This is a genomic window from Marinitoga lauensis, from assembly GCF_004135675.1.
Taxonomy (GTDB): Bacteria; Thermotogota; Thermotogae; order Petrotogales; family Petrotogaceae; genus Marinitoga; species Marinitoga lauensis.
The window spans coordinates 57,672-115,342 of the sequence record NZ_QHLX01000001.1; the positions used below are offsets into that span (position 1 = coordinate 57,672).

A 57,671-nucleotide genomic window follows, 5' to 3' on the forward strand; every position below is an offset into this window, starting at 1 on the left:
TCTGCATTGTTTAAAAAATCTATAGATTGTTCTAGCTTTTTTATAATATCATTCTCTAAATTCTCTAAATCATAATAATTAGATGCTATGTCAAATTTTTCACTAAATTTCTTTTCATTATTTCCAATTCAAAAAATATTCTAAATCCAACTCGTTGATAATCAAAAACAAAATCACTTCCTTTTGAAGAAATAATTCTTTTTTCAACTCTTTGATCAAGATAATTTGCCCTCCATACTTTAACATATTTATTTTTGAGACTAATGGAGAATATTTATTTAATAGTTTTAACTTCTCTTTTTTGGAAATTTTTTCCACAGATTTGTCAACAAATGTAAGATAATTTCCATTATGAACTTCTAATTTTTTACAATAGGATGTTCGTTTATATTCTTATCGGGATTTGATAACGCATATAATCTGTTAATTTCATTTTGAATGGAATCTACATCTGTAATAGATGAATAATACCATTTCTTACCATCAAAAAGCCTTATAAAAGCACCTTTATATTTTCTTTCCTTTAATTCTTCCAATGTTCCAAGAGTATTTTGGATTTTTGTTTCAAAAACATTTTCAATTCTTATATCAACATATACTCCTTCTGGAAACTCAAACATCTAATCCCCCTTTAACTTTTAAAATAAATTATTTTATTTACATTCCAAATTTCGTTTTCAAACTCTGAAACAACTGGTCCTGGAATAAAAATATCTCTTCCATCCTCATTCCTTTTTACCTTTAAAAAATTTTTATGTAATAAAAGATTGTCTTTTCGTATAACATTCATTGGATCAAATCCAGATAAAGAAAAATTACCTTCTAATATTTCCTTTTTATTTTTGATTTTAAAAAAATTTTCAAATTCATTATTTAAATAATTATAATAATTTTCACTTATCTTTTTTGCTAGCAGTTCAGTATCTTCTTTTATTTTATATTTTTAGGAGTAATATTTACAGTTTTCAAGAAATAATCATATAAATATAAATCAGATACTGAATATTCCTTTTTCCATTCAGGGTTAAAATAATCAAGTAATATAGCAATATACATCCAGAAGAATAACAACTATGTCTAAAATTTTTGTATTCAAAAATGTCATTTAAATTTTTTCCGAATTGAGCTAATAGAAATTGTTCTGGTAAATCAGAAATATCGGCTAGTGCTTTAAATTCCACATATGTTGCAGTTCCTTCAATACTTTCAAGTCCTAGTTCATAATTTAAAAAATCTTTTATTAATTCTCTCCTTTTTTCTCTATAGGAAATAAATTTCTTTATGTTTTCTTTTTTATTATTTTCAAAAACAGCTTTTAAAAGATATTTTCTTTCCTCCAAGCGTAATGCAATATTTTTTGTTTTAAATGGATATTGAAAAAATAAAAATTCATTAGCAAATCTTTTATCATTATTTGTTAATTGAAACCCGTGAAAAATTTCATGAACTATAAGAGAATAAAGTTTTTCAAATGTAGTATATTCATTTAATGTTGTTAAGTCAAAAATTGCAATATAAATATTATCATATTTTATTGCACTATTACCTAAAAATTTACTATTCCACTTTCCAATAAAAATATCATTCTCTTTTTTAAAACCTTCTAGATTATTTGGAAATCCAATGATGTATACTTCTTTTTTATCGTATAATGCTACAGGTAAAGGTTTAAAATCATTCCAATAATCTTTTAAAACGTTTGAATTAATATTTTTATAAATCTTTCTTGCCAGTTGTTTTATTTGCTCTTTGTTATTAAAAATCATAACATCCCCTCTCTTTATAAAAGAATATCATTTAATTTGAAAAATGTCAATATATTTATAAAAATATATTGTATAAAAAAAATCATGAAAAAATTTATTATTTCTTGTATAATCATATTGTGGCGCCACAAAAAGGAGGGGATAATGAAAAATTATTTATTAGAATGCATTCAAAAATCTTTAGACTATATTGAAGAAAACATTGAGAATGATTTTTCATTAGAAGATATTGCAAAATACACTAATTTTTCTTTGTCTTATTTATACAAATTATTTAACATCATAATAGGGATATCAATTAAAGAATATGTAAGAAAAAGAAGGTTGTCACAATCTGTATATGATTTATTAAATTCTAATTTAAACATTTTGGAAATAGCGATTAAATATCAATATAATACGTATGAATCATATTCAAGAGCATTTAAAAAAGAGTTTGGAGTATGTCCGAGCGAAGTTAGAAAAAATAATATTAAATTGACACTATTTGAATCTATAAAAGTAAGGGGAGGCGATTTAATGGAAAAGAAAAATTATTTATTATTAATTGACATAGATAGATTTGCACATATAAATAAAACTTATGGTAGAAAATTTGGTGATTTTGTATTATTAAAAATACCCGAAAGAATAAAAGAAGTTTTAAATAATGAAAATATTGATTATGAAAACAAGAAAAAAAGTAATTTAGAAAAAATGGGAGGAGATGAATTTATATTAGTTTTAAAAGATATTGATGAAAAAAAGCAAAAGAAATTTCTGAAAAGATATTAAAAAACATTAATAAACCAATAATATATGGAAGTACAGAAGCTCGAATTACTGTAAGCATAGGAATTACAGAATATTCATTATCAAATAAAGAATCTTATAACATGGCACTTAACGCTATGCTGAGCGCAAAAAAAGATGGAAGAAATAATTATAAAATAAACTAAACACAGTATATTTTATTTTAACTGTGAGACCTGCAAATGCAGCAAAATTCCATTGTTTAACTTAGAAAATAAATAAAGCATACCCTAAAAGGTATGCTTTATTTTGACAACAATCTGCTAAATATTTTTATTCCTATATCAATAACATCATCATCTGGAAGAAAATCTGGAGAATGCAATCCTACTTTTTTATCTGTTCTAGTTCCTAACCAGAACATTAAAGCAGGATATTTCTTTGCAATAAATCCAAAATCTTCCCCTGTCATTTTATATCCACAATCAATTACTGTAAAATCATTTTTTATTTTATTTATAAACTCTTCATAAATATTTTTATTATTAACTACTTCAACATATTGAGAACCAAGGGTAATTTTATAATCTACTCCAAAACTACTTTTTATTGATTCCAATATTTTTTCTAAATAATTAATATAATCTTGGGTATAATCCAAACTTAGAGATCTAATACTTCCCTCTATTTTTGCATATGCAGGTATAACATTTCTAACCTCACCAGAATAAACCTTACCTATTCCAAATACTAACGGTTTTACTGGATTACTTGGTATTTTTTCTATAGAATCTAAAAACATCCTCATTGCATTTAAAGCATTTTTTCCATCTTGAGGAAAAGCAACATGAGCATTTTTTCCAAAAAATTCTATATCAATTTCAACTGCAGATGCAAAAAGAACTCCCTTAGATGTAGCTATAACTCCTTTTTCATACTCATCTGTTACATGTAAGGCGTAAGCCTTTTTTATTTTAAATTGATTGAATACGCCACTTTCTAAAACTTTTTTAGCTCCACCTCCACCTTCTTCTGCAGGTTGAAAAAGAAATAAAATATTTTTTTGAATTTTATTTCTAAATACATATTCCATAAATCCATATAAAATTGACATATGAAGATCATGTCCACAGGCATGCATATTTTCATTTTGAGATTTAAAAGATACTTTATTTTGTTCTTTTATCGGCAAAGCATCAATATCCGATCTAAATAACAAATATTCATCATTTTTAAGTGGTGTATAATTAACAATTAACCCTGTTTTTAATGGTTTAATTATCTCTATTTCAATATTATATGTTTTTGATAAAGAAAGAATTGCATTTTCTAAAATCATAGTTGTTTTAATTTCTTCAAATCCTAATTCTGGATTTTGATGTAAAACATGCCTCAATTCAACAGGAGATATCATAATAATTCCTCCAATTTTTTAATAATTTCGTCAATTTCTTCATAAGAAATAGTTAAAGATGGCAATAATCTAATCACAGTATTTGAAGAAATCATATTCAATAATAAACCTTTTTCAAAAGCTCTTTCACGCAATTCCGGGAATGGTTCATCTAATTCAATTCCAATCATCAATCCTTTTCCACGTATATCAACAATTTTAAAAGTATTAATTTTTTCTAACTTTTCTTTTATATATTTACCTTTTTTCTTTATGTTTTCTAATTCCCCTGGTAAATGATCTACCAAATATCTTGCTCCGCCAATGCGACAGGATTCGGAGCAAATGTTGAACCGTGATCTCCAGGTTCTAATATATCCATAGTATTATTTAAAAATAATGTAGCTCCTAATGGTAAACCTCCCCTAAAGCTTTTCCAACAGTAATTATATCAGGATTTAAATTATAATGTTCATAAGAAAAGATTTTGCCTGTTCGACCTAATCCCGCTTGTATTTCATCACAAGCCAAAATAAATTTTTTCTCATTATGATACTTATTTAATATTTCTGAAAATTCCTTTGTTAATGGCATTACACCACCAGAACCTTGAATTGGCTCAACGAAAACTGCTAAAATTTCATCACCATGAAATTGCATATAATCATCAAAACCTTTTACATCATTAAATTCAAACTCCTGACAATTAGGAATCAATGGCCTAAAAGGTGCTTTTAAATTTTCAAACCCATTTATCGATAATGCGCCTAAAGTTCTGCCGTGAAAACCATTTTTAAAATATATTATTTTTCTTTTATCTTTAGTAGATAACTTTTTTACAGCTTTCAAAGCTGCTTCTGTAGCTTCTGTTCCAGAATTTGTAAAAAAAACTCTCCCTTCTTGCCCGTAAATTCTATCAATTTATTAGCAACATAAACTGCATCCTCATCTAAATAAAAATTGGATATATGCATATATCTTTCCATTTTACTCTTCATTGCTTCTAATATTTCATTATTAGAATGACCAAATGCCATTACGCCTATACCAGCAAAAGTATCGAGATACTTTTTCCCATCTTTTGAATATATGCATACTCCTTTTGCATAATCAATATCTAAATTAAAATAATCATATATTTTCAAAATCATAATTCAAACTCCTTTATTAAAGCTTTGATGGCGTTATCTAAATACTTTTTATCTATTAAACATGAAATTTTTATTTCTGATGTAGTAACCATTCTTAATGGAATGTCCTCTAATGCTTTAAAAAATCTGGATGCTACCCCTTTTTCGGTTTTCATTCCAATTCCAACTACAGAAACTTTAGCGTAACCATGTTCATAAGTTACTTGAGATTCATTAAAAGCCGTTAAAGCATCTTTCAAATACTTATCAAAGTGTTCCATTTCTTCCTCAATAATAGTAAAAGAAACATTCAACTTTCCATTAATATTAATTATAGATATCATATCGACATTAAAACCTTTTTGTGCTATTTTTTCAAATATATTGTAAATAATTGCATGATTAAATGGTAAATTTGTTATTGTTACTTGCGTTTGATTTTCCATAACACTCATTCCTGTAACAACGGGATTTTCAATATTATCTGTTACCACATATGTTCCCTCCTCATCAGAAAAAGTAGAAGCACAATAAACAGTGATATTGTATTTTTTTGCTACTTCCACTGCTCTACTATGTAAAACCTTTGCTCCAAGACTTGACATTTCTAACATTTCATCATAAGTAATATACTTTATTTTTTTTGCGTTTGAATACCTTCTTGGATCAAAAGTAAAAATACCAGGAAAATCACTGTATATTTCGCATTTTGCATCTAAAGCAGCAGCAATTGCAACTGCAGAAGTATCAGAGCCACCTCTTCCAAGAGTTGTATAATCACCTTCTTCTGTTATTCCTTGAAATCCTGTAATAACCAAAATATCATATTCTTCCAATAACCTTTTTACTTTAGATGTTTTAAACTTTTGAATTCTTGCATTATTAAAATCTGATGTAGTGAAAATACCTGCTTGAAAAGCATTTAAAGATTTTGTTTTTACTTTTAGATCATTTAATGCCATCGACAATAAAGAAACTGAAATTTGTTCTCCAGTTGTTAATAACATATCTAATTCTCTAGGATGTGGTTTTTTTGAGATTTCTCTTGCTAAATTAATTAAATTATCTGTAGTCTTTCCCATAGCAGAAACAATTACCACAACCTTATATCCCTCATCTACTTTATTTTTAATCTTTTTTGCAACATATTTTATTTTTTCTGTATCTGCAACAGATGAACCACCATATTTTTGAACTACTATATTCATTATATCACCTACAAATTTCTTAATTCATCTAATAATTTTGTCTTATCCTTTGTTTTTTCATCAACTTTTTTATTACTTTCGCTGGAACACCTGCTACAACAGTATAAGGTTCAACATTTTTTGTAACAACAGAACCAGCAGCAACAACTGAACCTTTTCCCACTCTTACACCCTCTAAAATAACTGAGTTTGCTCCAACTAAAACATCATTTTCTATTATTACTGGATCTGCACTTGGAGGTTCTATAACCCCTGCTATAACAGAGCCAGCACCTATATGGCAATTTGCACCAATTTCAGCTCTTCCCCAACAACAACATTCATATCAATCATCGTTTTTTCTCCGATTTTTGCTCCAATATTTATAACAGCTCCCATCATAATTACAGCATTATTTCCAATTTCTACTAAATCCCTTATTATTGCTCCAGGTTCTATTCTTGCATTTATTTTTTTTAAATCTAATAACGGTATAGCTGAATTTCTTCTATCCATTTCAATCCTATATTTTATAGCTTTATCTCTATTATTTTCTAAAAATTTCTCAAATTCATTTAACTCACAAAATAAAACACCACTGTTTTCATCACCATAATATTCTTCAAATGGTAAATCTCTTAAATCACCTTTTATAAATACTTTTACAGGTGTAACCTTTTTTGATTTTGCAATATATTCTATAATTTCATATGAATTCATATTATTCCTCCCTATAATTAATTCAAAAATATCTTGAAATGTGTAATATCCAGCTACTAATTTTAAGGATAGATTTGCTGCCTTTAATACACCTTCAGCAAAAGTTCTTCTCGATAATGCTCTGTGAGATATTGTTATAACTTCACCTAAATTACTAAAATGTACGGAATGATCTCCAGGCACATTACCCAATCTCAATGAAGAAATATTTACTTCTTTTCCTATAACATCTTTAATCATTTTTGCAGTACCTGATGGTTTATCTTTCTTAAATCTATGATGTGTTTCTTCAATTTCTATATCCACGTCATCCATTAATTTATTTGCCAAATCAACTAATTTTAATAATACTTGAACACCAAAAGAAAAATTATAACTCTGTATTACAGGTATAGTCTGAGATAATTCTTTTAATTTATTGATATTATCTTCTGATAATCCTGTTGTTCCAATTATTAAAGGACAATGAAATTTTTAGTATATTCTATAACTTTATCAAAAGCTTCTGGCAATGAAAAATCAATTAATACCTGCGGATTATCAATATAATTTTCTTCTTCTTTATCATAAGAAAAAACTAATTCATGCCCTTTTTCCGAAAATAAATTGTATATTTCATTTCCCATTCTTCCATTTCTTCCAATAATTCCATATTTCATAATATACTCAGCTCCTCAAATAGATTATCAATTATCTTTTTAGCATTATCACTAATTGTAATTAATGGTAATCTTACAATATTCTTGCAGTACCCAAGTTTTGAAACTGCATACTTTACTGGAATAGGATTAACCTCAATAAACAATTTCCTCATTAAAATATTATACTTTTTATTTATTTTCTGAGCTGTAGCATAATCATTGTTTAATACTGCATCTGTTAAGTCCCTCATTTCCTTTGGAAGTACATTAGAAAAAACAGATATAACGCCATCTCCACCTAAAGCCATTAAAGGTAATGCCTGATCATCATTTCCGGAATAAACAAACATTCCATCCGGTTTTTTAGAAATCAATTCTGCAATTTGAGAAATATTTCCACTTGCTTCTTTAATTCCCACAACATTTGCGTTTTTTTCGAAAATTTCTATTGCAGTGTCTGGTAAGATATTCCCACCGGTTCTTGAAGGTACATTATACAAAATAATAGGTAATTCAGTTCTTTGAGCAACATATGTAAAATATTCAACTAATCCTTTTTGTGTTGACTTATTATAATAAGGACTAACTATAAGTAATCCATCTGCACCTGATTTTTCTGCTAATTTATTATTATGCAACACATGTTCTGGATTATTTGAACCAGTTCCAACTATTACAGGAACCTTTTTATTTGTTACTTCAACCACTTTAGAAACTATTTTTTCTCTTTCACTTTCATTTATTGTTGGAGCTTCCCCAGTAGTTCCTAAAACAATCAAAGCATTAACATGTTTTAATTGAAATTTCACAAATTCTTCTAAAGCATTGTAATCAACTTCAAAATTTTCATCAAATGGAGTAATAATTGCTGTACCTACACCTTTAAACATAAATATCCCCTCCTTCAATTGTGGAAAAATAATCCTTTAATGTTTCCTGCCTTCTAATCATTTTAAATCCTATTCCGTCATATATAAATTCTGCGGACCTCAATTTTCCGTTATAATTAAAGCCCATAGAATGTCCGTGCGCTCCAACGTCATGAATAATTAATATATCTCCCTTTTCTATTTTTGGCAATTCTCTATCAACTGCAAATTTATCATTATTCTCACATAAAGAACCAACGATATCATATTTTTTATATTTACCTTCTTTTCCCAAAACCGTTATATGATGATATGCATTTTTTGGCCCATATAAACCAGGACGCATTAAATTTGCCATATTTGCATCTACACCTACATAAGTTTTATAACTTTCTTTAATATGCAAAACCTTTGTTATTAAATATCCATGTGGGCCAGTAATGTATCTACCATTTTCAGTAAATATTTTGGGTTTAAAATCCACAAAATAATACTCATATAATTCTTTAATGTTTTTGCCCAATAAATATATGTCTAACTCCTTTTCTTCAGGTCGATATGGTATTCCAAAACCGCCACCAATATCTATAAATTCAAATTCTATACTTAGCTTCTTTGATATTTTTCTCACCGCCTTGAAGATAGTCTCTGTATTTTTTGTTATTATATCTATATCTAACGTATTAGAAATTATCATGGCATGTATACCATATCTTTTTATTCCTGCATCTTTAAACATTTGGTACCCTTCAATTAATTTTTCAAAAGGCATTCCGAATTTTGATTCTAATGGGTTTCCTATAATTCCTGAACCATATGCTTTCTCAGGAGTATATCTTATTGATGCGATTTTTGGAATTCCAATTTTTTCTATAAACTCTGGTATATGTCCTATATCATCAAAATTTATAATCGCACCCAACTCATATGCTTTTTGATATTCTTCTAATGGTGTATTATTTGAAGTAAATAAAATATCTTCATTTTCCAAACCCACCATATCTGATAGATACAATTCTGCTAATGAACTACAATCTGTTCCGCATCCATTATCTTTTAATAATTTTAAAATATACGGATTCGGTAATGCCTTTACGGCAAAAAATTCCTTAAAATCTACCCAGGAAAATGCTTTTTGTAACTTTTTTACAGATCCCATAATTCCATTTTGATCATATACATAAAATGGTGTTGGAATTTTCTTCAATAATTCTTCTATACTAAATGATATTTTTTTCATCTTTTCCCTCTTTTCACAATTTTCTATGGTTTAATTCAAAATGTTTTAATAATATTCTTACAGCATTTGTAGCTGCTCCAACCCTTACATTATCTGCAACAACCCAAACTAAGAAGGTATTTTCATCCATCTGTCTTAATCTGGACACATAGGTGATATCACTACCTGCAACATTTAATGGTGTAATTAAATTTTCACTGTATTTTACATTCTCTGTTTTAATAATCAAATTCTTGATACTTTCTATAGTTGCATTACTTTTAAGCCTAAAAGTAATACTTTCGGAATGCCCATATAAAACAGGAACTCTTACAGCAGTTGGATAAACTTTAATACTTTCATCATTAAAAATTTTCCTGGTTTCATTTACCATTTTCATTTCTTCTTGTGTAAATCCATTATCTTCAAAAGGACCAATTACAGGAATTACATTATGATGAATTAATTCTGGAAAATGATTAAAATTATTATTACCATTTTCCTGATCTAATAATTCCTTAATTCCTTTATTTCCTGCTCCAGAAACAGCTTGATATGTACTTACAAAAATTTCAGAGATGCCAAATTCTTTTTCTAGTGATGACAGTGCAAGAACCATTTGAATAGTAGAACAGTTGGGATTTGCTATAATACCCTTATAATCTTTCAACAGCATTCCATTTATTTCAGGAACAATCAAAGGAATATTTTTTTTCATTCTAAATGCAGAAGAATTATCAATAACTGTATTTCCATAATCAGCGGCAATTGGAGCAAATTTTTTTGAAACAGTACTGCCAGCAGAAAAAAGTAAATAATCATATTTTTCTTTCATTTTTTCTTCCGTCAATTGTTCTACAATATAATCATTATTTTTAAATTTTATTTTTTTCTCTTTCGATTTTTTACTGGCAAAAAGTTTTAATTCGGTGACATTTACATTTAAATCTTCCAATACCTTAACCATAGTTCTACCGACTTCACCTGTTGCACCAACTACTCCTATTTTCATATTCTCCCTCCTAACAAAAATGGCCTTCCGCATGGGAAGGCCAATATTTGAAATAATATTACAATCACATTATTTCAAACGGCTCTCCGCATGCATAAATCATGCGACAGTCACATAGGTATTCCCTATGCAACCAGGCATGTAAGATGGGTAAATCTTACACCCTTCGGCAACCTCGCCTTTCATCTACCCAAGCCTACCCAAGCGATAGGTAGATTACTCATCTTGGTTGCGCCTCCGTTTGTTCGTTTAACTTATTAACTTTTGATGTAGTTTATCAAATGTTTTTTAACTAAACATTACATATATACAACATAAAAGTTAAGCATTCTATTTCAAATTTATTTTCTTTACTTTTACTTTCATCCTTTTCATTCGCAAACGTTCTATAAATCTTATTATTGGACATCTCATTTTCCATTTCTCAAAAAAGGTCATTGTATCCTCCTAATTGTATTGAATTTTTTATTTAATATATTATATCACAAAATCACAAATAAAAAAAGAGCAGGTTGTCCTGCTCTTAATGGCGGAGAGAGTGGGATTTGAACCCACGGACGGGTTGTGCCCGTCACACGCTCTCCAGGCGTGCGCCTTCGACCGCTCGGCCATCTCTCCGTTATATTAACTTTCCAACATATTTTATCATAACTTTCCACTTTAGTCAAGTAGTAAAATAAACATAATTAAATTTTTGTGATTTGTAACTCATTAATAAGCAATTTATAATTGAAAAAAGATGAAAAGAGGTTTTAAGTAAAATACTAAAAACTTCTACAATAAAATTTAAATTTTAATTAGAGTATTTAATCTTTTCTCGATATTTGTCCAATGTTTATTTAAATCTATAGTTTTTACGCAAATTTTATATTTTATTGTTTTTTTATTCTCAGCACAAAAATTAATTTCACTTCCAACTTCTGGATATAACAGAATACCAACTAATTCTAATTTTTCTTTTTTATTTAATATATAGTTTGTTAAATATGAGTTTATTTGATATAGATTTGAAGATATAAATTTTTCTTTATCATAATTTTTAGATAATGCCTTTTTATAGTATTTAGTATCTATGATAATTTTTTTATTTCCAAGTTCAATAGATGTATCTGTCTGCATTTTTGGAATAAGATTTTCATCTCCTTCAAGGATATTTTTTGACCATGACCAATATATATTTTCTCTTTTAACCAGTGCATTTTTTAATTTAGTTTTATAATAATTTAGAACAAATTCTTCAAAAATAGTACTCATTTTGGTTTCATCATCTAAGATGTTTATTATTTTTTCATCATATTTGTCACTTTCGTATATCAAATAATTATTATAAATAAATTCGCATATTTTAATTACAATATCATAATGCTTATTATTTCTATGTAATATAACTTTTTTAAAAGTATTTTTATTTAATTTTATTAGTTCTACATCATGAAAATAATTATATAAAATTTCTATATTTTTTATTATTTCTTTTTTATTAATTATGCTTTTTCTATACTCGCTTTTTAACAATAAATATAATGTTGTTTTTATTATCTGGTTATTTAATGTATTGCTATTCAATATATCATATTGACAATTTAATTTTAATTTTTTTCTCAACATATTATTCATTGTATTTTTTATCATTATTTTCCCTCTTGAAAAACTTAGATCATCTACAAAAGTATCATAATTTTTTTCCAATCCTTTTTTTATCAATTTTGATAGTAAGTTTGATAATATCCATACTAAAAAGGTAGGAAAATTATCATAATCTTCCTTTGCTACATTTATTTTATCCAACAATTTTAGATCTATTCTTTCCCAGGCATATAATAACATATAAAAAATATTGTTATATAATTCTCTATTATTTTCTACTGATATACTATTTTTCATGTTCCACCTTGATTTTTTTTAGTATATTTAATGCCTCATCTACCTTAGAATAATCATCAAACCAATATTCTTCTAATAATGGTTTTATTTCAAATTCAATAATATCGTTATACCAAACATCAAAATCATTAACTACATCTTTAGGTGTAAAATAACTATGTCCTATTCTAAAATCCTTTCCTAAATCTTCTTCAATTAATTTGTTTAACTCACTAATGTTTTTGATTAAAATATCAATGTTATTATCTTCAATTTTTTTTCTTTTAAATGATTTTTAAAGTTCTCATTATTAAATGCAGGGTCTAATGAAAAAAAGACAAATCTTCTTCTTAAAGCATAGTCTACTAAAGCTATGGACCTATCAGCAGTATTCATAGTTCCAATTATATATATATTATCTGGAATATAAAAGTATTTTTCAGGTTGGTAAGTTAATGATATTTTGTATTCATCTCCTCTTTTATCACTTTCTAATAATAACATTAATTCTCCAAAGATTTTGCTTAAATTCCCCTATTAATTTCATCAATAATAAATAAATAATTATTATTAGGATTATCTTTTGCTTTTTCAACAAAATTATAAAAAATTCCCTTTTTTAATTCAAACCCTCCAGCATTTGTGGGTTTATATCCCATAATAAATTCTTCATATGAATAAGATTGATGAAATTGAACAGTTTCAATATTATCTTCTTCAATTTCCATCAAAAGTGCAATTTTTTTTGCTAAAAATGTTTTTCCTACACCGGGAGGTCCTTGCAATATAATATTCTTTTTTCTTTTTAATAATTCAATTATTTTTTTAATCTCTTCTTTTTCAAGAAAAATATTTTTGAAAAAATCATTTTCACTATATGTATATCTCTTATTAAATAAATATTTCCATAAACTATTATTTATTATAATATAATTCCCATTATTATCAATAAACTTTAATAATGCTTTATCTCTAAGTTCTTGCAACGTCTGGCTAACAGTCCGATCTATAGTATTGTTATTTGGAAATATATTACTCAAATCTTTTTTATATATTGAGAGAAATTCTTTCCTCGAAAATTCATCTTTCTCCATTTTAAAAATCATTTTTGCTACTTCATATTGCCATTCATTTAAAATAGAAATATTTGCTTTAAATAATATTTCATCATATTTATTTAAATAAGAAATAATTTTTTCAATTGAAAACAATTCATCATTATATTTTTTTATAGATTTAAAATCATTAATAATTTTATTATTTATTATATTATTAATATTTTTTTCAATATAATCAAAGTTAACATGCATTTTTCCTTTCTCAAAATATATACTAAATCTAAATGCGTTTTTAAAGTCTCTTCCTATTGGAAAAAAAAACAAAAAACAAGCATCATCACCAAAACTATGATTCCAATCAAATCCTTTTGCTTTATATATATAATTATGTTTTTTTAAAGTTGTATTATTCACTATATATTTTCCAATTATATTTAAGAAATATTCCACAGTACTTTTCACATTTGAATAATATATCCCAAAAAGAATTTTAAAATTATTCCAACTACGTAAAATGTCTTTATCATAATCTTTAGAAATATCATTCTTTATTTTTTCTATATCAGATAATGAAATGTCATTTTCATTTATAATTTTTTTTATAATTTTTATTCTTATTAATTGTATTGGTCCTATCTTATCATTTTTATAACTCTTATATTTATTGTATAGTTTATTCAAATCATCTTTTTTCATTTTTTTTATAACCTTTATAAATAATTCGATATCATTTTTGTATTGATTCAGTTTTTTCGATAATGATAATAAATATTTTCCCATTTCATTAATTTCTTTTTCATCATATTTTTTTTCTTCATTAGTAATATCCATATTACTGCCCCTCGCTAAATTAATAATATTCTATTAACTAATTTTTCTTCAAAATTTTCATCATATGCAACTTCAATTATTTTTCCGTTTTTCAGACTGATAATATAACCTTTGATTGGATTTTCAAAATCTTTTAATAGATACATATAAAATTGCAGTTGAAATTTATAATCTTCAATCTTTTTAGAGTTATTTAAATCAGAATATTTATAATCCAATATTTCTATATTATTATTTTCATCAAAAACAACTCTATCTGGAACTCCAAAAATCATATATTCCTTATTTTCAATCACTTTTCTTTTTACCAATCTCCACTCTGTTTTGAACTTTTTATATGAAAATAATCTTTTTATTAACTCATTATCAAGTTTTTCAGGTAATTTTCCTGCTTTAATTAAATATTGAATTTGACTAAAATTATTTACACTCTCCATTAATGAATGCAATTCAGTGCCTTTTAATAAAAATTCCTGTTCTTTAAAAAAATCATATTCTCCTATTGTTACATATCCTTCTTCTGTTAAATCATCAGAATTTTCTTCTTTTTTTAATTCGTTTATTATATATGTTGGAGCAATATACTTTTTATATGCTAATTCAGTTAAATCACTCAAATTTTTTTCATTTATTTGAGTTTCTTTTTTTACCTCTTTATTTTTAAGATCTATTTCCTGAACATCTAAATCATTTTCTGAAATTATATCTCTGGCTTCATAATTTAATTTCATAAATAAATCTGAATAATATTTAATATTATTAGAATCGTTTTTTTGTGGTTTGATTATTGGAATCAACATTTCTTTTGGTCTGGTTATTGCAACATACATTAATCTTAAAGCTTCCGTATCTTCAAGAAATTTATTAATATCAAATATTCTGGTAAAGTCTTTCCCTAACTCTATTCTCAATTTATCTTTTATATCCCTGGTAATTCAGGATTATTTTTTATTTTCTTAAAAAATAGTTGTTTTAAAACAAAGTATCTTAAATTATTTTCAGGTAATGAAAATTCTATATTTTCTTTAGAAATTTTCTTATCAGAACCTGCTTTTTCATCTATATTTAAACTTATTCCTTTTCCCAAACTTCCAAGTATTACAATTGGAAATTCAAGACCTTTAGATTTGTGAATAGTCAATACTTTTACTACATTTTGCTTTTCATCTTCTATTGCCGCTTCACTTTCAGATACCTCTGACGTTTTCTTTAATAATCTTATTAATTCTGCAAAAGAAACGGCTAATGTGTTATATTGTTCTGCTTCATTAATTAGTTTTTTTACATTTGCAATTGCGTAATGAGAATCTGGTAATAACGTTAATTTTGAGAAGTAATTATTTTCTGTTATAATACCTTTTAATATATGTGTTGGTTTTAAGTAATATCTTAATTCAACATACTTTTCTAATACCTCAAATCCTTTTATTTCATCTTTATTTAAAATTGATTTATTTTTTTGAACTGTTTCGTATAATGATTTATATTTATTTTCTCTTTTTTTCTTAATTATTTCATTTAATTTTTGAAAAGTAATTCCAACCATTAATGACATCATATAACTGGTAAAATTAAAGTCATTATGAGGATTTTGAATAGCGTATAATGCAGAAAAAACTGTTTGAACTTCATTTTTATCATAAAAAGATTTACTTCCAAGTATGTAAAATGGTATATTAAACTTCTTAAACGCAGCTCTAATTCCTTCTTCCGAATTTTTTAAATCTCTCAGTAATATTGCAATATCTTTATATTCTATTTCTTTTTCTTCAAAAACTATTTTACCATTCTTTCTTTTTCTGAACTTCATCTTTTTTCCAATCAAAGATTTTATGGTTTTAGCTATTGTTTCATACTCTTCTTTTTGAGTTGAAATAACGTATTTAATTCTATATTTATCCTCTTTTTCTCTGGAAATAGAGGGAATTATATCATTTTCATCAATTTTTTCATAATCTGAAGTATCTTTATCATCACTAAATAATAGATTTTCGAAAATATCCCTATATTCCTCTTTTACTTCTTTATATCCATCTAAAGTCTTTTCGCTAAATAACACTTTTTCTGAAAATTCATTGGCAAATTCCACAATTTCTGCATTAGAACGTCTATTAACCCTTAACTGGAATTTACTATTTTCATCAAATTCATTTTCTGTAACTGCAAAAACAGAAACATCTGCTCCTCTAAATCTATATATAGACTGTTTTCTGTCACCTACATAAAAAATATAATTCTTTTTATCTTCATGAATATTATCAAATAATGCTTTTTGAAGAAAGTTAGTATCCTGATATTCATCAACAATAATATATTTAAATTTATTTTTATATTTTTCTTTTATTCTTTCATCTTTTAATGTTTCAAGGGTTTTATCAAGAACACCTTTAAAATCAAATTGAAACTGATCGGTTGTGTATAAATTGTATATTTCCTGGGCTATAAACACGGATTTTTGAAATAGCCATAATACATCATTATAATCCTTATTATATAATTCAAATGGAGGAATAGAACTCATTTTCATTTCAGTTCTCCAATTTTTCAACGTTTCTAATAATACCTTTTTAAAGGTATCCAATCCCAATTCCTGAAGTATGTATTTCAAAGATGAATTAAATTTTTCTTCGTTTCCTAATAATTCGAATATTATTTTTTTTACTACTTCTCTTCTTTCAAGAGGTAAGAAATATGTAATTTCATCAATATCTGTATTTTTATTTTCATATAATAAAAATAGTATTTTTAATGTATTATATACCGATTTTTCTATTTCAATGTCCATTCTTAATTCATTTATTATTGTAAAATTTGGATCTACACCTATTGCAATATTGTTTTCCCTTAGAATTCTTGAACAAAAACTATCTATTGTCATTATCCATGAATGATTTAAATTTGTTTTAATCTGTCGCCAATATTTATAATTTTTTCCACTTTCTATCTTTTCATCTATTTTTTCCAGTATCCTTTCTTTCATTTCTCCTGCAGCTTTATTTGTAAAAGTAACCGCCAGGATATTTTGAACTATATCTGGATAATTTTCTTTTTCATATTTTTCCAGTATAGCTATATAATATTGAGTTATTGTATATGTTTTTCCTGTTCCAGCAGATGCGGATATAAAATAATTTTTATCTAAATTCTTTTTCATTTTGTCTATATCAAGAACTTCTATCATCATTTTCACCCCGTAATTTTAAAAGGTCATTTTTTGTTAAATGTTTCCTTTCTTTAAAAGAATATTTTCCATTCCAGCTCATTAAACTGCATAATTTATAATATTCACACTTATTATTCCAGCCAATTTTACAGGCATAATATTTTTCCTTCGCATTTTGATTTTTATAACCTTTTAATTTAAGATAATCTAAAAATCTATATTTTAACTTTTTTTCATCATTAATAAAAACAGGATAATATTCTGAATTTTTTATTGCATCAATAATTTCATTGATCCAATTTTCAAGTTCATTTAATGTTACTTTTTCATACGATTTTGAATTTCCAAAATATTTAATATATATATAATCCTCCTCAATTTTTATCCAATTTAAAGATGTATATTTTTTTCTGTTGTTTTCACTCATTGGCATAAAACTTAAAAATATTGATTTTTCATTTAGCTTTTCTTTCCAGTCGTTATTATTTATAAGCGTTAAATAATAAAATAATAACTGATCTGTTTGATAACTTTCGCTATTTTTATAATCAATTACTGAATAACTAATATTTTCATTATTGTGTTTTGGAATAGCTTTTATATTTCCCTTTTCGTCATATTCTTCATTAAAAATCAGGTCCTTATCTAAAATATCTATTCTATCTATTCTTGCGAAAAGATTATAATTATTATATTTTCCTGAGATTGAAGATTCAGTTTCTAAAACTTTATTATATAAAATACTGTTATTTCCTTTATATAGAATATATTTATTTACTAAAATTTCTACGACATTTACTAATTCATTAGAAATATTCTCTATTTCAATTTCTTTTACAACTTTGTATGATCTTAATTCCTCAACTCCAGAATTATCCCATTCTTGAAGCGCAATTGTTTTTATTTCATTATATAGTTTTTCTTTATTTTGTATTAAACCTTTTATGTTATTATATGTTGGATATTTGTCAAACAAAACCTTCATTATTCGATGTTTTAAATTACCGATATAGAATATTGAAAAATCCTTATTCGTTATTATCCTGGCTACATTACTTAAATAATATTTAAACGGGCAATCCACATAAGTGGATATTTTGTGATGACTGATTTCACCAATTTTTGTTTTATCATTTAATTTCCAATTTATATTATTTTTCTTATCTTCAAGATTTTTTATTTCATCAATTATTTCTTTTATACCTGTAACTTCTGAATTCAATTTATTATAAGAAAAATACAATGCGGCCTGTTCGAATGAATATATTTCATCTGGATTTTCTGGAATTATTTCCTCACTTTTAATAAAGAATGGATATTCTTCTATTTCACCTATTATTTTTTCTAAATCTTTTTGATATGGCGATATCAATATTTCCTCTCCAGAAAGTGTTGCCTTTGGATAGGTAAATATCACATTATCAGAAAAAAGCATGGATATAAACAGATTTTCTCTGAATTGTAATTCAGAGATTTTTGAATAATTATTAGTTTGTGTTATTTGGGATAATAATGGATTTATAGCAATTGAAGGATAATTCTTATCTGTAAAGGCTACAAATATTTTATATTTTTTATATACAAACCTTGAATCATTTAATGTAAAAATCTCTACCGTATTTGAGTATCTTTCAGAAATTCTATATTTTTCTGTTTCAATAAGACTGACAAGAATATTATAAAATTTTGAAAGTTTTATATTACCCTGTATCAATTTTTCTAAGTTTCTCTCTGTTTTTAACAATAATTCCTGAAATTTATATAATGCATTAAATTCACTTTCAACCTTTTCTATATTCGCAATATTTATTATTCCTTCGTTTAACCATTTACTTAATAACTTTCTATAATAACTTAATTCAAAGTCATTTCTGTCTATTTCTTCTAATAATTCAAATAAATTTTTAAATATTACATATAATTCTTCTAATTCCGCATTTAACTTTTCTAATCTTTCTTTTTCATCGGATTTTTCTAACTCCAATTTAACATCATTTAATTTAGTATCTATTGTGCTTAACCATTTGCTTTTTCTTGATTCAAGTGATGATTTTGGATAATCATAATATAAATTTAAGCTCTTTAACAACGCTTCTATTTCATCAATGGATAGGGATCTTTCGCCTCCATATCCTGCTTCTATAAGAGCGAGCAAGTCTTCTATTTCATATCCCGAATATTTTGTCTTTAATGGTAATAATAATTTAGTAACGATAATGCTTTCTGAGAGAGGTATATCATTTTTCAATCTATATGGAACTTTTAATTCTTCAAAAAATTCTGCAAAGGCATTTGCAGTTTGTGTATCTGGAACTATTATTCCAAAATCTTGAGGTTGATAACCTTCGTATACAATTTTTCTCTTTATTTCTTTTGCTAGATTCTCTATTTCTAAAACTGTATTCTTAAAATGGTAATTATAGAAATTTATATGTTTAAAAAGCGTTTTTATATTTTTTCTTCTTGAATCAAATTTAAACCCAGAGTCTTTTAAAAAGGTTATTATTTTTTCAAGACTTTTAAATGAGTCTTCATTGATTGGATTCCAGGCAAAAAAATATACATTATCAAACATGTTAAATAACTCTTTTAATACCTTTGTAAGTATAGGTGGAATATCAAAAAAACCACTTATTACAAGTGTTGTTCCAAGTTTATGCTCTATTTTAGGAAAATCCTCATAAAACCATTTATATATACTGATTTGATCATAATTTTTGTTTAAAGTTTTTGAATTATCAAACTTTGCATTTAATATATCTTCAAGTTTTTCTTCAAGATATTTATATAATCTAAAAAGATTATCATCACTTTCCATATCTCTATCTATTTCAGCATATAATTCATTATGAGAAATAGTTTCTTTATCTTCAATTCTTGATATTTCCCATTTTTTTTCAAATATTTCAAGAAGATATTCTATTGATTGTTTTGATTTTGAAAGTGTTTTTAGATAATTTTTAAATTGAGGATTATTCTTTTCTTTTTCTATTAAATCCTCTAATTCTTTTGCTATATATGCTTTTAAAAAATCCCTATCTATAAAAACAGAAGAAGGTTCATATCTTCTAAACATTTCTACTGCATATTGATTTATAACTCTAAAAGCATCTCTATTTAATGTTTTATCGAGTTTTCTCGCAACGCTTTCCGCTACTTGCTTAACATAATCACCAGAAGGTCCTATAAAAAGGAAATTCATAGGATCATATTCATAATATGGAATTATAAAATCAGCCAATTCCTCAAAATGTGTCTTTTTTAATTCAATTAATTTTACTTCTTTCATAATAACCTCCAGATTTTTAAATATAATATTATGAATCTTTTTCTGATAAGCTTAAAAATACTTCATTTTCCAATAGCTCTTCTTTAATTTTTATATATTCTTTTAAAATGTTTTTTTCATTGTTAAAACTTTCTACTTTTTTTATTATTTCTTTTTGTATCCCTATTGGTGGAATTGAAACAATAAAATCTTCTAATACTCTTTTTTTATTATCTTAACTATTTTTCCATGTGAATTTTCTTCAAAATATTGCTTATTATATTTATTATTAAGTTGTAACAATAAAAATTCAGGATATAAATCAAGAATCGTTATTCTTATATTGAAAAAAATCTGTGAGGATATTAATCTTTCAACATCTTTATCAATTAATGTAGCATAAAAGTTAGTTCCCTTTGCTCTGAATATTATATCCCCTTTTTTTAAAAAATATTTCTCTATATTTCTGTTTTTATCATATATAGCTCTCGATAATTCATTATATGAAATCTTATTTTCCTTAATATTTTTTGGTTTAATATATAAAATATCACCATCTTCCATCTCTGTTAAAGATGGTGATAAAAATATATTTGATATTTCTTTTAATTTGTATTTTTTCATACAACCACTCCTTTAGATAAAAAGCAGGAACCTTAAAGAGCCTTTAATCTTGAATTATAAGTCTTGAGTCTTATCTCCTTTACCCATCAAATGGATTCAACCATAGAAATAAAATAAAATGAGTCTTGAAGATGGTTAAAAAGGAAACAATAAAATTGCCTTTAATCAGGTTCCTGCCGAAGCGGATCATAAAACAACCTTAAGAAAGGTTATTCATAATCCACTTCAATTGTCCAATTATTTTTTTCCACTACTTTTTGTATGTTTCTCTTTTCTTTTTTATATTTCTTTATTTTTTCACTAATTTCATTTATATTCTTTTTTTGTTGTTCAATCATTTCATTAATTTCTTTCATATTTACATGTTCATCATCTCTTTTATATCTCAATTCATCTTTTTTATCTTCAATATAATTAATTAGTTTCACTTTTACTTTATCTAATTCATTAATAAATACTTCATAGCCTTCCATCATTTTTATTAAATCTACAAGCTTATATTTTTTATCATTAAAAATAACTTCACTTTTTGAATTTACTTCAAGAATTTTAGATTCTATTTCTTTTTTCTTAAAAATTAATTTTTCCAATTTAGAAACAAGTGTTTCAATTTCTTCATTACTAATACCGGTTGAAATTCTAAAAAGAGTACTTATTTCTTCTTCTACTGTTTTAATTTCTCTCATGTAATCGTTTTTTAATAAAATTAATTCCTGTAATTTCAAAATCTCACCTCCATTTACAGTATATATTATACTGCAAAAACATTAATTTGTCAAGTTAATTTAGAAAAAAGTTACTTTTATTATGTTTGTTTTTTAGAATTTTATCATATATAATAACAAAAACTCATAATAATTAGGATTATAAAAATAACCGGGAATTTTCCCCGGTTATTTTATCATAATTTCTCCTGAGTTTGACAGCGATTTCATGATTTTTGAAAAATCGAAACGGTAGAATGCGGGTTTGCGACGATGAAAAGGGTGAAAATTGGGGGTTGAAAAATTTTTGTAGTGACACAAATATTTTTAACAATAGCGTTATATTCTTGATTTCATAATATTTTTGTGGTATAATAAGTAATGGTATTATGAAATCAAGAGGTGATTTTTGTGTTTTTGAGAGTAGTTAAAAATAACAAAGGTGTTGAATATTTAAGAATTGTTGAAAGTTATAGGGAAAATGGTAAGATAAAGCAAAGAACTGTTGCAAACTTAGGAAGGATTGACTCTTTTAGCGAAAATGAAGCGAAAAATATAGTAAATAAACTCATACAAATATTTGATTTAAAAAATTATATTGATATAGAAGATATAAAAAAGGCACCGGATAAAAAGAATTACGGAGCCAAAGTAATAGTAAATAAGATATTCGAAAGATATGAGATGAAAAGATATTTTGAAAGACTGGATAAAGAAATAAAATACAATGCAGAAGAGATGCTAAAAATAATGGTGATGAATAGAATAGTAGAACCGAAAAGTAAATTGGGAATATTTAATAATTTAGAGTATTTTGGATATAACAAAGTGGAAGTTAAAAAAGAAAAAGACCTGGAAGAAAAAGATGTAATGCTGCACTGGTTATACAGAACATTGGATATATTGGCAGATAATAAAGAGTCGATAGAAAAACATATGTATAATCAAAGGATAAGTTTGTTTAATACAACGGTAGATTTAGTATTTTACGATGTAACGACATTAGCGTTTGAAACACAACAAACAAATGAAATATTACAAATGGGATATTCAAAAGATAAGAAATTTAATGAATCACAAATAGTATTAGGGATGTCAATAGATCAGGATAGAATGCCAGTTAGTTTTGATATATATGCAGGAAATACATTTGAAGGGCATACATTTAAAGATTCAATAGAAAAAATGAAAAAAGAATATCAATTAGGAAAAGTAATAGTAGTAGCAGATAGAGGAATGATGAGTAAAAAAAATATAGAAGTAGTAGAAAATTCTAATTATGAATTCATAGTAGGAAAATCAATAAAACAAATAAAAAAAGTAAATATATTTGAAGGAGAATTCATAGAACTAGCAAAAGGAATAAAATATAGAGAAGTAGAATATGAAAATAAAAGATTACTCATAATATATTCAGAAGAAAGAGCCAAAAAAGACAGAGCAGATAGACTACGATTAATAGAAAAAGCGAAAAAAATGTTAGAAGAAGGAAATATAGATTCAAAAAGTAAAAGAGGAGCGAAAAAATATTTAAAAGAACAGAATAAACAAAATTATATACTGGACATAGAAAAAATAGAAAATGATGAAAAATACGATGGATACTATGGAATAATAACAAACACAAAACTATCTCCAAAAGAAATATTAGAACAATATCATACATTATGGAAAGTAGAAGAAACATTTAGAACATTAAAAAATTATCTTGAAACAAGACCGGTATTTCATTGGACACCAAAAAGAATAAAAGGACATATTGTAATGAGTTTCATATCTTACATAATTCAAAGAACACTAGAATTAGAACTGGAAAAAAATAATGTTGAATACTCTCATGAAAAAATAAGAGAAGCTATTAAAAATATGGAATACATTGAATTTAAAACACAAAAGCAACATCTTGTAGCGAGAATGAATTTAAATAAATTAGGACAAAGAATATTAAATACATTAAATATTCCTGTACCAAAAATAATTTCACCCTATACAGAATTCAAAGAAAAATATAAAATTTAGGGGTGTAATGACACTTTTGTATTTAATAAAAAATTAACAATTGTTGTTTTTTAGAATAATTCTGCTTTTTAGAATTTTATTGAAAAAAATACTGTCAAACTCAGGAAAATAACCGGGAATTTTCCCCGGTTATTTTATCATAATTTCTACATTCTTTTTATCAAATGCAATTGCCACTTTTATTATTTTTTCTATTCCATAACTCTTTATTTCTTTTTCATATCCCTTTTCTTCTATCTGTTTTATTCCTATTTCTGCACTGTCTTTTAAATCCCTTCTTTTATGTAATGTTTTTTGAATTCAAATATTATTCCTGGTTCTTTTTTTCTTTTGGGATTAATATTACATCTGCTCTTCCATATCCCGCTTCTCTGTTGCTTTTTACTATGTATTTTTTGCTTAATCCCACTACCATTCCAAGTATTAGTCCATGATAGAATCTTTCTGGTTCTTCTCTACTTACATCAAAATAACTCAATGTTTCTTCCACTATTTTTTTTGAATTTGTTTGTAAATTCTTTATATTTCCCAGGATTATATCCAATATTATATTTTCCAGATTTATTATTGTATAAAAAATAAAAACCCGGATTTTTAAAAATCCGGGGTTTATATTGTTAATAATTATTTTTTATCCTTATCATACCCTGTTAAGTAGAAATCTATACCCTGTGCAGCTTTATGACCATCTGCAACACCGTGAATAATATCTGGACCATGAACGATGTCACCACCAGCAAATAACCATGGAACACCAACAACATGATTATATTCATCTGTTTTTATTCTTCCTCTTACTATTTCTATTTTTTCTTTAATTTCTTCTGGTAAATATGAATAATCTGGCATCTGACCTATAGATTCTACAACCATATCTGCTTCAATTTCTAAAATTTGTGATTCATCATATTTAGGATTGAATCTTCTGTTTTCGTCAAATATTGACAATACTTTTTTGAATCTTGCTTTTTTACTTTATCTCCTTCTGTTATTATTTCAATAGGACCCCAACCTGGATGGAAGATTACTCCTTCTTCTCCACCCTCATGTTTTTCATCCCAATCTGCTGGCATTTCATCTAAACTTCTTTCTAAACTTACTACATGAACTTCTGATTTTCCATATTCAATATTTTGTAATCTTACCATTGTTCTGGCAACGTCCATAGCAACGTTACCTCCACCAATTACAACTAATTTTTTTGGAATATATGGTTTTGGCCCATCGCCAATTATATAATATTTCATTTCTTTTAATACAACCATAGCCTGTTTTACCATTGGATGTTCTGTTCCTGGAACACCTGTAGATCTACCTAATGTAAATCCTGAAGATAAGAATACAGCATCATAATTATCTTTTAATTCTTCTAAAGTTACATCTATTCCAACTCTTGTATTTAATCTGAATTCAACGCCTAATGATTCGATATATTTCCAATCTTTTTCAAATGATTCAAGTGGTAATCTATAAACAGGACCTCCGTAATTTAATACACCACCTGGTCTTTTTTCTGCTTCAAATACTGTAACTTTGTATCCCATTAATACTAAGTAATATGCTGCTGATAAACCTGCAGGACCTCCACCAACTATTGCTACTTTTTTATCTACCTTTTTAATTATTTGTTGTTCATGCTTTAAAATTTCATGATATTCTTCTGCAGGAATTTGATCAACGATATATCTTTTTAACCATCTTATAGATACTGCCTCACCTCTATGACCAATAGTACATGCAGTTTCACATCTGTGAGTACACATCTTACCACAAACTAATGGTAATGGATTTGTTTTATATAGCCATTTTAAACCTTCTTCTACATTATCATCATAAACTGTTCTAATATAATCTGGTATATCCATATGTGCTGGACATGTCTTTGTACAAATACCACAATCAACACATCTTGCAGCTTCTTCTATCGCCTGTTGTTTTGAAAATCCTTTTACAACTTCTAAGAATGATTTCTTTCTTGTGTCTGCATCAAGAATTTCCATAGGAACTCTTTCTAAATCAAGTAATTCAGAATCATCTGTTCTTTGATATGCTTTTTCAACTTCTATATGATGTATTCCATCTTCTTTTGGTAGAAAGAAGAATGAGTTTGGATCATTTGATAAATGAACATATTCTTTTGACATGTTTAATGAACCCGTAGTGCAAATATCAACACATAAACCGCAGAAAGTACATCTTCCATAATCAAATGCTGGTCTTTCTGGCTTTGATCCTTCTTCATCAGGTAATTCAGGTATTCTTATCATATTTATTGCTTCTGCAGGACATATTTTTGAACATGTTCCACAACCTATACATTTTTCCCAATCATTTGTATGAAAACCTCTATAATTATCTGCAGCTTCTCTTGGATTTTCTATAACATCTTTTAATGGAATTGTTACTGGCTTTTTTGTTAAATATTTCCAAGCTTTAGCTGGTGAAAAGAAGCTTTTGTTTATATCAGACATTTTCTCACCTCACCTACCTATCAATTTCTGGAGCACATACGCCCATAGTATCTAACCAAATAGCAACATCATCAATTCTTGTACCTGGTAAATATTTTTCAATTCCCAATAATCCCTGTGGGTATGAAGCTCCTCTAACTGCAATTCTATATGGCATGTTTGAACCATCTGAAACAATATAATATCCATATTCTCCACGAGCACATTCAATATGACTGAATACCTGTCCTTTAGGCACTCTCCATCTTAAAGCACTACCTCTTGATATTCTTGCTCTTACTGGACCTTCTTTAGGCATTTTATCTAATACCTGTCTAATTATTCTAATACTCTGTTGTATTTCTTTATATTTTATAGTTAATCTTGTATATGCATCAGAATATGTAGCAGTTGGTACTTCAAATTCAACTTCCTCATATCTTGCATATGGATCAACTTTCCTTATATCATATGGTTTTCCTGATGATGATCTTAATCCAATACCTGTTACTCCAAGTTCCCAACACATTTCCTCAGTTAAAATAATATTATCTATTGTTCTGGCTTGAACCATTGGATTTTTTAATATTAAATCATCATATTCTGGCAATCTTTTTTCTAAATAATCTAAGAAATTTTCAATTTTCTTTTCAATTCCCTTTGGAAGGTCTTTTCTAACCCCACCAGGAACAATATACATATGATATACCCTCGCACCAGTTATTTCTTCAAATATATCAAGAATCAAATCCCTATCAGCAATTGCCCAGTTAGGGCCTGTATATAATCCAGTAGGACCTCCAATACCACCCATGGCCATTAAATGATTGGCTATTCTTGCTAATTCTAAAATAATCATTCTTATCCAATGTGCTCTTTCAGGAACATCTACTTTTGCTAATGTTTCAACACCCATTGCATATACCATTTCATTTATATCTGGTTCAGGAACACAAATTCTTGGTATCAAAGCAAGATTGTTCATCCATAATCTTCTTTCCATTAATTTTTCAAATCCACGATGAAGCATTCCAGGTAATGGTCTTGCTTTTTCTACAATATCACCATCAACATATAAATGAACACTAAAATTACCATGCATACCAGGATGATTAGGACCTAAAAATAACTTTACCTGTCTTTTCATTCTGCTTCACCTTCTTTCGGAATAAAATCTACCTTATATTCCCTTACATCAAATTTCTTTTTAGAATATGCTAAAGGATCGAAATCTTTTCTCAATGGTGGAATATCATCCCATAATTCAAGGAATAATTCTTTTTCGTGGTTTGGATTACCTTCAAAAGACACTCCGAAAAATTCATGTACATCTCTTTCATACATTTCTGCTCCAGGATATATGTTAATAATCGTTTTGAATTTAGGATTATTTCTATCAATTTTTGTTCTTACCTGAACAGTAACTGAATTATCCCAGTTCATTAATATATATACAAGTTGAAATTTATTTTCTTTTATCCAATCAACACATGTTAATAATGTTAATTGTCTCCAACCTTGAGATTTTAAATAAGATAATGCCGTATGTACTTCTTCATTTTTTAAATCTATCGCTATTTGGTTTTTCTTTACTATTTCTATATTTTCAGGATTTAATTCTGATTTTATATTTTCAACAATATTATTCATGGAATTCATCTTTTACATACACCTCCCCGAGGGCACGAACTTGGTTCTTTTTATACCAATCATAATATTTTTGGTACCTTTTCCAACCTAATGCTTCACCCTTCTTAATCATATTCATTAACTTTTTGAATCCACTCATTACTGCCTCAGGCCTTGGCATACATCCTGCAATATATAAATCAACAGGTAAATAATAGTCAAGTCTTGAGATAACAGCATATGAGTCGTAATAAACACCACCGTTTAAGGTACATGATCCAAAACCAACTACATATTTTGGATTTTGCATTTGTTCATAAGTATAAATTATTCTTCTTAAGGTTTTTACACTTAAATATCCTGTTATTAATAAAACATCAGCCTGTCTAGGAGTTGCCATTGGAGCCATACCAATTCTTTCCATATCAAATCTTGATGTCATTGTTGGAGGTAATTCCATAGCTCCACAACCTGTACAATAGTGCAACATCCAGATTGATTTACTTCTAAATATATTTCCAAATTTTTCCCAGAATGTTAATGTATCTCTACAATCTAATTCATTAACATCTATTTCATTTATTTTATCTTCATTAAATTTTTCATTTTCTAAAGCCATATGCTCACCCCAAACCGGTGAATATTACAATTGCTGTTTGAATAAATGCCAATGCTAATGGTACTTTATAATAAAATACTACTAATTGATCAATTTTAAACCTTGCCACAACAGATGCAATCATGGTTGCTAAAATATATACGATAAAATATTTTATTAAGAATGCTAATAATGTTCCTCCACCCAAGAATAAGTTTACGAATAATCCTACTTCAACAAATGTTGCAAACTCGTGTTGTAACATTAACATACCTAAATGCTTTCCACCATATTCTACCAACGGACCTGATGCGATTTCTGCTGGCGCTATAGGTGCATCATATGGCTTCTTGCCAAGCATACCCATTAATGATATGAATCCAACAATTACTCCTAAAGGCATTCTAAACATGTTCCATCCTAATATTCCCATACCTTGTTGGGCTAATGCTATAGCATGAATTGATGCTGTTTTATTTGCATAAATAATAGCAAATACAGCCATTATATATGGAATTTCATAGGCTAACATTTGCGTTAAAGCTCTCATAACTCCAATACTTGCCCATGGATTACCTGATCCAACAGCACTCATAGCCATACCCAATGAACCTACTGCTAATAGGTAAGTGATAACAAAGAAATTATCTAATTTATCAAAAACAACTATATGACCAGCGGGAATAAATATTAAAGTTGCTATTGTCCCACCTAAAGCCATTAATACTCCAAAATCATATATAAATCCATGAGAAATTGAACTTTTACTCCAGGTTTTAAATAAATCAATAAAGTTCTGATACCATGGTGAACCAACTCTTCTATGAATTCTAGCTGTAACTTTTCTTTGAATACCTGATAAAGTTATTTGCCAGAAGAAAGCCAATAACACCAATCCTGTAGCTGTTAAAAACGTACTCATATTTTATCACCCCACATAAATATAGCAGTTATCACTATTGAAATCCAGAATACTGTAAATGCTGGATTTTCATTAAAGAACCATGTTTTTACTAACAACCCTAATTCTTTAAACCTTAACGCAATTGCATCATAGAATTTTTCAACTGAAGGATGATTTTTATATAATCTTTCAAATGGGGCATAATAATTTGATGAATAATGGTATAAGTCTGGATTATGAATAAATTCTGCACTTGTATATGTATCCATTAAATCCACTGATTTTGCTTTTGGTAATACAAAATACAATATTGTAGCTATGATAAATCCAATAGTGAATACAAGAGTTACGGTCCATGAATCCCACATACCATTAGGAGTTAAAATCTTTGTTCCATCTACTCCTATTGCTGGTAAATTTAAAGATGTTTGAATTTTAGCGATATATTTAAGCATTAATCCAGGATATACACCATATAATATGGTTAAACCAGAAATTATTAACATTGGTAATTGCATCCAGAAAGGAACTTCTTTAATATCTTTATGTTTAGGGGATAATTGTCCTAAAAATGCACCTGCTAATGGTCTAAAAACATACATAAATGAACCAACACTACCGAAGAATGCTGCAAATGCGATAAACATATTACCTTTTCTCAATAATCCCTGATATATTAACCATTTTGAAGCAAATCCACTCATTGGAGGAATACCTGCTAATGAAATAATTGCAATTAAATATACTGTAAATGTAACAGGCATTCTTTTAATTAAACCACCTAATTCTGAAATTTTAGTTGTTCCAGTTCTGTAAGCAATAGCTGCAAATGCTAAAAACATTGCTGCTGAAGCCATAGCATGATTAAATACGTGCATTACACCACCAGCAAATGCTGTTTGATCAACCATTGCTAAACCTATTAATATATAACCACTATTACTTACTGTTGAATAGGCAATTAATTTTTTAGCATCATCTTGTTTTATAGCCATTAATGTACCTATTATAATACTAATTGCTCCTAAAATCATTAATATATAATTTTCATATGGGTTATTTAATATTTGTAAGTGGTTTGCAAATACTTTTGATGTTGGCAATACTGCTGTAATTAAAAATGCTATAAATCCACCCATTTTTACAAGACCACCTGATAATACAGGTGAGAATGTATGTGGAGCATTACCGTGGGCTATAGGTAACCATGTATAGAATGGGAAAATACCTAATTTTGTTAAACCTGCCATAACAATTAAGAAAAAGAATAATGTTGCCATTTTTGGATCTGTAGATAATTTGTTTATTACTGTACTAATTTCAAATGTTCCATATTTTACATTTAATAACAGTAATGCATATAACATTGCAAAGGAGCCAATTGTACTAATTCCATAATATACAACTGTTGCTCTTCTTGATTTTCCTAAAGGAATTATAAACATCGAAGACCATACTACTAATTCCCAGAAAATGAATAATGTTAAGAAATCTTTAGAATAAAATACGCCTAATGTTCCACCTAAGGATAATAAGTAAAATAAGTTATATGCTGCTGGATGTATAACCTTTTCCATCCAATATGGATTAAAGAATGAAACCATTGAATATACAAGAACCATTACAATTGAAAAGAACCATGCATAATTTGATGTAACTAAATCTAATGAATAATTTCCATAATTAAATACATTAAATACATCCCTGAAGCATCCTTTAAAGTGTAAATTACAAATAAAGCAACTAATGAAATAATAACTGTTAACCATGCACCTGCTTTACTATTTGCTTTACTTACAAAATAAGTTACTATACTACCCAATAATATGAATAAGATTAAAGTATTTAAAGCCACGTCACATCCCTCCCGCAATGTTGGAAAGGTAATTACTTATACCTTGTGTAATAAATTCTGGATTATAACTGATGTAAAGAATGAATAATCCTACTACAACTGCTAATACAGCATAAGCAAATGTGTTTTCCAAAGATAATTTTGTTGTGTATTCATCTTTTGATTCTTTTCCTTCTTCACCAGGATTCCATAATTTTGCTAACATTCTTATATAATATATACCTTCAATTAAACTGGAGAAAAGTATTAAAGCAGGAATCCAATAACTATTTATTTTAAATAAATTTGATAATGCAAAAATTTTTACATAAAAACCATAGAAAATTGGTAATCCAACTAATGATAATGCTGCAACACTAAAACCAAAACCTATTAATTTATGTTTTTTAAATAATCCTTGTAATTTTTCAATATTATCTGTTCCTGCATATACATACATTGCGCCTGCAATTGTAAACATAACTAATTTTGCCAACGCATGATTAGCTACTTGCATCATTGCTACTCCACTTAAACCACTTAAGAATAAAGTAGCAATTAATCCTGCCTGCCCAACACTGGAAAATGCAAGAGTGCTCCTGATATTTTTTTGAGAAAATGCTGCTATTTCTCCTAATATAAATGTTAATACTGTAATTGTTAGGAAAATTGTTTTCAATGTTCCATCTAATACAAAAATATTTGTAAATATTCTTCCAAACATCATAATAGCTGCTGTTGCATATGCCGAAGCAAAAATTCCACCACTTAAATCATTTGCATTTCCATACACACCTTTTACCCATCCATTAAATGGCATTAATTTAGCTTCAACTGCAAATCCTGCAAATATAAATGTTAAAGCTAATAACAACACATTATTATTTACAAGATGTATTTTAGAAGCCATATCAGCCATATTTAATGTACCAACAGTTGAATAAAGAATAATGATTCCTAACAAATATAAATTTGAACCTAAAGCACCTAAAATAATGTAATTAAACGTACCTTTGAATTTTTTTGTCATTGTAGATAATATATAAGCTGAAATTGATGCGATTTCTAAAAATACAAATAAATTAAATAAATCTCCAGTTAACATCATTCCATTTAATGCAGCTAATGAAACTAATAATACAGTTGAATATTTCTTTACAGAAGAAAATGATGAAAATACAGATAATGCAAATACTGTATTTAATATTATTAATCCAAAAATTGAGTATTGATCTGCTATAAGATTAATACCAAATGGAGGTTTCCATCCACCTATTACAACTTCTGTTTCCTTTAATAAAAATGCTGCCAATACGTTAAATAAAACAGCCAATACTAATAAACCTTTATCTGCTTTTTTAAACATTACAGATAAGAAAGCAAATAATAACGGTATAGCTATTAATAAGACAGGATTAATCATCGCTTTCACTCCCCATCTCGTCCAGGTTTAGTGTTCCATGTTTTTCATATATTTTTCTTACTACAGTTAATGCCAATGCTGTAACGCCAACACCAATAACGATAGCGGTTAAAACTAAAGCCTGTGGCAATGGATCAACAAATGTTCCATTTGTTGAAGGGACTCCTTTAAACAATATTGGTGCAACTCCATCTTTTACGTATCCTGTTGAGATAATAAATAAATTAACTCCAACTTCTAATACATTTAATGCTACTACTAATTTTATTAAATTCTTTTGAGTTAATAATCCGTATATACCTATTAATATCAATCCTATAAATAAATACTGTATCATTTATTTCCCCTCCTCTGAGAGAAAATCTGAGATCAAGTTAGAAAGCTCAGATCCTACTTTTAAACCAACAAAGATATAAATTATTGGAACAATACCAGCACTAAATAATTCTCCTACAACACCTGTTGGTAAGAAGTTATATAAGAAATAACCGCCCATTGTTAATCCCAATAAACCAAAGATTAAGTATAAACTTCCTGCTGTTCCTTCTAAGAATTTAAATGATTTAACCTTTGTTCTAAATTCATCATCAGAAATATAAAATAATAATACTGCTGATGCAATCATAGAACCTCCAGGGAAACCTCCACCAGGAGTTAAATGACCGTGAATAAATATATAAACACCTGTTATTAAAATAATACCTGCTATTATTCTAACACCTGCTTTTAATATAAAATTAGGAGGAGTTTTAAATTTCATTCTTGATTTTCCACTTAATAACAAACCTACACCTAAAGCAGAAACAAACAATACTGTAACTTCTCCTAATGTATCAAAAGACCTATAGTTTACAACTATTGATGTTACCATATTAGCTGAACCACTTTCTGCATCCTTTGTTTCTTTGTATGTAACAACACCGTTTTCTCCATTTGCGTTTTTATTAATAAATTTATTCGATACTCTTTCTGATAAATTTACATTTCCAAATTTTGGAAATAATTTTCCTTCGCCGGTTGAGTATAAATTACCATATATGAATAATGCTAAAACTAATATTAATAATGCTGCTATTACTCTTTTCATCATTTTTTATCACCAACCTTTTTTATAGAAAAAAGGGTAAAGATAAATATTGCAGTTACTAAACCAGAACCTATTACAGCTTCTGTAATTGCAACATCCGGAGCCTTCATAAATACAAATGAAACAACAGCTAACATACTTAAAATTGATAAATAAATAACAGAATTAATAATTTTTTTAGCTTCAATTGCTAAAAATGCAAAAATCAGTAATACGATTCCAACTATTATTTCAATTATCTGCATTTTCATCACCTCTACTTTTGTAGAGTTTATCTAACTCATTTTTAGATAATTTAAAAGGTTTTACACCATATATGTATGAAGCTTTTGCTAAAACTGAACTTCCCACTGGATTTGTAATAGTTAAAAACACTACTATTAAAAGTGTTTTTACAAACCATACTGGTTGAGCTATCCCAACACCTAAAACTAGAGAAAAAGTACCCAATGTTGTAGCTTTAGTTGCTGCTTGAAGTCTGTTATATACATCAGGCATTCTAACAAGACCAAGACCACCTAAAACATAAAAAAGAGCACCTATTATCATTAATATATATCCTATAGCACTCATTTTTTCCCCTCCAAATAGCGGGCAATTACAATTGTCTCTAAGAACGATAATGCCCCATAAACTAATGCAATATCAAGATACAATTCACTTTTCAATAAAAAAGCAATAAATACAATTGATCCTGTAATAATTACATTCAATGTATCTACTGCAACAACTCTATCAGGAGTAGTTGGTCCAAATATTAACCTCAAAACAGAAAAAAAAGCACCAATAACAATTAAAATTCCAATCAATGTATTCATTTGTAAATCCCTCCCAAAATTTTCTCAAATTTTCCTGAGACATGTTTTTGATATTCTTCGGGAGTTTCACCTTTTACATCAATCCAGTGAATATAAATATATTCATCATCGGCATCAATAGATAATGTTCCAGGAGTTAAAGTTATGGAGTTAGCTAATGTTAATTTACCAACATTACCTTTTAATTTTGTAGGTATTTTTACAAAACCTGGATTTAAAGGTAATGATGGATTTAAAACTCTAGCTGCTACATCGAAATTTGCTTTTATCATTTCCACTATAAAAACAGGAACATATACAAATACGAAAATAAAAAGTTTTGGAATGATTGTAAAATCAAAAGAATAATCAACTACTTTTGATATCACTCCTGCTAATACAAGAGATACTAGTAACCCTGTGAGTACTTCTGAAACTGCAAAACTCGTAAGCGCAATCCAGATAACCCACAAGGTTATAAAAGTTGAAAGATACTTTTTCAAAATACTCCCTCCTTTTTAAGATTATTTGTGAAAAAAATCTTTATTTTTACCAAAAAACATACTATACCAATAATTTCATGCTTTTCTTATAATATTATTAGCTTCTTTGAGCTCTTGTGAAATTATTCTTTTTCCATCGGATAAAAGTTCCAAAACTAAATTATGTTTTAATTTGCAATAAACTATATTCCCTTTTTTTTCTTTTAAAATAATACCATTTTCTTCTAAAAGCTTTAAATGTTGAGATATGCTGGATTGGCTTGTATTCAATTTTTCTGTGATTTCTAAAACCGATAATTTTTCTTTACTTAATAGCTTAATTATTCTTAATCTAATCGGGTGGGATAAACATTTAAAAATGTTAGATATTAACTTACATTCATCCAATAATATCATCTCCCTATAAAAAGATTAATGGAAAAAGAATATTAGAAAATTCTAATATTATTATAATACAAAAACTCTAATTACAAAAACAAAGATTTATAGCGATAATTAAAAATAATAAATTATAATCATTTTTAGTCATTAATAATCAAGAAAATATATAAAAAAATAAAAAAGAGCGCATTTTACGCTCTTTAATTATATCTTTACACCTTTTTAAATAAAGACTTTTTTTATCGATATTAAATGTTTCTAAATATTAACGGCATTACCTGTTTTTTTCTTGAAACAATTCCCTTTAAGAAAGGTATATTATTCTCAAAATCTATTTTAAAAATTTTTTCTGCTAACTTCAATTGACCAGCAACAAATATATAAGATCCCTCTTTTAATACATCAGTTAATAAGAATATGAATAATATGTAATTTCTTTCATTCGTCATTTTTTTCATCGTCTGGAGAATTTTATCTTTTTTTGTTAATAATTGTTCAGAAGTAATTACTTCAATTTGAGAAACTGCTATTCTTCCTCTTGAGACTCTTGATTCTTTAAGATCAAGAGTTAATATTTCTTTTTCAGAAAACCCTTCCAGATTTGTTTTTGCTTTATACATTTCTATCCCATATTCTATGGGGTCAAAATTCAAATATTCAGATATCTCATCGACAGCTTTTTTATCTTCAAAAGTTGTAGTAGGAGATTTTAATATCATTGTATCAGATAATATTGCTGAAAGCATTAGTCCTGCAATTTCTTTTGGAGGTTTAATATTATTTTTTTTATATAAATCCCAGATAATTGTATTTGTAGAACCCACAGGTTTAATATGTGCAGTTATAGGCAATCCTGTTTCTAATCCTCCAAGTCTATGGTGATCAACAATTTCTAATATTTCAGCTTCATCTATCCCTCTACTGTTTGTGATCTTTCTGAATGATCGACCAATATTATTTTTTTAGGTTTTGGCTTGATTAAATCATGTCTTGTGATGATACCTTTAACTACTTTATTTTCATCAATTACTATAGCAACACCTTTTTTGTCTTGCATTAATTCTTCTTCAAAATCTTTTAATATTTCATCAGGATGTATGGTAAGAGGATTTTTTTCCATAATTCTTTCCACATGTGTACTTAATCTTAAAAGCCTTCCTGTAACATAGGTTGGATGTGGTGATACGACTATAGGTATATTTTTTTCTTTTGCAATATTGATAATTTCCTCATCAGGTACAAAATTTCCTGTGATAATTAAACAACTTACTTCTTTTTCAATTGCTATTTTTTGAACATCTTTTCTATTACCAGTTATCAGCACATCGTCTTTTTTTACATATCTTTTTACTTCATCTGATGTCATTGCTCCAATTGTAGGACAACCTTTTAATTTTTTCTCTTCATTTCCAATAATTAATTTACCATTCATAGTTTTTATTATATCTTTCACTTTAGGAGGATTTTCTTCTAAAGTGAAATTTTGAATTTCCTGTAAAAAGTTCCTTGCTAATTCACGTTCAGTTAAAAGGCCTGTAAGTTTACCATCTGCATCTATAATAGGAATACTTTTTACATGTTTTTCAATCATAGTATTTCCTATTTCATAAATAGTAGCCTCTTTATCAGCAGTAATAACATCCTTTACCATAACATCTTTTACCTGAATATACACATGTTCTAAATATTCGGGTTTTTGGATTTTAAATTTATTCAAAATAAAATCAGTTTCGGGATTGATTTCTCCTAATCTATACGGAACATATTCGTTATTACTATTAACCTGATTTTTTAAATATGAATAAGAAATAGCGGAAGCAATACTATCTGTATCCGGTCTTTTATGCCGAGAACATACACCTTTTCTTTCATGTTTTCCCTCCAAAATCAATTTAACGGAGATATTATATCATAAATAAGAATATTTTCAAATAATAAACCGGTATCCTAAATGATACCGGTTTATATTTAAACATCTTTTTTATTTAATTTTTCAATTTCTTCTTCTACTTCTTTTTCACCTTCTTCATAAAATTTTCTTCTTCTGGGTCCAATTCTTTTAATAATCTTAAAAATTCACCTGCGTGAACTCTTTCTTCATTTGCAATATCTATTAATACTTCTTTGGCTAATTCATCATCTACAGACTCTGCTAATTGCATATACATCTGAACTGCTTCATATTCTGCAGAAATAAGAAATCTGATTGCCCTAATTAATTCTTCTTTGGTTAATTTTTTTCTCTTTTTAACCCTGAAAATGGATTTGAAAATTCTGGCATTTTAATCCCCCTTATATTAATTATGTTCGCCAAAAATAATAGTAACACTTGCATCTTTCGTTAAATTTATATTTTTTGTAGCATCAGGTGTAGTATTCCAAAGTTTTGTTACATCATCATCTTTATTATATCATAAATATAATAAAAAATGATGGCTAAAAGCCATCAAGGTAAATCTATTAATAATAGGTATATATAATTTTGATCATATCTATTTTTTATATCTTCAAAATATTTATAATCATCAATATGTACAAAATCTTTTCCATCATGAAAAACCAATTTCCACTCTTCAGGATATGCATACGTTCCACTTTCAAATCTTTTCAAATTTTCTTTTAATTGATTTAAAATAAAATCATTTTCTGGAACTTTTCCTTCAAATCTTTTAATCATATTTTCTGAAGCTTCTTTTAAGCCTTTATACATTAAAATTAAATCTTTTACAGTGCTTTCAAATAAATTTGTTTCTAATAAATAATTAATACAAGAGGATACGTTGTGTTCTCCATATCGTCGAGCATATTTCGAAGCTAAATTATAAGCATTTTCTTCATTATCAGCTATCAATATTAAACCATACGTATACATCTTAAATCCCTCCTTTTTCATAATAAAAGCGGGGAAATCCCCGCTTTTATTATATCATAACCATTCTCTTTCAAAATATTCTGTATGTAATAAATGATGAGACTTTTCACTTAAAGGTTTTCCTAAGAATTCATCATAAATTTTCTTAATTGATGGATTTTCATGTGATTTTCTAATTGGTTTGCTTTTGTCAATACGATTAATAGCTTCAGTTCTCTTCTTAATTATACTAAAATCTCCATGATGATAAGGTTGTCCTCCTCCACCAACACAACCGCCAGGACATGCCATAACTTCAATCATGTGAACTTCTGTTTTACCAGCTCTTATATCTTCTAACAATTTCCTTACATTACCTAATCCATGAGCTATACCTACTCTAATAGTTGTTCCTTTTATATCAACTTCTGCAATTCTTACTCCTTCATATCCTCTTACTGCTTCAAATTCAACATTACCTAATTCTTCACCTGTAATCCATTCGTAGGCAGTTCTTAATGCTGCTTCAGCAACACCACCAGTTCTACCAAATATATCAGCAGCACCTGTTGATTCACCTAAAGGATTGTCGTATTCTTCTTCTGGTAAGTTGTGGAAATTGATACCAGATTCTCTAATCATATCAGCTAATTCTCTAGTGGTAATTACATAATCAACATCTTGATATCCAGATGATCTCATTTCTTCTCTGTTCGCTTCATATTTTTTAGCCAAACATGGCATTATAGATACAACTACAATGTCCTTTGGATCAATACCAGCTTTTTGAGCATAATAAGTTTTTGCTACAGCACCAAACATTTGTTGTGGAGATTTTGCAGATGATGGCATTTCTAACAATTCTGGGAATTGATGTTCTAAGAATTTAACCCATCCCGGACAACAACTGGTTAACATTGGTAAATACCCACCATTTTCTAATCTTTCTTTAAATTCTGAAGCTTCTTCCATTATTGTTAAATCTGCTCCAAAATTTGTATCGAATATTTTATCAAATCCCAATACTCTCAATGCCGCAACTAATTTTCCTGTTGATATTGTTCCTGGTTCATAACCAAATTCTTCTCCAATAGCAACCCTTACAGCAGGAGCAGTTTGAACAACAACATGTTTTTTTGGATCTTCTAGTACATCCCATACTTGATCTATATATGATCTTTCAACTAATGCTCCAGTTGGACATACAGCAACACATTGTCCACAGAAAGTACATGCAGTATTTTCCAAAGGCCAATCAAATGTTGGTTTTACAACAGCATCAAATCCTCTATTAACTGCTGATAAAACACCAACAGTTTGGAATTCATTACACATAGTTTCACATCTTCTACACATAACGCATTTATTAGGATCCCGAATTATTGCTGCAGATATATCCTTTTTATGGACAGACATTTTCCCAAAGTATGGATTATTGTGAATATTTAATTCAGCTGCTAAATCCTGTAATTCACATTCTCCATTTTTAGGACATTTTAAACAATCTTGAGGATGATCAGATAATAATAATTGAACTGCTGTTCTTCTTGCTTGAATAGCTCTTCTTGAATGAGTTTTTACAACTAATCCTTCCGAAACAGGTGTTGCACATGCAGGTGCTAAATTTCTTCTACCTTCTATTTCAACCATACATACTCTACATGAAGCAGGTTTATTTTCTATTCCAATATCTTCTAATTTCATATAACATAAAGTAGGAACATAACCACCTATTGATTTTACAGCATCTAAGACTGTATAATTTTCTGGTACTTCAACTTCCTTACAATTTATAGTAATTTTTGGCATATTTATTCCTCCTTCCTATATCTTTTCTATAGCGCCAAATCTACATGTTGCATAACAAGCGCCACATTTAATACATACTTCTTGATCTATTTCATGAGGATTTTTTATTGATCCGCTAATAGCTTCAACAGGACAAACCCTTGCACATGCTGTACAACCCACACATTTGTCTTTATCAATTTTATATGTAATTAAATTTTTACATACTCCTGCTGGACATGTTTTATCAAGCACGTGTGCTTCATATTCATCTTTAAAGTAGTACATTGTAGATAATATAGGATTAGGCGATGTTTGGCCCAAACCACACAATGCAGAATCCTTTATTGTTTTACCTAAAATTTTCATTCTTTCTAAATCTTCCATTGTTGCTCTACCAGATGTAATCTTATCAAGTGTTTCTAATAATCTTACATTACCTATTCTACATGGAGTACATTTACCACATGATTCTTCTACAGAAAATTCAAGATAAAATTTTGCAACATCTGGCATACATGTATTTTCATCCATGACAATCATACCACCAGAACCCATCATTGAACCCAATGCCGTTAATGTATCAAAATCAATTGGGGTATCTAAATATTCAGCTGGAATACATCCTCCTGATGGACCACCTGTTTGAACTGCTTTAAATTTCTTATTGTCTCTAATTCCTCCGCCTATATCGAATATTACTTCTCTAAGTGTTGTTCCCATAGGAACTTCTACAAGACCAACATTATTTACTTTACCAGCTAAAGCAAATACTTTTGTTCCTGGTGATTTTTCTGTTCCTAAACTTCTAAACCATTTTGCTCCTCTCAACATTATCGGAGCTATATTTGCAAATGTTTCAACATTATTGATAATAGTTGGTTTTCCCCATAATCCTTTATTTGCAGGAAATGGTGGTTTTGTCCTTGGTTCACCTCTATAACCTTCAATAGAGGCTAACAATGCAGTTTCTTCTCCACAAACAAAAGCACCAGCTCCTAATCTAATTTCTAAATCAAATGAAAAATTTGTTCCAAATATATTTTCTCCTAATAAACCGTACTCTTTTGCTTGATTTATTGCATTTTTTAATCTTTTAACAGCTAATGGATATTCAGCTCTTATATATACATAGCCTTGATTTGCACCTATCGCATATGCTGCGATAGCCATACCCTCAATTACTGAATGCGGATCACCCTCTAATACAGATCTATCCATAAAAGCTCCTGGTCACCTTCATCAGCATTACATACGACATATTTTATATCTCCTTTGGCTTTTTGAGCAAATCCCCATTTTAAACCTGTTGGAAATCCTCCGCCACCTCTTCCTCTTAATCCTGATTCTCTTATTTCTTCAACAACTTTTTCCGGTGTCATCGATAATGCTTTAGCTAATGCTTGATATCCGTCATTAGCTATATATTCATCAATATCATCTGGATTAATCAATCCAGCATTTCTTAACGCAACCCTTATTTGTTTTTTATAAAAAGGCATCTTTTTAGATTCGTCAATTTTTTCTTTTTCAGTAGGTTCAATATACAAAAGTCTTTCTACTTTTCTACCTTTTATTATATGTTCATTGATAAGTTCTTCAGCATCTTCTGGTGTTACTCTAACATAAAAAGTGTTATCTGGCAAAAATTTAACTATAGGCCCTTGTTCACAAAAACCAAAACAACCTGTTCTAACTATTTGTACATCATTTTCTAATCCTTTATCTTTTACTAATTTCTCCATATTATCTTTTATTAATTCACTTTTTGAAGAGGTACAACCAGTACCGCCACATATTAAAACGTGATATTTATATGATGACATTTTTATTCCCTCCTTACTCGTTAATTGACTTGTGAGTTTCTCCTATAATCGAATCCTGTAATAATTCTCCGTTTAAAATGTGCTTTTCTATCAATTCTTTAGCTTTATCTCCTTTTATTTTCCCGTATAATATCGGTTCTTTTCCAGGTTCGTTAACTTCAACTGTAGGTTCTGCATGGCAATACCCATACAACCCGTTTGAATAACTCTTATATTATCTAAACCCTTTTCTTCAATAGTTTCTATTAATTTTTCAAAAGTTTCTTTTGCACCAGCTGCAATTCCACATGTTCCCATGGCAACTTTTAATGTAATAATATTTTCTTTATCAGCAACTTTTCTCAAAAATAATTTATTTTTAGCAGCTTCTTTTGTTTTAATAAATCTTCTAAACTCCTAATTTTAGGCATAGAATTCCCTCCTTACTTATCCTTTTCTCTATACTCTTTTATTAATCTTTTTACATCTTTAGTTGTTAACCTTCCATGAACTTCGTCGCCAATCATAACAACCGGTGCTAAACCACAGGCACCTACACATCTTACGGCATGAATACTAAATAAGCCATCTCCTGTTGTTTCGTTTTCTTTAATTCCAAGTTGTTTTTTAAACTCCTCTAATATTTCTCCAGAACCTCTAACATAACATGCAGTACCTAAACACACATTAATAGGATATTTTCCTTTAGGTTTCATACTAAAAAAATTATAGAAAGTTACCACTCCATATACATCAGACGCATGAACATCCAGTTTTTTTGCTATAATTTTCTGAACTTCAATAGGTAAGTAACCAATTATTTCTTGAGCTTTATGCAAAACGTGAATAAGATAACTTCTTTTGGTTACTTTATCTTTACCTTCTAAATTTAATGAGTCAATGTATTCTTCTACCTGTTTAAATTTACTTTCAAGTTCTACGGACATTCCGTTCCCTCCTTGATGAATGAAATTTTTTACTCTATATACAAAAATTATATATATTGAATATATAGATATTTTTTTCACAAACTATATTAAAAAAAGATTAATCGGATTTTAAATCTGATAAAAATTATCGGATATAGATACTTTTTTCACAATTTCACAAAAACATTTTAGAATGAAAATCTTTTCATTGTTATTATAGTATATGATGATTTAATTTAATATGTGAAATATAACAAATAAGAAAAGAAAAGATTAATTTTACGTAAAATAAACCATATAAAACTACTTTTAGATTAATAATACATAACTTTTTTGCTCTTTGATAATTTTGGTTCACAATCTCTAAAAGAAATTTACAGGTTCAGTAATAATACCCATAAATACAATATCATAATACTCTTTATCAATATATGCGGCTTCTTTTCTTTTACCTTCTTTAATAAATCCCAACTTTTCATATAGTGACATTGCTTTAGAATTATTAGAAAATACTTCTAATTCCAATCTATGAATTCTAGGATTTTCTATACACCACGTGAGATGATTGTTTATCATTGTTGTTGCGATACCAATATTTCTAAATTCTTCAAGTACACTAATACCCAATTTTGCAGTTCTTTCTAATCTTTTTCTTTGAATATTCCAATATATGTCACAATTACCTATTATTTTGTTATCATATTTTGTAACTAAAATTCTTAATCCAAATAAACTTTTTGAAAGATCAATAATTTTTCAAAATCCTTTGTAGTTTTATCAAATTCATTTAATTGTGTAGCTAAAGTTTTATTATTTTCTAAAACACGCTCATAAAATTCTACCATGTTTATGGTATCATTTTTATTAGGCATTGCTATAAAAATACCTGCACTATCTAATCTATATAAAATAAATTTTTTTCTTGCAAATAATTTTTATTTAATAATAAATTTTTAAAATTTTTTGGTTGGAATATATAATAATAATGAATTCATCATCGACAAAATTTGAAATATCATTTAACATTTGAATCATTAAATTGATATTTTCTACATCAAAAAACGTAAATTCAACTACATTATTTTTTAATATATATAGGGAAATTATTTCATTATTTTGTTCTAAATATCTAATTCTATATCCTTTTTTATAAAAGTTTATTAAATCCCATATTGTAAAAGGTATAAGAGATTTTTTGGTAATTTTTAATATAGAATAAATTAAATCATTGTCAGGATAAAAGTCCATGAACGACTTAATTTTTTCTTTTTCCCTTTTTGCTCTAATTATATATAAATTTCCAATGTCATTTATATAATCAAATTCATTTTTTACTTCTGAAAAGAAGTATATATATCTTTTTGGTATTTTTTTAATAGACTCCAAAATTTCTCTAAACTCAGATTCATTCTTTATTTTAAAAAATAAATCTCCTAAGCGATTTTTATATATTACTATTCCCCCTAAATTGAAATGCTTCTGCTATATCTTCAACAGTTATATTGACATTATTTTTTAAATCTGCTATAGTTCTGGAAACTTTTAATACTCTATTAATACCTCTTCCTGTCAGCTTAAATTTTTTTGCTGCATCCTTTAAGAAATTCTCTACATTATCGTCCAAAATAATATATTTTTTTATCTCTTTTTGAGAAAGTTTACCATTTAAATTTCCCTGTCTTTTGATCTGAATCATACTTGCTTTTTCAACACGTTCTTTAATTTTTTCCGACTTTTCTCCTTGTACATTATTAAACATTTCATCTATTTTAACTCTTGGAACATTAATTCTAATATCTATTCTGTCATAAACTGGACCTGATACTCTTTTATTATAGTTTGTAATCTGATTTAAAGAGCACGTACATTCATGTTCTGGATCACCATAATATCCACATGGACATGGGTTTTGTGCAGCAACTAACATAAACTTTGCAGGATATGTTGTAATCAATTTCGCCCTTGAAATTGTTACAATTCCATCCTCCATAGGCTGCCTTAATGCCTCTATTACATCTGTCCTAAATTCTGGAAATTCGTCTAAGAACAGAACCCCATTATTAGCCAAGCTAACTTCTCCAGGTTTTGAATCTGAACCTCCACCAATTATAGAAGCTGTCGATGCTGAATGATGTGGTGCCCTAAAAGGTCTTTTATTGATTATTTTATTTAAATAACCATATATTGAATATATTTTAGTAGATTCTATTATTTCTTCACGTGTCATTTCAGGCAATATTGTTGGTATTCGTCTTGCAATCATTGTTTTTCCAGATCCCGGACTACCTTTCATTAATAGATTATGGAATCCAGCAGCAGCTATTTCCGCTGCTCTTTTGGCAAAAAACTGTCCTTTTATATCTGAAAAATCCAATGAATTATTTTTATTTTCATAATTCACATTTTGTGGATTTGCCTTAAAATTTTCATTTTCTTCTGAATTAAATATTTTTAATACATCTATTAGATTCTCAATAACATATACTTCGTTATTTTCTATAAACAATGATTCTTCTTCATTTTCTTTTGGAATTATAAATTTTGCTTCTTTATCTTTATGAGATAATTCAAGTAATAATAAAGTTATTCCTGGAATACCTCTAATTTCTCCATTTAACCCTATTTCTCCAAATATATAATAATTTGATATATCATAATTTATTTGTTTTGAAGCCAATAAAATAGATATAGCTATTGGTAAATCGAAATGTGTTCCTTGCTTTTTTATATTACTTGGTGCTAGATTAACTGTGACATTCCCATTGGGAAATGTAAATCCAGTATTTCTAATTGCACTATAAACCCTTTTTTGGCTTTCTAAAATGGCAGTATTAGGCATTCCTACTATTTTAAATACTTGCTGTGTTGCTTTTGAATTTATATCAACTTCAACAATAATTGGTTTCACTTCAAAACCAGAAACATAAGCACTATTTACTTTAGAATATTTCACCCCAATCCCCTTTTTCTTTTTAATTGAAAAACTTATCCATTATTTCAATTGTTTTATCAATATCAGATTTTTTTATCCAGTAATGAGTGACAAACCTATATACCCCTTCTTCCGGTGGATTGATTTTAATTCCATTTTCTTTTAAAAAAGATATGAATTTATTATCATCAATTTCTTTATTTATTTTAAAAAATATCATATTAATTTCCACCTGTTCAACTATTTCAATAAAATCAAATTTAGACAATTTTTCCTCTAAATATTTAGCATTCTCATGATCTTCATGAAGCCTAAAACGCATTTTTTCTAAAGATATTATTCCTGCAGCGGCAAGTATTCCCGCCTGTCTTAAACCTCCACCCATAATTTTTCTATTCTTTTTAGCTTTTTCTATAAATTCTTTTTTTCCTACTAATATAGAACCTATAGGAGCACATAATCCTTTTGACAAACAAAAACTAATAGAGTCAACATATTGAGCAATCTCCTTTGGCGCTACATTTAATGCCGTAGCAGCATTAAATATTCTCGCACCATCTAAATGGATAGGAATATTATATTTATTGGCGATATTTTTTATTTCTTTGAAATTTTCAAGAGGTATAGCACGTCCATTGGAATGCGCATTTTCTAAAGCTATCAAAGCTGTTTTGGGATAATGAATATCTTCTTCTTTCCTTATTTTAGCTTCAATCTTTTCAGGTGATAATATACCTCTATTTGATTCAACGGTTCTTAACTGAACTCCTGCAATTACTGCCGCTGCTCCTGCTTCGTGTTGAACAATATGGCAATCATCTCCAAGTATTACTTCATCACCTTTATTGCAATGTGTAAAAAGCGCTAATTGATTACCAAATGTTCCGCTTGGAACAAAAAGTCCTGCTTCTTTCCCTAATATTTCAGCTGCCATTTTTTCCAACTTTTTTACAGTTGGATCTTCATCATATACGTCATCTCCAATTTCTGCTTCACACATTGCTTTTCTCATTTCCTCAGTTGGGTGTGTTACTGTATCGCTTCTTAAATCTATAAAATTCATCTAATCCCCCTAGAATTCTAAAATGAGATAATCTCTTATTGCTACTTTTACATTTTCAAATACTTCTTCATTTGGAACTTCAATAGTATGAATATGAACACCATTAGCTAATTCTAATAGTGGTGTAGCTTTGGTTGTTTTCAAAAGGCTCATAAATTTTATTACATCTTCTTCATTTTTTACATCAATTCTACCCTTTATTTCTCCATATATTGGATGTTCAACAATTACATCTAATACTTTACCACCTGCTTTTATTATTGCTACTAATTCTTTTTCTATTTCTTCTGTTGAATGTTTTACCGCTATCATTTTTCTTAATCCTTCTTCACGTTCTAAAATATATCCTTCTCTTGTCGATATAATTTTATGACCTTCAGATTTTAATTTTGATATATACTGAATTATCATTTGTCTACTAACCCTAATCTTTTCAGCTAATTCTTTACCTTTTACAGGTACATCAGACTTTTCTAGAATTTTTAAAATCTTTTTTTTATTTTCCATAATACACCTCTAATTCTTTCTTTAATCCTTCGATATAATCTTCAATAACTTTTGATTTTTCTTCTGCTATCTTTTTTCCAGTATTAGTATGCATTAAATTTTTTAATTTTAATATTTTATCATAAAAATGTTTTATTCTTTCCTGTATATTTCCACCATTTTTATGCATAAATACCCGAGCTATTCCAATATACCCTAAAGCATCCAATCTATCCGCATCTTGAAGAATCTTTGCTTCTAATGTATCAGGAATAATTCCTTTACTAAACCTATGATTTTCTATGCAATATGAAACTTCTTTATACTTTGGATAGTTAATACTTTTTAGATATATTTCTGCCTTTTTTGCACCTTCTAAAGCATGATCTCTTATTTTTCCTATTACTTCATCATGTCTGGCAATATCATGTAACAGCGCTGCAATAATAACCATTTCAACATCTGCATTTTCTTCTATGGCAATTTCTTCAGCATATTTTGTTACTCTCAAAACATGTCCTATATCATGCGTATCATCAAACACTTGATTTAATACATAATTATAAACAAAGTTTATATATTTCGATGTTTTTAACATAATAATCCTCCAATAATTAACAAATATATTTTTATTATATCATTTTGAAAAAAGCAAATCAATTGTATTTTTAATTGCCAGAGAAGATTTTTAGTTTTTTGAAAAATATTTAACTTTTGTTATCCAGTCCGAAATAAAATATTTATTTTCGATTACAGTTAAATAATTAGTAAAACTTACTTATTTTATATCCACTTTTTGTTTAACTATATTAAAGTTTGATGTATAATATTAATGAAACTTTTTTCATGGGGGGGATATTTTGAGGATACAAAATCATCCTATTTTAGAATTTAAAAAAAGCAAAAAAATCAAATTTTATTTTGAAGATCAAGAAGTATGGGATATGAGGGTGAAACAATTGCTGCTGCATTACACGCATTAGGAATTTGGGAATATAGAGAAGGATTAAAAACAGGACGCCCAAGAGGGTTATTTTGTGCTATTGGTCATTGTTCCTCATGCTTGATGAATGTAAATGGAATCCCAAATACTCGTATATGTATAACACCATTAAAAGAAGGAATGATTGTAAAAAAACAAACTCCAAAGGGTGATTTAATTGAAAAATTATGACGTATTAATAATTGGTGGGGACCAGCAGGTATCAGTGCTGCTCTTGCAGCGGCCAGGAAAAATTTGAATGTTGCCATTTTTGAAGAAAAAGAATTTTTAGGTGGTCAATTAATAAAACAAACACATAAATTTTTTGGTTCTAAAGATGAATCCGCTGGAATACGTGGTATCTATATTGCAAAGAATTTAATTAATGAAATTGAAAAAACAGAAAACATTGACTTATACCTGAATTCCATGGTTATGGGTTATTATGAAGATGGTGTAATAACCGCTTTAGTTAATAATAAAATGGAAAAATTCATCCCTAAAAAAGTTATTATTGCTACAGGTGCTTTTGAAAAATCTATACCCTTTGAAAACGATGATTTACCAGGGGTTTTCGGAGCAGGTGCTGTACAAACTTTGATGAATGTTTATGGAATTTTACCTGGGAAAGATGTATTAATGATTGGTTCAGGAAATATAGGATTAATTGTTTCTTATCAATTAGCTCAGGCGAGAGCAAATGTCAAAGGAATTGTTGAAATTTCTGATCATATTGGTGGCTATTTGGTTCATGCTTCAAAAGTCAGAAGATTAGGAATACCTATTTATACCCAACATACTATAGTAAAAGCTTTAGGAAAGAATAAAGTTGAAGGAGCAATAATTGAAAACATTCAAACACATGAAAAAAAAGAAATATCCTGTGATGTTATATGTCTAGCTACAGGACTAATGCCTCTTTCTGACATTTTAAATCAAATAAATTGTGAAATGAAATATATTCCGGAATTAGGTGGTTTCGTTCCAATCAGAGATGAAAATTTAAAAACTACTGTCGAAAATGTTTTTGTAGCAGGTGATGTCGCAGGAATAGAAGAAGCTACTGCCGCTATGCTTGAAGGAGAGCTCACAGGATTATATGCTGCTTATGAAATAACAGGAAAATTCGATAAGAGAATTAATACTATAAAAGAACGTCTTAAAGATTTAAGAAAAACTTCTTCAAAAGTCGTAAATGGTTTAAAAAAATTGAATTTATATGAAGATTTTATTGTAGAACCTCATGAATCCCTTGGTGATTTACACAAAACCGGGATTCCAGAAGAAGAAAAAATCGAAAACTTACTTTCTTCAAAAAAAGAAAGATTTGCGATTTTAGAATGTTTCCAAAAAATACCTTGTAATCCATGTGTTTCCAGCTGTCCTACAAATGCCATAAAAATGGATGGATTAAATGAGATTCCGAAGTTGGATTATGATAAATGTATAGGTTGTGGTAATTGTGTTGCAGTATGTCCAGGATTGGCAATTTTCGTAATTGATAAAAAGAAAGAAAGTGTAATATTACCATATGAATTTTATCCTCTTCCGGAAAAAGGTGAATTTGTTGAAATCCTGGATAGAGAAGGTAATTTGTTGGAAAGAAATCAAGTATTAAGCATTAGAAAAATGAAAGATAAAACAAACTTAATAGAGGTTAAAGTTTCAAAAGAAAATTTAAAACATTCACGCCACATAAGGGTGGTGAGATGATGGATGATGAAAAAATCATTGTTTGTAGATGTGAAGATATTACGTTAAAAGAAATAAGAGACTTAATAAAAGAGGGTTTTACTACTGTAGAAGAAATAAAAAGAGTATCAAGAGCAGGAATGGGGCCATGTCAGGGAAAAACATGCGGCCCAATAATTGCAAGAGAAATATCCAGAATTACTGGAAAACCTATTGAAGAAGTTTATAAACCGCATAACAGACCACCTTTTGGAGGAATTTTTTTCAAAGAGATTGTGGGTGAAACTGATGAAAAATAGAGCAGCTGTTGTAATTATCGGCGGAGGAATTAATGGAGTATCAATTGCATATAATCTGGCTAAAGCTGGCGTAAAAGATGTCATTGTGCTTGAGAAAAAGTTTTTAGCCTATGGGGCAACCGGAAGATGTGGTGCTGGTGTTAGGCAACAATGGGGAACAAAACAAAATTGTATTTTATCAAGAGAAAGTGTAAAAATTTTTGAAAATATAAAAGATGAATTAAAGGTTGATATTGATATAGAATTCAAACAAAAAGGATATTTACTTCTTGCTTTTACTGAAAAAGAATGGAATCAATTTCATAAAAATGTACAACTACAAAATTCTTTAGGAATTAATTCTAAGTTATTATCTCCACAAGAAGCAAAAGAAATAGTACCTTTTCTAAATACTGAGAAACTTTTAGGTGCAGCATATTATGAAAAAGATGGACATGCAAACCCTTTTTTAACAACATTGGCATATGCTAAAGCTGCTGAAAAGCTCGGTGTAAAAATTTATAAAGGTGTAGAAGTATTCGATATTCATGTAAAAGAAGGAAAAATAAAAGGCGTATATACCAATCACGGTTATATTGCAACAGAAAAAATAGTCAATGCAGCAGGTGGCTGGTCTCAAGAAATTGGAAAAATGGTAGGAGTTGATTTACCTGTTTATTCCGAACGACATGAAATATTAGCAACAGAACCTGTTAATGAAATTCTTGGGCCAATGGTAATGTCTTTTTCATACAATATCTATTGTCAACAAACACCGCACGGGTCATTTGTTATGGGATATGGCCCAAAAGAAACTTCTAAAAGCATGCGAAGTACATGGCAATTTTTAGAAACAATGGCAAAAAAGGTCACTTATTTACTTCCACCTACCAAAAATTTACGTGTGGTGAGACAATGGGCGGGATATTATAATATATCTCCAGATAGACAACCTATAGTAAGCAGTTGTAATGAAGTAGAAGGATTTTATATGGCTATAGGATTTAGCGGTCATGGATTTATGTTAGCACCTGCTGTAGGAGTTATAATGAAAGATATAATTTTAGGTAATAAATTAACGTGGGATGTTGTATTAGATATTGGTAGATTTGAACGTAATGAAATTATTAAAGAACCATCAGTAGTATAAAAGGAGGGATTTGGGAATGTTTAATAGTATTTTTACCATGGAAAGACCTAAAAATGAACCTATTTTATCTTATGCACCAGGTACAAAAGAAAGAGAAGAATTAAAGGAAAAATTAAAAGAATTATCTTCAAAAGAAATAGAAATTCCTTTAATTATTGGCGGAAAAGAAATTAAAACTGGCAATCTCGGCAAATGTATTATGCCACATAATCATAATCATATTTTAGCTCATTATCATATGGCCGGTGAAAAAGAAATAGAAATGGCTATTGATGCTGCATTAAAAGCAAAAGAAGAATGGGAAAGTTATTCGTATGTGGATCGAATTTCTATTTTCTTAAAAGCTGCTGAATTATTATCTACAACATGGAGAAGTACATTAAATGCGGCAGCTATGCTTGATTTAGGAAAAAATGTATTCCAGGCTGAAATTGATTCTGCCTGTGAATTAATAGATTTTTTCAGATTTAATTCTTATTATGCTACAAAGATTTATACTGAACAGCCTCAATCTTCAAAAGGTGTTTTAAATAGAATGGAATACAGAGCTTTGGATGGATTTATTTTTGCTGTTCCTCCATTCAATTTTGCATCAATTTCTGGAAATCTTCCAACAGCTCCTGCTATAATGGGAAATGTTGTATTATGGAAACCAGCTTCATCTGCTGTATATACTGCATATCATATAATGAAACTATTACAGGAAACAGGATTACCAGATGGAGTAATAAACTTTATACCTGGTCCTGGTTCTAAAGTTGGTGAAATAGTATTTTCTAATCCTAATTTTGGAGGTGTACATTTTACAGGTTCTGTAAATACTTTTAACTCAATGTGGGAATCCATTGGTAAAAATATCAGAAATTATAAATCATATCCAAGAATTGTTGGTGAAACTGGAGGAAAAGATTTTGTAATCGCTCATCCAACAGCAAATCGAAAAGCTCTTATTACTGCTTTAATCAGAGGAGCCTTTGAATATCAAGGTCAAAAATGTTCAGCAGCTTCTCGAGCATATATCTCAAAAACTGTGTGGGATGATATTAGAGATGAATTAATAGAGACAACGAAAAATTTAAAAATGGGAGATCCTGCAGACTTTTCAAACTTTGTTAATGCTGTTATAGATAAAGCAGCTTTCAAAAAAATTACAGGTTATATTGAATATGCAAAAGAAAACGCTGAAATACTTGTTGGAGGAACTTATGATGATTCAGTGGGATATTTCATCAATCCTACAATTGTAAAAACAGATGACCCACATTTCAAAACAATGGAAGAAGAAATTTTTGGACCTGTTTTAACAGTATATATCTATGACGATGAAAAATATGAAGATATTTTAAAACTTTGTGATCAAACTTCTCCTTACGGATTAACAGGTTCTATCTTTGCTCAAGATAGAAACGCTATAAGAAAAGCCGAAAAAATCCTTGTTCATGCTGCAGGAAACTTTTATATAAACGATAAGCCCACTGGCGCTGTTGTTGATCAACAACCTTTTGGTGGTTCAAGAGGTTCTGGTACTAATGATAAAGCAGGAAGTTATTTGAATTTATTAAGATGGACATCCGCACGATCTATCAAAGAAAATTTCAACCCTCCAGAAAATTATACTTATCCATTTATGAAATAAATTTTACATTATTTTCTAAAGCCGCCTTAATGGTGACTTCAGTTTGTAGACAAAGGACAAAATAAAATAATCAAATAATATTCGCTCATCCGGTGAAAATTCTTAAACTCTTCGCTTCGCGAAGGGTTTAGGAAAAGTATATTAATAATAAATTTTTAAACCTTAGATCTTCCGCTTCGCGGAAATCTCAGGATTCGCTCATATTATTTTTCTTATTTTATTTTGTCGACAGTCTGAAGCCACCGTAATGGTGGCTTTTTAAATTTTTTTTAGGTAAAAATTTTGTAATATTTGTATATTATAATATATATACAACTACCGATATAGAGAGGGTTTATATATGGAAAATAATATGAAAAAAAATGAAAATGATACAGGAAAAATTGCAATCATTACCTCAGGGAAAGTTTTCTGATTCAGGAAGATATTGGTGTGCTACATGCAAAAAATTTTTTAGATTAGATGAACCAAAATGTCCGTATATGACTAATATGTGTATAAATACACCTATTGCTGTTGAAAATCTTTCTGCTGAATCTCCAGAAGCACTTGAAAAATTTGGTTTATATTATCCAAAATTACCTCAAAAATTCATGTCAAATGTAATAAAATCCTCTAAAGGATTAGGAGAAAAGTTTGCTAAGTCTTATTTAGACTTTTTAAATGATTGGAATATAAACTACAGTAATCAACCTATTCAAACATTAAAAAGTTTTATTTTAATAATATCAGGATGTGAAACCGCCCAAAGAATAAGCGAAGAAAAAGTAGCATTTATAATTATGGATCCAGAAAAAGTTTGGAAAGATAAAATAATTTTAAAAGAAATAATAGAAGAAGGAGTACAATATTTAAAAAATACGTTTAATCTTAAAAAGAAATAGTTATCGATTTTATTAAAATATTTGGAGATATGAACATTGGAAAGTACTATTGTCCAAAATGCAATATGGTTTTCGAATTCGGGAAAGAAAGAGATAAAATAATCTGTCCTTTAATGCCTCAAAAATGTATGTTTGATCCTATTAATATTAAAAATACTTCTTTTAAATTAGAAGAATTAGAAAGAATGTATAAAATTACTCCAGAAATATACAAAAAATTCATTGAAAATATAGAATTTGAGAATGGCAGAGTGATTTTTGAAAAAATATTAGAAAACGACTGGAATTTAAAATTAGAAAGTGAAAAAATATTAGATTATTTAGGAATAAATAACGGGTAAATAGGAGAATTCATAAAAGTACCCATAAAAAAGGGAATAATCCTTATTTGATTATTCCTGAAATTAATTTCTTTTTCAAAATATATTATATTATTCTTATATGAAAATAATAAAGGATATATTTTCACACCATTTTTTTTAGCTTCAATTAGTTTTTTAGAAAAATCTGGATCAGTTTCCCAATTTGGCGAAAAATATTTTGCTCTAGAAAAAATTAAAAAATAAACATGGGTTTCATAGCCCTTATTTTTCAATTCTATCAATTCATTTAAATGTTTTAATCCTCTTTTAGTTGGCGCATCAGGAAATAATGCAATATTATTTTTGGATAAAGTACAACCTTTTATTTCAATCCATATTTTACTATCCGCTAAAAAATCTATTCTACTATTGTTATATCTTACTTCAGCCTTTAAATCCTTATATTTTTCTTTTAATATTTTTTCTGCAATATAGCGATGATACATCGAATTTACCAATACATATTCATCTTCTTTTTTTGCTGCAATTAAATCGTATTTTGTTTTCCTTTTTGGATTATTTACTTCTTTTATCAGAACATCGTTGTTTTCATATAATAATTCTTTTAATCTCCCTGGATCATGAACATGAACGTCTTCTATTCTATTTTTTACCAAAACCTTAGCTAAATATCTATTTGGTCTTTCTAAAAAAATACCTTGAATTGTTTCACCAATACTATAAATTCTCATATTATCACCAGCTCATTTTGATTCGCAAAAACTTTCCGCAGTTCGGAAGTTTTCATGCCTTTATTATACTATATTATATTATATTATTTTTAATATTTTATTTTGCACTTTGGATTTACTCATTAAATATTTTTAGAAATAGTATAGAATTTTTTATTATAGTATAATAGCTGAAAATTTAATAAAATGCGCAACTTGTAAAAATAAATTTATAAACGTATTACTATTACTAAGCGATGCGGTATAGTGTAAATTGACCTAAAATTAAAAATACTGTATAATAAAAATATAACTATTATTTATTTTATAATTGGTGTAAAAATTCTTTGCGTAATCTGAAAATATGTAAAATTTACAAAATTTAAAGGGGAATATATCATGGCTGATATTATCGATTATAAAATTATAGGTGACGATATGCAATTAGTAGAAATAGAATTAGATCCTGGTGAGGGAGTTCGTGCAGAAGCAGGCGCCATGATGTACATGGAAAATGGAATTGAAATGCAAACCACTACAGGTGGTGGTTTTTTCAAAGGCTTAAAAAGAATGTTTGTTGGAGAAAGTTTTTTCATAACAAATTTTATTAATGGTGGTTCAGGAAAAAAACATGTAGCTTTCGGTGCCCCTTACCCTGGAAAAGTCATAGCTATTGATCTACCTAAATTCGGTGGAGAATTTATTTGTCAAAAAGATAGCTATCTTTGCTCTGCAGCAGGAATAGAAATTGAAGTTACCTTTACCAAAAAATTTGGCGTTGGTTTATTTGGAGGTGAAGGTTTTATTCTCGAAAGGTTGGTGGGTAATGGTCTTGTTTTTGTTCATGCCGGAGGAATGGTTATTGAAAAGCAACTTTTGCCTGGCGAATCTTTAAGAGTTGATACAGGATGTGTAGTAGGTTTTTCACCGTCTGTTAATTATGATATTCAATTTATAGGTGGATTTAAAAATGCTCTTTTCGGTGGTGAGGGAATATTTTTGGCAAAATTAACAGGACCAGGAACTGTTTATTTACAGAGTTTACCTTTCTCAAGATTAGCCGATAGAATATATTCTGCTGCAAGATTTTCAAATAAAGGAGAACGAAAAGGAATCGATGGATTTGGTGGAGATATTTTAGGAGGCTTATTTGGTGGAGATACCAAGTTTTAAAAAATGCCTGGAAAAATCCAGGCATTTTTTATTTATAGTATTCTTTAATTTCATCAACTATTTCATCATCAACCATACCATATATACTCAAATTCTTTTTTATTCTATTTCTTATCTCAGTAGAAGATATTTCTATCAACGGAGAATTCAAAAATATATGAGGTAAATTATAATTTTCAAATTTTAATTTCTCAGAATACCTTTTATATACTACTAAAGTAATTTCATCTAATAATTCTTTCCATTTATACCATGTATGAAAATTAATTAATGAATCTTCGCCTATTAATAAATATATGTTTTCGTTATACATTTTTTTAATGTACTTTACTGTTTGATATGTATAGGAAGGGGTTGGTAAATTTTTTTCAATATCTGAAACAACAAATCTCTCTGTTGGAAATACTTTTTCGCACCATTTAAATCTACGTTCATAATCTGCTATATTATTCCCATCCAATTTGTGTGGTGGAATGACAGCAGGCATTATTAAGAATTTTGACGGTTTTAAATAATCATACGCATATTCTGCTATTATTCTATGACCAATATGTGGTGGATTAAACGAGCCTCCAAAAATTACTATCATATGTATCACTCCATATATTCAAATGCAAAGTTTCCTAAATAAACAGTATCTCCCTCTTTTACTCCAAGGTTCCTTAATGTTTTTTCTAAACCACTTTTTTCCAAAATTTCAAGTATTTTTATTCTTGCATCTTTTTGGTCAATTGGATATTTTTTCAATAAAATTTCTACGTCTTTACCTGTTACTTCATATACTCCTTCATCCCATTTTATTATTTCAAATCTGACTTTTTTAGGAATTTCAACATCTACAGGTTTAATTTTTAGTTTAATCTTTTCAGGCGCATTTTTTAAAGACATTAAAATTTCTTTTTGTCTATCTATTCTCATATCTCTAATGTGATTCCATATTTCATTAAGTAACAGGTCTATATTTTTTCTAGTTGCTGCTGAAATGGGAATAATTTTTTTATTTAACTTTTTTTCTAAATTCACTATTTTTTTATTTAATTCTTCCTCATCAAGGATATCAGATTTATTGGCTACTATAATTTCCAACTTTTCTGCCAGCTCTGGTGAAAACTTTTCTAACTCTTTTCTTATTGTATAGTAATCTTCTTCAGCTTTTCTTCCTTCACTTTCAGAAATATCTAGCA

General features: G+C 27.9%; 60 protein-coding genes, 1 tRNA gene, 7 pseudogenes and 1 riboswitch (1 of these 69 only partly in view). Of the genes and pseudogenes, 10 read left to right on the plus strand and 58 right to left on the minus strand.

Annotated features, from left to right (window positions below):
- Window positions 1-359: 359 nt before the first annotated feature.
- The 3 genes from DJ007_RS15105 to DJ007_RS00260 all read right to left on the minus strand — a co-directional run bounded on the left by DJ007_RS15105 (window position 360) and on the right by DJ007_RS00260 (window position 1,766).
- Complete coding sequence (locus DJ007_RS15105) at window positions 360-620, minus strand: PmbA/TldA family metallopeptidase (protein WP_206075980.1); 261 nt, start codon at window positions 618-620, stop codon at window positions 360-362.
- An 11-nt stretch (window positions 621-631) separates the two neighbouring features.
- The gene (locus DJ007_RS14430) at window positions 632-790 is read right to left on the minus strand and encodes a hypothetical protein (RefSeq protein WP_165973919.1); all 159 of its coding nucleotides are present in this window, start codon (window positions 788-790) and stop codon (window positions 632-634) included.
- Window positions 791-965: 175 nt separating this feature from the next.
- A complete protein-coding gene (locus DJ007_RS00260) occupies window positions 966-1,766 on the minus strand; it encodes a hypothetical protein (protein WP_129407833.1) in 801 nt (266 codons plus the stop codon).
- A 144-nt stretch (window positions 1,767-1,910) separates the two neighbouring features.
- On the opposite strand from DJ007_RS00260, the gene DJ007_RS00265 reads away from it, so the two are divergent.
- Complete coding sequence (locus DJ007_RS00265) at window positions 1,911-2,540, plus strand: helix-turn-helix domain-containing protein (RefSeq protein WP_165973920.1); 630 nt, start codon at window positions 1,911-1,913, stop codon at window positions 2,538-2,540.
- 262 nt (window positions 2,541-2,802) lie between these two features.
- On the opposite strand, the gene DJ007_RS00275 is transcribed toward DJ007_RS00265, so the two are convergent.
- The 20 genes and pseudogenes from DJ007_RS00275 to DJ007_RS00355 form a co-directional block, all read right to left on the minus strand.
- Window positions 2,803-3,912 (minus strand): amidohydrolase, encoded by a 1,110-nt coding sequence (locus tag DJ007_RS00275; RefSeq protein WP_129407835.1) that lies wholly within the window; start codon window positions 3,910-3,912, stop codon window positions 2,803-2,805.
- Complete coding sequence (locus tag DJ007_RS18510; protein ID WP_276318584.1) at window positions 3,909-4,199, minus strand: aminotransferase class III-fold pyridoxal phosphate-dependent enzyme; 291 nt, start codon at window positions 4,197-4,199, stop codon at window positions 3,909-3,911. The genes DJ007_RS00275 and DJ007_RS18510 overlap by 4 nt, the downstream gene beginning before the upstream one ends.
- 100 nt (window positions 4,200-4,299) lie before the next feature.
- Window positions 4,300-5,042 (minus strand): annotated as a pseudogene (locus tag DJ007_RS18515) (aspartate aminotransferase family protein).
- Complete coding sequence (locus DJ007_RS00285) at window positions 5,039-6,229, minus strand: aspartate kinase (RefSeq protein WP_129407836.1); 1,191 nt, start codon at window positions 6,227-6,229, stop codon at window positions 5,039-5,041. Before DJ007_RS00285 ends, DJ007_RS18515 begins: the two are co-directional and overlap by 4 nt.
- 8 nt (window positions 6,230-6,237) lie before the next feature.
- Window positions 6,238-6,928: pseudogene (gene dapD / locus DJ007_RS18520) on the minus strand (2,3,4,5-tetrahydropyridine-2,6-dicarboxylate N-acetyltransferase).
- Between the two features lie 87 nt (window positions 6,929-7,015).
- Window positions 7,016-7,384, minus strand: a pseudogene (locus DJ007_RS19725) (4-hydroxy-tetrahydrodipicolinate reductase); the annotation flags it as partial.
- Window positions 7,384-7,587 carry a Rossmann-fold NAD(P)-binding domain-containing protein gene (locus DJ007_RS16620; RefSeq protein ID WP_276318586.1) on the minus strand — a complete coding sequence of 68 codons (204 nt, stop codon included), beginning with the start codon at window positions 7,585-7,587 and terminating at the stop codon, window positions 7,384-7,386. The gene DJ007_RS16620 and the pseudogene DJ007_RS19725, both read right to left, overlap by 1 nt.
- Window positions 7,584-8,459, minus strand: coding sequence for a 4-hydroxy-tetrahydrodipicolinate synthase (gene dapA / locus DJ007_RS00300; protein WP_129407837.1), 876 nt, complete (start codon window positions 8,457-8,459; stop codon window positions 7,584-7,586). Before dapA ends, DJ007_RS16620 begins: the two co-directional genes overlap by 4 nt.
- Window positions 8,452-9,678 carry a diaminopimelate decarboxylase gene (locus DJ007_RS00305; RefSeq protein WP_129407838.1) on the minus strand — a complete coding sequence of 409 codons (1,227 nt, stop codon included), beginning with the start codon at window positions 9,676-9,678 and terminating at the stop codon, window positions 8,452-8,454. Before DJ007_RS00305 ends, dapA begins: the two co-directional genes overlap by 8 nt.
- Before the next feature lie 13 nt (window positions 9,679-9,691).
- On the minus strand, window positions 9,692-10,669 hold the full coding sequence (locus DJ007_RS00310) for an aspartate-semialdehyde dehydrogenase (protein ID WP_129407839.1): 978 nt from the start codon (window positions 10,667-10,669) through the stop codon (window positions 9,692-9,694).
- Window positions 10,670-10,740: 71 nt separating this feature from the next.
- Window positions 10,741-10,917: riboswitch (Lysine riboswitch) on the minus strand.
- 279 nt (window positions 10,918-11,196) lie between these two features.
- Window positions 11,197-11,287: transfer RNA gene (locus tag DJ007_RS00315), tRNA-Ser, on the minus strand.
- Window positions 11,288-11,455: 168 nt separating this feature from the next.
- Entirely contained in the window at window positions 11,456-12,553 is a 1,098-nt protein-coding gene (locus DJ007_RS00320; protein WP_129407840.1) for a 5-methylcytosine restriction system specificity protein McrC, read from the minus strand.
- The gene (locus DJ007_RS20980; RefSeq protein WP_497006732.1) at window positions 12,543-12,806 is read right to left on the minus strand and encodes a hypothetical protein; all 264 of its coding nucleotides are present in this window, start codon (window positions 12,804-12,806) and stop codon (window positions 12,543-12,545) included. The genes DJ007_RS00320 and DJ007_RS20980 overlap by 11 nt, the downstream gene beginning before the upstream one ends.
- A complete protein-coding gene (locus DJ007_RS18530) occupies window positions 12,779-13,036 on the minus strand; it encodes a hypothetical protein (RefSeq protein WP_129407841.1) in 258 nt (85 codons plus the stop codon). The genes DJ007_RS20980 and DJ007_RS18530 overlap by 28 nt, the downstream gene beginning before the upstream one ends.
- 20 nt (window positions 13,037-13,056) lie before the next feature.
- Window positions 13,057-14,421 carry an AAA family ATPase gene (locus DJ007_RS18535; RefSeq protein ID WP_129407842.1) on the minus strand — a complete coding sequence of 455 codons (1,365 nt, stop codon included), beginning with the start codon at window positions 14,419-14,421 and terminating at the stop codon, window positions 13,057-13,059.
- Between the two features lie 14 nt (window positions 14,422-14,435).
- The gene (locus tag DJ007_RS00335; RefSeq protein WP_129407843.1) at window positions 14,436-15,332 is read right to left on the minus strand and encodes a PD-(D/E)XK nuclease family protein; all 897 of its coding nucleotides are present in this window, start codon (window positions 15,330-15,332) and stop codon (window positions 14,436-14,438) included.
- 8 nt (window positions 15,333-15,340) lie between these two features.
- Entirely contained in the window at window positions 15,341-17,605 is a 2,265-nt protein-coding gene (locus tag DJ007_RS00340) for a UvrD-helicase domain-containing protein (protein ID WP_129407844.1), read from the minus strand.
- Window positions 17,586-20,873 (minus strand): PD-(D/E)XK nuclease family protein, encoded by a 3,288-nt coding sequence (locus tag DJ007_RS00345; RefSeq protein WP_129407845.1) that lies wholly within the window; start codon window positions 20,871-20,873, stop codon window positions 17,586-17,588. Before DJ007_RS00345 ends, DJ007_RS00340 begins: the two co-directional genes overlap by 20 nt.
- Before the next feature lie 192 nt (window positions 20,874-21,065).
- Window positions 21,066-21,476 (minus strand): restriction endonuclease subunit S domain-containing protein, encoded by a 411-nt coding sequence (locus DJ007_RS00350; RefSeq protein ID WP_129407846.1) that lies wholly within the window; start codon window positions 21,474-21,476, stop codon window positions 21,066-21,068.
- Window positions 21,477-21,685: 209 nt separating this feature from the next.
- Window positions 21,686-22,201, minus strand: a complete 516-nt coding sequence (locus tag DJ007_RS00355; RefSeq protein WP_129407847.1) for a hypothetical protein — start codon at window positions 22,199-22,201, stop codon at window positions 21,686-21,688.
- A 390-nt stretch (window positions 22,202-22,591) separates the two neighbouring features.
- Here DJ007_RS00355 and DJ007_RS00360 point away from each other — a divergent pair, with 390 nt between their 5' ends.
- Window positions 22,592-24,199 (plus strand): IS1634 family transposase, encoded by a 1,608-nt coding sequence (locus DJ007_RS00360; RefSeq protein WP_129407848.1) that lies wholly within the window; start codon window positions 22,592-22,594, stop codon window positions 24,197-24,199.
- A 129-nt stretch (window positions 24,200-24,328) separates the two neighbouring features.
- On the opposite strand, the gene DJ007_RS19730 is transcribed toward DJ007_RS00360, so the two are convergent.
- The 32 genes and pseudogenes from DJ007_RS19730 to DJ007_RS00505 form a co-directional block, all read right to left on the minus strand.
- Window positions 24,329-24,499: a PD-(D/E)XK nuclease domain-containing protein gene (locus DJ007_RS19730; RefSeq protein WP_368359304.1), complete on the minus strand. Its 171-nt coding sequence runs from the start codon at window positions 24,497-24,499 to the stop codon at window positions 24,329-24,331.
- 7 nt (window positions 24,500-24,506) lie between these two features.
- Window positions 24,507-24,743: a PD-(D/E)XK nuclease domain-containing protein gene (locus tag DJ007_RS18545; RefSeq protein ID WP_276318587.1), complete on the minus strand. Its 237-nt coding sequence runs from the start codon at window positions 24,741-24,743 to the stop codon at window positions 24,507-24,509.
- Window positions 24,744-24,823: 80 nt separating this feature from the next.
- Window positions 24,824-26,670 (minus strand): annotated as a pseudogene (locus DJ007_RS00370) (FAD-dependent oxidoreductase).
- A 13-nt stretch (window positions 26,671-26,683) separates the two neighbouring features.
- Window positions 26,684-27,796 carry an NADH-quinone oxidoreductase subunit D gene (locus DJ007_RS00375; protein WP_129407849.1) on the minus strand — a complete coding sequence of 371 codons (1,113 nt, stop codon included), beginning with the start codon at window positions 27,794-27,796 and terminating at the stop codon, window positions 26,684-26,686.
- On the minus strand, window positions 27,793-28,308 hold the full coding sequence (locus DJ007_RS00380; RefSeq protein WP_129407850.1) for an NADH-quinone oxidoreductase subunit C: 516 nt from the start codon (window positions 28,306-28,308) through the stop codon (window positions 27,793-27,795). Before DJ007_RS00380 ends, DJ007_RS00375 begins: the two co-directional genes overlap by 4 nt.
- Window positions 28,292-28,897, minus strand: a complete 606-nt coding sequence (locus tag DJ007_RS00385; RefSeq protein WP_206075981.1) for a NuoB/complex I 20 kDa subunit family protein — start codon at window positions 28,895-28,897, stop codon at window positions 28,292-28,294. Before DJ007_RS00385 ends, DJ007_RS00380 begins: the two co-directional genes overlap by 17 nt.
- A gap of 4 nt (window positions 28,898-28,901) precedes the next feature.
- Window positions 28,902-29,798, minus strand: a complete 897-nt coding sequence (locus tag DJ007_RS00390) for a respiratory chain complex I subunit 1 family protein (RefSeq protein ID WP_129407851.1) — start codon at window positions 29,796-29,798, stop codon at window positions 28,902-28,904.
- The gene (locus DJ007_RS00395) at window positions 29,795-31,528 is read right to left on the minus strand and encodes a proton-conducting transporter transmembrane domain-containing protein (protein ID WP_240739200.1); all 1,734 of its coding nucleotides are present in this window, start codon (window positions 31,526-31,528) and stop codon (window positions 29,795-29,797) included. Before DJ007_RS00395 ends, DJ007_RS00390 begins: the two co-directional genes overlap by 4 nt.
- Window positions 31,444-31,635 carry a hypothetical protein gene (locus tag DJ007_RS16635; protein ID WP_240739125.1) on the minus strand — a complete coding sequence of 64 codons (192 nt, stop codon included), beginning with the start codon at window positions 31,633-31,635 and terminating at the stop codon, window positions 31,444-31,446. The genes DJ007_RS00395 and DJ007_RS16635 overlap by 85 nt, the downstream gene beginning before the upstream one ends.
- A 1-nt stretch (window position 31,636) precedes the next feature.
- Window positions 31,637-33,037 carry a complex I subunit 5 family protein gene (locus DJ007_RS00400; RefSeq protein ID WP_129407852.1) on the minus strand — a complete coding sequence of 467 codons (1,401 nt, stop codon included), beginning with the start codon at window positions 33,035-33,037 and terminating at the stop codon, window positions 31,637-31,639.
- Window positions 33,030-33,374 carry a sodium:proton antiporter gene (locus DJ007_RS00405; RefSeq protein ID WP_129407853.1) on the minus strand — a complete coding sequence of 115 codons (345 nt, stop codon included), beginning with the start codon at window positions 33,372-33,374 and terminating at the stop codon, window positions 33,030-33,032. Before DJ007_RS00405 ends, DJ007_RS00400 begins: the two co-directional genes overlap by 8 nt.
- Window positions 33,375-34,124, minus strand: coding sequence for a Na(+)/H(+) antiporter subunit B (locus tag DJ007_RS00410; protein WP_165973967.1), 750 nt, complete (start codon window positions 34,122-34,124; stop codon window positions 33,375-33,377). It abuts the gene before it with no gap.
- Window positions 34,124-34,369 carry a Na(+)/H(+) antiporter subunit B gene (locus tag DJ007_RS00415; protein WP_129407855.1) on the minus strand — a complete coding sequence of 82 codons (246 nt, stop codon included), beginning with the start codon at window positions 34,367-34,369 and terminating at the stop codon, window positions 34,124-34,126. Before DJ007_RS00415 ends, DJ007_RS00410 begins: the two co-directional genes overlap by 1 nt.
- Window positions 34,356-34,697, minus strand: a complete 342-nt coding sequence (gene mnhG, locus DJ007_RS00420) for a monovalent cation/H(+) antiporter subunit G (RefSeq protein ID WP_129407856.1) — start codon at window positions 34,695-34,697, stop codon at window positions 34,356-34,358. Before mnhG ends, DJ007_RS00415 begins: the two co-directional genes overlap by 14 nt.
- Window positions 34,694-34,942, minus strand: a complete 249-nt coding sequence (locus tag DJ007_RS00425; RefSeq protein ID WP_129407857.1) for a cation:proton antiporter — start codon at window positions 34,940-34,942, stop codon at window positions 34,694-34,696. The genes mnhG and DJ007_RS00425 overlap by 4 nt, the downstream gene beginning before the upstream one ends.
- Window positions 34,939-35,424, minus strand: coding sequence for a Na+/H+ antiporter subunit E (locus tag DJ007_RS00430; RefSeq protein WP_129407858.1), 486 nt, complete (start codon window positions 35,422-35,424; stop codon window positions 34,939-34,941). Before DJ007_RS00430 ends, DJ007_RS00425 begins: the two co-directional genes overlap by 4 nt.
- Window positions 35,425-35,499: 75 nt before the next feature.
- Window positions 35,500-35,811, minus strand: coding sequence for an ArsR/SmtB family transcription factor (locus DJ007_RS00435; RefSeq protein ID WP_129407859.1), 312 nt, complete (start codon window positions 35,809-35,811; stop codon window positions 35,500-35,502).
- Between the two features lie 242 nt (window positions 35,812-36,053).
- A complete protein-coding gene (locus DJ007_RS00440; protein ID WP_368359306.1) occupies window positions 36,054-36,758 on the minus strand; it encodes a DHH family phosphoesterase in 705 nt (234 codons plus the stop codon).
- Window positions 36,716-37,696: a DRTGG domain-containing protein gene (locus tag DJ007_RS00445; RefSeq protein WP_206075982.1), complete on the minus strand. Its 981-nt coding sequence runs from the start codon at window positions 37,694-37,696 to the stop codon at window positions 36,716-36,718. Before DJ007_RS00445 ends, DJ007_RS00440 begins: the two co-directional genes overlap by 43 nt.
- 77 nt (window positions 37,697-37,773) lie before the next feature.
- Window positions 37,774-38,086 (minus strand): annotated as a pseudogene (gene encB, locus DJ007_RS19735) (encapsulin nanocompartment ferritin-likeEncB family encapsulin nanocompartment ferritin-like cargo protein cargo protein).
- A gap of 165 nt (window positions 38,087-38,251) precedes the next feature.
- The gene (locus DJ007_RS00455; RefSeq protein WP_129407862.1) at window positions 38,252-38,677 is read right to left on the minus strand and encodes a hypothetical protein; all 426 of its coding nucleotides are present in this window, start codon (window positions 38,675-38,677) and stop codon (window positions 38,252-38,254) included.
- Window positions 38,678-38,731: 54 nt separating this feature from the next.
- Window positions 38,732-40,471, minus strand: coding sequence for an NADH-dependent [FeFe] hydrogenase, group A6 (locus tag DJ007_RS00460; RefSeq protein WP_165973968.1), 1,740 nt, complete (start codon window positions 40,469-40,471; stop codon window positions 38,732-38,734).
- Window positions 40,472-40,480: 9 nt separating this feature from the next.
- A pseudogene (gene nuoF / locus DJ007_RS19655) lies at window positions 40,481-42,270 on the minus strand (NADH-quinone oxidoreductase subunit NuoF).
- Between the two features lie 114 nt (window positions 42,271-42,384).
- Window positions 42,385-42,615: a hypothetical protein gene (locus tag DJ007_RS16645; protein ID WP_240739126.1), complete on the minus strand. Its 231-nt coding sequence runs from the start codon at window positions 42,613-42,615 to the stop codon at window positions 42,385-42,387.
- 77 nt (window positions 42,616-42,692) lie between these two features.
- Window positions 42,693-43,196 carry an NADH-quinone oxidoreductase subunit NuoE family protein gene (locus tag DJ007_RS00475; RefSeq protein ID WP_129407864.1) on the minus strand — a complete coding sequence of 168 codons (504 nt, stop codon included), beginning with the start codon at window positions 43,194-43,196 and terminating at the stop codon, window positions 42,693-42,695.
- A 345-nt stretch (window positions 43,197-43,541) separates the two neighbouring features.
- Window positions 43,542-43,931 (minus strand): GNAT family N-acetyltransferase, encoded by a 390-nt coding sequence (locus DJ007_RS00480; protein ID WP_129407865.1) that lies wholly within the window; start codon window positions 43,929-43,931, stop codon window positions 43,542-43,544.
- Entirely contained in the window at window positions 43,898-44,050 is a 153-nt protein-coding gene (locus DJ007_RS14440; protein ID WP_165973921.1) for a hypothetical protein, read from the minus strand. The genes DJ007_RS00480 and DJ007_RS14440 overlap by 34 nt, the downstream gene beginning before the upstream one ends.
- A gap of 67 nt (window positions 44,051-44,117) precedes the next feature.
- Complete coding sequence (locus tag DJ007_RS00485) at window positions 44,118-44,564, minus strand: hypothetical protein (RefSeq protein ID WP_129407866.1); 447 nt, start codon at window positions 44,562-44,564, stop codon at window positions 44,118-44,120.
- A gap of 58 nt (window positions 44,565-44,622) precedes the next feature.
- Window positions 44,623-46,131: a YifB family Mg chelatase-like AAA ATPase gene (locus DJ007_RS00490; RefSeq protein WP_129407867.1), complete on the minus strand. Its 1,509-nt coding sequence runs from the start codon at window positions 46,129-46,131 to the stop codon at window positions 44,623-44,625.
- A gap of 19 nt (window positions 46,132-46,150) precedes the next feature.
- Window positions 46,151-47,173: a low-specificity L-threonine aldolase gene (ltaE, locus tag DJ007_RS00495; RefSeq protein ID WP_129407868.1), complete on the minus strand. Its 1,023-nt coding sequence runs from the start codon at window positions 47,171-47,173 to the stop codon at window positions 46,151-46,153.
- A 9-nt stretch (window positions 47,174-47,182) separates the two neighbouring features.
- On the minus strand, window positions 47,183-47,680 hold the full coding sequence (locus DJ007_RS00500) for a transcription repressor NadR (RefSeq protein WP_206075984.1): 498 nt from the start codon (window positions 47,678-47,680) through the stop codon (window positions 47,183-47,185).
- Window positions 47,670-48,257, minus strand: a complete 588-nt coding sequence (locus tag DJ007_RS00505) for an HD domain-containing protein (protein ID WP_129407870.1) — start codon at window positions 48,255-48,257, stop codon at window positions 47,670-47,672. Before DJ007_RS00505 ends, DJ007_RS00500 begins: the two co-directional genes overlap by 11 nt.
- A gap of 262 nt (window positions 48,258-48,519) precedes the next feature.
- Between DJ007_RS00505 and DJ007_RS00510 the strand changes: the two are divergent.
- The 7 genes and pseudogenes from DJ007_RS00510 to DJ007_RS00540 all read left to right on the plus strand — a co-directional run bounded on the left by DJ007_RS00510 (window position 48,520) and on the right by DJ007_RS00540 (window position 54,622).
- Window positions 48,520-48,833, plus strand: a pseudogene (locus tag DJ007_RS00510) ((2Fe-2S)-binding protein).
- 63 nt (window positions 48,834-48,896) lie between these two features.
- Window positions 48,897-50,354: an FAD-dependent oxidoreductase gene (locus tag DJ007_RS00515; protein WP_129407871.1), complete on the plus strand. Its 1,458-nt coding sequence runs from the start codon at window positions 48,897-48,899 to the stop codon at window positions 50,352-50,354.
- Window positions 50,354-50,632 carry a (2Fe-2S)-binding protein gene (locus tag DJ007_RS00520; RefSeq protein WP_129408235.1) on the plus strand — a complete coding sequence of 93 codons (279 nt, stop codon included), beginning with the start codon at window positions 50,354-50,356 and terminating at the stop codon, window positions 50,630-50,632. Before DJ007_RS00515 ends, DJ007_RS00520 begins: the two co-directional genes overlap by 1 nt.
- Window positions 50,622-51,761, plus strand: coding sequence for an NAD(P)/FAD-dependent oxidoreductase (locus DJ007_RS00525; protein ID WP_129407872.1), 1,140 nt, complete (start codon window positions 50,622-50,624; stop codon window positions 51,759-51,761). The genes DJ007_RS00520 and DJ007_RS00525 overlap by 11 nt, the downstream gene beginning before the upstream one ends.
- 16 nt (window positions 51,762-51,777) lie before the next feature.
- On the plus strand, window positions 51,778-53,397 hold the full coding sequence (gene pruA, locus DJ007_RS00530; RefSeq protein ID WP_129407873.1) for an L-glutamate gamma-semialdehyde dehydrogenase: 1,620 nt from the start codon (window positions 51,778-51,780) through the stop codon (window positions 53,395-53,397).
- A gap of 362 nt (window positions 53,398-53,759) precedes the next feature.
- Window positions 53,760-54,281, plus strand: coding sequence for a hypothetical protein (locus DJ007_RS00535; protein WP_129407874.1), 522 nt, complete (start codon window positions 53,760-53,762; stop codon window positions 54,279-54,281).
- A gap of 29 nt (window positions 54,282-54,310) precedes the next feature.
- Window positions 54,311-54,622 carry a hypothetical protein gene (locus tag DJ007_RS00540; protein ID WP_129407875.1) on the plus strand — a complete coding sequence of 104 codons (312 nt, stop codon included), beginning with the start codon at window positions 54,311-54,313 and terminating at the stop codon, window positions 54,620-54,622.
- Here the strand turns inward: DJ007_RS00540 and sfsA are convergent.
- Complete coding sequence (gene sfsA, locus DJ007_RS00545; protein WP_129407876.1) at window positions 54,598-55,335, minus strand: DNA/RNA nuclease SfsA; 738 nt, start codon at window positions 55,333-55,335, stop codon at window positions 54,598-54,600. The two genes, DJ007_RS00540 and sfsA, sit on opposite strands and share 25 nt — an antisense overlap.
- A gap of 378 nt (window positions 55,336-55,713) precedes the next feature.
- Between sfsA and DJ007_RS00550 the strand changes: the two genes are divergently transcribed.
- On the plus strand, window positions 55,714-56,487 hold the full coding sequence (locus DJ007_RS00550) for a TIGR00266 family protein (RefSeq protein WP_129407877.1): 774 nt from the start codon (window positions 55,714-55,716) through the stop codon (window positions 56,485-56,487).
- A 28-nt stretch (window positions 56,488-56,515) separates the two neighbouring features.
- Here the strand turns inward: DJ007_RS00550 and nadD are convergent, their stop codons facing one another.
- Together nadD and obgE are read right to left on the minus strand one after the other, a co-directional pair.
- Complete coding sequence (gene nadD, locus DJ007_RS00555) at window positions 56,516-57,076, minus strand: nicotinate (nicotinamide) nucleotide adenylyltransferase (RefSeq protein ID WP_129407878.1); 561 nt, start codon at window positions 57,074-57,076, stop codon at window positions 56,516-56,518.
- A 5-nt stretch (window positions 57,077-57,081) separates the two neighbouring features.
- Window positions 57,082-57,671: the 3' end of a GTPase ObgE gene (gene obgE / locus DJ007_RS00560; RefSeq protein WP_129407879.1), read on the minus strand. It continues 739 nt past the right edge of the window; 590 of the gene's 1,329 nt are visible here — the last part of the coding sequence; the start codon falls outside the window, past its right edge — the gene reads right to left on this strand; the stop codon is at window positions 57,082-57,084.

What these genes read in the sequence shown, in the direction of transcription:
- DJ007_RS15105 (WP_206075980.1), bottom strand. Translation starts at nt 620, where the DNA reads ATGTTTGAGTTTCCAGAAGGAGTATATGTTGATATAAGAATTGAAAAT.
- DJ007_RS14430 (WP_165973919.1), bottom strand. Translation starts at nt 790, where the DNA reads ATGAATGTTATACGAAAAGACAATCTTTTATTACATAAAAATTTTTTA.
- DJ007_RS00260 (WP_129407833.1), bottom strand. Translation starts at nt 1,766, where the DNA reads ATGATTTTTAATAACAAAGAGCAAATAAAACAACTGGCAAGAAAGATT.
- DJ007_RS00265 (WP_165973920.1), top strand. Translation starts at nt 1,911, where the DNA reads ATGAAAAATTATTTATTAGAATGCATTCAAAAATCTTTAGACTATATT.
- DJ007_RS00275 (WP_129407835.1), bottom strand. Translation starts at nt 3,912, where the DNA reads ATGATATCTCCTGTTGAATTGAGGCATGTTTTACATCAAAATCCAGAA.
- DJ007_RS00285 (WP_129407836.1), bottom strand. Translation starts at nt 6,229, where the DNA reads ATGAATATAGTAGTTCAAAAATATGGTGGTTCATCTGTTGCAGATACA.
- DJ007_RS16620 (WP_276318586.1), bottom strand. Translation starts at nt 7,587, where the DNA reads ATGAAATATGGAATTATTGGAAGAAATGGAAGAATGGGAAATGAAATA.
- dapA (WP_129407837.1), bottom strand. Translation starts at nt 8,459, where the DNA reads ATGTTTAAAGGTGTAGGTACAGCAATTATTACTCCATTTGATGAAAAT.
- DJ007_RS00305 (WP_129407838.1), bottom strand. Translation starts at nt 9,678, where the DNA reads ATGAAAAAAATATCATTTAGTATAGAAGAATTATTGAAGAAAATTCCA.
- DJ007_RS00310 (WP_129407839.1), bottom strand. Translation starts at nt 10,669, where the DNA reads ATGAAAATAGGAGTAGTTGGTGCAACAGGTGAAGTCGGTAGAACTATG.
- DJ007_RS00320 (WP_129407840.1), bottom strand. Translation starts at nt 12,553, where the DNA reads ATGAAAAATAGTATATCAGTAGAAAATAATAGAGAATTATATAACAAT.
- DJ007_RS18530 (WP_129407841.1), bottom strand. Translation starts at nt 13,036, where the DNA reads ATGTTATTATTAGAAAGTGATAAAAGAGGAGATGAATACAAAATATCA.
- DJ007_RS18535 (WP_129407842.1), bottom strand. Translation starts at nt 14,421, where the DNA reads ATGGATATTACTAATGAAGAAAAAAAATATGATGAAAAAGAAATTAAT.
- DJ007_RS00340 (WP_129407844.1), bottom strand. Translation starts at nt 17,605, where the DNA reads ATGATGATAGAAGTTCTTGATATAGACAAAATGAAAAAGAATTTAGAT.
- DJ007_RS00345 (WP_129407845.1), bottom strand. Translation starts at nt 20,873, where the DNA reads ATGAAAGAAGTAAAATTAATTGAATTAAAAAAGACACATTTTGAGGAA.
- DJ007_RS00350 (WP_129407846.1), bottom strand. Translation starts at nt 21,476, where the DNA reads ATGAAAAAATACAAATTAAAAGAAATATCAAATATATTTTTATCACCA.
- DJ007_RS00375 (WP_129407849.1), bottom strand. Translation starts at nt 27,796, where the DNA reads ATGAAAAGACAGGTAAAGTTATTTTTAGGTCCTAATCATCCTGGTATG.
- DJ007_RS00380 (WP_129407850.1), bottom strand. Translation starts at nt 28,308, where the DNA reads ATGAATTCCATGAATAATATTGTTGAAAATATAAAATCAGAATTAAAT.
- DJ007_RS00385 (WP_206075981.1), bottom strand. Translation starts at nt 28,897, where the DNA reads ATGGCTTTAGAAAATGAAAAATTTAATGAAGATAAAATAAATGAAATA.
- DJ007_RS00390 (WP_129407851.1), bottom strand. Translation starts at nt 29,798, where the DNA reads ATGAGTACGTTTTTAACAGCTACAGGATTGGTGTTATTGGCTTTCTTC.
- DJ007_RS00400 (WP_129407852.1), bottom strand. Translation starts at nt 33,037, where the DNA reads ATGATTAATCCTGTCTTATTAATAGCTATACCGTTATTATTTGCTTTC.
- DJ007_RS00405 (WP_129407853.1), bottom strand. Translation starts at nt 33,374, where the DNA reads ATGATACAGTATTTATTTATAGGATTGATATTAATAGGTATATACGGA.
- DJ007_RS00410 (WP_165973967.1), bottom strand. Translation starts at nt 34,124, where the DNA reads ATGAAAAGAGTAATAGCAGCATTATTAATATTAGTTTTAGCATTATTC.
- DJ007_RS00415 (WP_129407855.1), bottom strand. Translation starts at nt 34,369, where the DNA reads ATGCAGATAATTGAAATAATAGTTGGAATCGTATTACTGATTTTTGCA.
- mnhG (WP_129407856.1), bottom strand. Translation starts at nt 34,697, where the DNA reads ATGAGTGCTATAGGATATATATTAATGATAATAGGTGCTCTTTTTTAT.
- DJ007_RS00425 (WP_129407857.1), bottom strand. Translation starts at nt 34,942, where the DNA reads ATGAATACATTGATTGGAATTTTAATTGTTATTGGTGCTTTTTTTTCT.
- DJ007_RS00455 (WP_129407862.1), bottom strand. Translation starts at nt 38,677, where the DNA reads ATGTATACGTATGGTTTAATATTGATAGCTGATAATGAAGAAAATGCT.
- DJ007_RS00475 (WP_129407864.1), bottom strand. Translation starts at nt 43,196, where the DNA reads ATGTCCGTAGAACTTGAAAGTAAATTTAAACAGGTAGAAGAATACATT.
- DJ007_RS14440 (WP_165973921.1), bottom strand. Translation starts at nt 44,050, where the DNA reads ATGCCTAATAAAAATGATACCATAAACATGGTAGAATTTTATGAGCGT.
- ltaE (WP_129407868.1), bottom strand. Translation starts at nt 47,173, where the DNA reads ATGAATTTTATAGATTTAAGAAGCGATACAGTAACACACCCAACTGAG.
- DJ007_RS00500 (WP_206075984.1), bottom strand. Translation starts at nt 47,680, where the DNA reads ATGGAAAATAAAAAAAAGATTTTAAAAATTCTAGAAAAGTCTGATGTA.
- DJ007_RS00505 (WP_129407870.1), bottom strand. Translation starts at nt 48,257, where the DNA reads ATGTTAAAAACATCGAAATATATAAACTTTGTTTATAATTATGTATTA.
- DJ007_RS00520 (WP_129408235.1), top strand. Translation starts at nt 50,354, where the DNA reads ATGGATGATGAAAAAATCATTGTTTGTAGATGTGAAGATATTACGTTA.
- DJ007_RS00525 (WP_129407872.1), top strand. Translation starts at nt 50,622, where the DNA reads ATGAAAAATAGAGCAGCTGTTGTAATTATCGGCGGAGGAATTAATGGA.
- pruA (WP_129407873.1), top strand. Translation starts at nt 51,778, where the DNA reads ATGTTTAATAGTATTTTTACCATGGAAAGACCTAAAAATGAACCTATT.
- DJ007_RS00535 (WP_129407874.1), top strand. Translation starts at nt 53,760, where the DNA reads ATGAAAATGATACAGGAAAAATTGCAATCATTACCTCAGGGAAAGTTT.
- DJ007_RS00540 (WP_129407875.1), top strand. Translation starts at nt 54,311, where the DNA reads ATGAACATTGGAAAGTACTATTGTCCAAAATGCAATATGGTTTTCGAA.
- sfsA (WP_129407876.1), bottom strand. Translation starts at nt 55,335, where the DNA reads ATGAGAATTTATAGTATTGGTGAAACAATTCAAGGTATTTTTTTAGAA.
- DJ007_RS00550 (WP_129407877.1), top strand. Translation starts at nt 55,714, where the DNA reads ATGGCTGATATTATCGATTATAAAATTATAGGTGACGATATGCAATTA.
- nadD (WP_129407878.1), bottom strand. Translation starts at nt 57,076, where the DNA reads ATGATAGTAATTTTTGGAGGCTCGTTTAATCCACCACATATTGGTCAT.